Genomic DNA, 57671 nt, shown 5'->3' with positions numbered 1-57671 from the left:
TGAGCAGCTCCTGCTTGCTGAAGGGCTTGGTTATGTAGCCGGCGGCCTTCATGACCGAGAGGCCGATCATCTTGTCGATGTTCTGCGTGCGGGCGGTGATGAAGGCGACCGGCGTGTCCTGCGCCTCGGGGTCGTTCTTTATGCGCCGCAGGACCTCCCACCCGTCTATCTTGGGCATCATGATGTCCAGGAGGATGAGGTCCGGCTTCTCCCGGAAGGTCTTCTCCAGCGCCTCTTCCCCGGAGAAGGCGACGATGGTCTCGTACCCGGCGTTTTCCAGGAAGAGCTCGATGAGGTCCACCATCTCCCTGTCGTCGTCTACGATGAGGATCTTTTCCGCCACCTATCCCACCTCCCCCTCGCCCGCAGGCTTCCCCTTGGGGCCGAAGACCTCCATGAAAGCGTCTATCTCCTTCTTGCGCGGCAGGCCCGAGAGCACGCCTTCCCTGTCCTTGAAGGGGCTCTCTATGGATACCCCCTTCTCGGTGACGCGGAACTCGCGTATGGACTTGTCGTGCGAGCTGGCCCGCTGCTTGAGGACCAGGATGGCCCTGCTTATGGAGGAGTCGAGCTCCACGTAGCGCAGGACGATGACCGCGTCCACGAGGTAAGAGATCCCGTACTGCGCCGCGGCCATGTCGCCGGTTATCTCGGGGTCCTCCTGGGTGACCATGGCGGTGAGCCCGTGCCGCAGCAGGGCGTTGGTGAAGGTGAAGGCCACCTCGCGCAGCTTCACCGGGTCCCTGGCGATGCGTTCCAGGTGGGAGATGGAGTCCACCAGGATCCTCCTGGCCCCGAGCTCCTGCACCATGGTGTCGAGGAGCCCTCCGGGCGCCTGCGCCTGCTCGAAGAATATCTCGGGAGATGTGAAGAGTATGCGCAGCAGCCCCTTCCGCTCCAGCTCCTGCAGGTCGAAACCCAGGGAGAGGGCGTCACGCAGCAGCTTCTTCGGGAAGTGCTCGAAAGTGACGATGAGCCCCGGTTCGCCGTACTCCAGGGCCCCGCGCGCTATGAACTCCAGCCCCAGGCATGTCTTCCCCGTTCCGGGGGCTCCGAGGACGAGGGTCACGGAACCGCGGAACGGGCCGCCGTCCATCATCTCGTCCAGGCGCGGTATGCCCGTGGAGACCCTCTCTTTCAGTTCCACGCTACACATTTCTCCCCCTCCGTTTCCTAACTTATTATACACGCAAGACGCGAAAACCTGCCCGCGCACGGATTATGCGCGGAACCGGCGGGCGTGGCGCGGGCGTCGCGCCTCCGCTCCTCGCCTCCCCGGCCGTTGCGGACGCGGAGAGGTTCGCGGCGCTGAGTGCGGGTTCGAGAGAAGGGACGGGGGGCGGGTTCGGAAGGAGTTGCGAAGGACCGGTGGCGGAGAGAAAAAGCGCGGGCGGGCGGGAAGGAGAAGAGCGGTCGGGCGACAGGGGGAAGCGCGGGAAGGCCGGGGCCCCGCGTGAGGGTGGCGTGCTATACTAAAGACGTGATCGTGCTAAGCGGGGAGCTAGCGGTGCCCTGTACCCGCAATCCGCTACAGCGGGGCCGAATTCCCAACCGAGGCTCTCCGGTCTTGAGTACAGCGCACGGGCAAGTAGCGTTGAAGGTCGGGTCCTGCGCAACGGGAACTTGTGAACCCCGTCAGGTCCGGAAGGAAGCAGCGGTAAGCAAATCTTCCCGTGTGCCGCAGACAAACCTGTCCGGAGCCAACTACCCGCGTAGCGCTCGGGGTCGGGAGTCGAAGGCGGGTGCACGATCACATATATTTGGAGCCGGATCCTTCGGGGTTTGATCGAGGGCCGGCTTCCGGCGTGGTAAGGTTCGCGAAAGGGAACGGTGACGGACTTGGCTTACGTGTCGCTTTACCGAAGGTGGCGCCCCCAGACCTTCGAGGAGGTCGTGGGGCAGGATTACGTCACGAGGACGCTGGCCAACTCCCTGCGCAGCGGCAACTTCGCCCACGCCTATCTCTTCGCCGGCCCGCGCGGGACGGGGAAGACGAGCACGGCGCGCATACTGGCCAAGGCGCTCAACTGCGTGGAAGGGCCCACGCCGAGCCCGTGCAACCGCTGCGATTCCTGCCGCGCCATCACCGAGGGCAGCTCAGTGGACGTGGTGGAGATCGACGCCGCGTCGAACCGGGGCATCGACGACATCCGCGACCTCAGGGAGAGGGTGATCTTCACCCCCGCCTCGTCGCGCGTGAAGGTCTACATCCTCGACGAGGCCCACATGATCACCAGGGACGCCTTCAACGCCTTCCTGAAAACGCTGGAGGAACCGCCAGCTCACGTCGTTTTCGTCCTGGCCACCACCGAGCCTCACAAGGTACCCCAGACCATCCTGTCCCGTTGCCAGAGGTACGACTTCCGCAGCGTCCCCGTCTCTCTCATGTGCGAGTTCCTGCAGAAGGTGGCGGGGGAGGAGGGCTTCACGGCGACCGGCGAAGCCCTGCGCCTGGTGGCGCGCCGGGCGCGCGGGTCGGTGCGCGATGCCCTGGTCTTCCTGGAACAACTTGCCAGTTACGGCGACGGGGTGCTGGACGAGACGGCCGCCGCCGGTTTCCTGGGCCTGGTGGAAGAGGAGATGCTGGTAAGGCTGGGGGAGTGCCTGGCTTCCGGGCGCGTACGGGACATCATATCGGTGGTGGAGCAGGCCTACGAGGAGGGCAGGGACCTGGTGCATTTCGCAGGGCAGGTGCAGGAGCACTTCCGCCGCGTCTTCCTCCTGCAGCACGCGGAGCTCGCCGCCGCCGACCTGGAGGTGGACGAGGCGACGCTCGGGGAAATAAGGGAACAGGCGGCGATGATGAGCCCGGAGAGGGTCGTCTTCGTCATCTCGTCCCTGCAGCAGGTGCAGGAGGAGATGAAGCGTTCCTCGGCTCCCCGCCTGGTCCTCGAGAGCTCCCTCGTGGCCATGGCGCGCGAGGAGCTCGCGACCTCCCCGGAAGCGCTGGCGTCCAGGCTGGAGAGGCTCGAGGGCAGGTTGGAGAGAGCCTTGCGCCGCGGGGGCGAGGCGGTCGCGGCTGCCGGCAGGGGCCTGCAGGCCGGGAAGACGGGACAGGACGCGAGGAAGGCGGGGGTCGGAGGAGAGGCGCGCGAGGAGGGGCGCGAGGAGGCGCGCGAGGAGGCGCGCGAGGAGAGGTTGAAGCCGGAACACCCGCCCGCCGCGCGGGAGCAGGGCGCTGGGGAGGAGGCGCGCGAGGAGGGGCCGGGGACGCGTCCGGCTGCCGCGGGCGCCGATATAGCGACGGTACGCAGGGCCTGGCCGCACATAAAGGAAAGGGTGAAGGAGAGGAGGGTGATCACCCATGCCCTGCTGCTGGAGGGGAAGCCCGTGGAGGTGGGCGAGGGCGTCCTGGTGATCGCCCTCCCGCCTGACAGGTCCTTCCACCGCGATGAGCTCGAGAAGGAGGGCAACAGGAAGGTACTGGAAGCGGCGCTGGAGGAAGTGCTGGGAGTGCGCCTGGGCGTGAGCGTGCGCCTGGAGGAGGGTGGGGGCACGGTCGTCGCGGGTGAGCGCCGGGAGGAGGCGCACGCGCGGGGAGCGGGCGAGGGAGCCTCCGGGAGAAGGAAGGAAGCGCCGCGTAAGATGCCCGGGGAAAGGGAGGAGAAGGCGGAAGAAGGGGCGACGGAGTACGGCATCGCGGAAGAGGCGCCGGCGTCGCAGGGGGCGGCCGCGGCGCAGGAAGGAGAAGGCGCGGAGACCGGTGGCGTGAAGGCCGCTGCGGGTAAGGCCGCTGCGGGAAGGACCGAGGGAGACGACATGGGGGGTATTGGGGCGGGCGTGCCGGAAGCAGGGGAGGCCGCCCCGGGAAAAAAGGAAGCGGAGCGCAGGGACGGGAAGGCCGCGGAAGCCCACGAGGCGGGTAAGGTGAAGCTGGTGAAGGACGTCTTCGGCGCGGAGATGGTGGAGGAGATCAAGCTCTCCGATTGAGGGCGGGGTGCCGTTGCCCCTCCCGGCGCCGGACGTGCCGCACGGGTGCCGAGAGATGGAGGTCGTCGCATGAACGGTAACCTTCAGAAGATGATGAAGCAGGCCCAGAAGCTGCAGCGCCAGATGCTGGAGGCCCAGGAGGCCCTGGCCGAGGAACGCCTGGAGGCCACCTCGGGCGGGGGCATGGTGAAGGTGGTGGCGGACGGACAGCAGAACGTGCTGGAGATCAGGATAGACCCCCAGGTGGTCGACCCGGAGGACGTGGAGATGCTTGAGGACCTGGTGCTGGCGGCGGTGAGCGAGGCGCTGCGCAAGTCGCGCGAGCTGGCGGAGGAGCGCCTGGGGGCGTTTACCAAGGGCATGAAGATACCCGGACTGATGTAGGAGCGGCCAGTGCTGTACACACCTCCCATCGCCCGCCTGGTGGAAGAACTTTCCAGGCTCCCCGGGATAGGACAGAAGACGGCGCAGAGGCTGGCCTTCCATCTCCTGAAGGTGCCGCGGGAGGACGCGAGGGCCCTGGCGGAAGCCATCCTGGAGGCGCGCGAGAAGGTCACCTTCTGCCGCCGGTGCTTCAATTTCGCCCAGGGCGAGTTGTGCGAGTTCTGCGCGGACGCGCGCAGGGACGCCGCCCTGGTGTGCGTGGTCGAGCGTCCCCAGGATATCGTGGCCGTGGAACGTACGGGGGAATTCCGAGGCCTCTACCATGTCCTGGGAGGGGCCATATCCCCCATCGACGGCATAGGGCCGGACGACCTGCGCGTCAGGGAGCTCCTGGAGAGGGTGAGGCGGGACGGCGTCCGCGAGGTCATCATCGCCACCAACCCCAGGGTGGAGGGAGAGGCGACGGCCATGTACCTCGCCGATCTTCTCAAACCCCTTGGCGTCAGGGCCACGCGCATCGCCAGCGGGCTGCCGGTGGGCGGGGACCTGGAATACGCGGACGAGGTCACCCTGGGGAGGGCGTTGAAGGGCAGGCTGGAGTTGTGAGCGTTCCCTCGCGGTGCGCCCCGCCTCTCCTTGACACCGTGGTAGGCCGAGCGTAAAAGAAGGATGTGGCGCGGGAGAGCGCGGGACGCGCCTGGAAACGGCAGCGGAAGGAAGGCGTGTGAAGGGTGGAAAGCGCGCGGATAATCGTGCAGAAATACGGCGGGACCTCGGTCGCCGACACGGAGAAGATAAAGAACGTGGCGCGCCGCGTCTCCGAGAACAGGAAACGGGGCGACCACGTGGTGGTGGTCATCTCCGCCCTGGGCGACACCACGGACCGCCTCATAAAGCTGGCGCACAGCATCAGCGAGAACCCGCGCGAGCGGGAGATGGACATGCTCCTCGCCACCGGCGAGCAGGTATCCGTGGCGCTGCTCTCCATGGCCATGCACGAGCTGGGCTACGAGGCCATATCCTTTACCGGCGCCCAGGTGGGCATAGTGACCGACAGCACCCACACCAGGGCGAAGATCCTGGACGTCAAAGTGGGGCGCATACTCGAGGAGCTGGAGAAGGGGAGCGTGGTGATCGTGGCCGGCTTCCAGGGGGTTTCCCTGGACGACCAGATAACCACCCTGGGGAGGGGAGGCTCGGACACCACGGCGGTGGCGCTGGCCGCCGCGTTGAAGGCCGACGTCTGCGAGATATACACGGACGTGGAGGGCGTCTACACGGCGGATCCGAGGCTGGTGCCGGAGGCGCGCAAGCTGTCCAGGGTGACCTACGAGGAGATGCTGGAGATGGCGGCCACCGGCGCCAGGGTTCTGCAGCTGCGGAGCGTGGAGTTCGCGCGTAATTACGGGGTGGTGATGCACGTGAGGTCCAGTTTTTCCGAGGAAGAGGGAACGTGGATTTCGGGGGAAGAGGATCGCATGGAGAAGGCCATCATCAGCGGCGTGACGCACGACGTCGACGAGGCGAAGGTCACCGTCTTCGACGTCCCGGACCGGCCGGGCGTCGCGGCCGCCCTTTTCCAGGCGCTGGCGGCGGAGAACATCAACGTGGACATGATCATCCAGAACGTGAGCGAGGACCAGAGGACCGCCATCTCCTTCACGGTGAGCAAGGAGGACCTCAGGAAGGCGGAGGAGATAACCCGCGAGGTGGCGGAGAGGCTGGAGGCCGGGGGGGTGAGCGTGGACGAGTCCATCGCCAAGGTCAGCCTGGTGGGAGCGGGGATGCGCACCCACCCGGGAGTGGCCGCGGACATGTTCAGCGCCCTCGCGGAAAGCGGCATCAACATAGAGATGATCAGCACCTCGACCATCAAGATAAGCTGCGTGATAAGGGCCGAGGACGTTAAGAAGGCGGTGCGCGCCATACACAAGAAGTTCGGGCTGGAGCGCGGCGTGGTGATGAGGGCTTAAAGGGCAGGGAAGGCTTATGAAGGCGAGGAGAAGGGCATGAGCCGGGAATATCGCGTGGCGGTTGTGGGCGCCACCGGCATGGTGGGCATGAGCATGCGGGAGATCCTGGAGGAAAGGGATTTCCCCGTGAGCGACCTGCGCCTGTTGGCCTCCGAGAGGTCGCGGGGCAGGAGGCTGCCCTTCCGCGGGGAGGAAGTGGAGGTGCGGGTGCTCGACGAGAATTCCTTCCGCGGCGTGGACCTGGCCCTCTTCTCGGCGGGCGCGGACATCGCCCTCCGCTTCGCGCCGCTGGCGGCGGAGGCGGGCGCGCTGGTGGTGGACAACAGCAGCGCCTTCCGCATGGATGAGGACGTGCCCCTGGTGGTACCCGAGGTGAACCCGGACGACGCCTTCCGTCACCGCGGCATCATCGCCAACCCCAACTGCTCGACCATCCAGATGGTGCTGGTGCTCAAGCCCCTGCACGACCGCTCGCCACTGCGGCGGGTGATCGCCTCCACCTACCAGTCCGTTTCCGGCACGGGCAAGGATGCCGTGGAGGAGCTGCGGGATCAGACCGCCGAGGTCCTGCGGGAGAGGGAGGCGGTGCCGCGGGTGTACCCGCACCCCATCGCCTTCAACTGCATACCGCACATAGACGCGTTCTTTCCCGGGGGCCACACCAAGGAGGAATTGAAGATGGTGAACGAGACCAGGAAGATAATGGGGATCCCCGATCTGCCGGTCTGCGCCACCGCCGTGCGCGTGCCCGTGTTCATCGGCCATTCCGAGTCGATAAACGCGGAGTTCGCGGAGGCCATAGACCCCGCAGAGGCCAGGCGCATACTCTCCGACGCGCCGGGCGTCGAGGTGGTGGATGACCCGGAGAACGCCCTTTATCCCCTGGCCCTGGAGGCCGCTGGGAAAGACGCCTGCTACGTGGGGCGTATCCGCGAGGACACCTCCTGCCCGCGTGCGCTGAACATGTGGGTGGTGTGCGACAACATACGCAAGGGGGCCGCCCTCAACGCCGTGCAGATCGCCGAACTCGTCCTGGAGAATTGAATGACGGAAAGGGACGAAGGGGTCGGCGGCGCGAGCGGCGCAGGCGGGGCAGGTATGCCGGGTTGCTTCTTCCACCCGGACCGCGAGGCGGCGGCCTTCTGCATCTACTGCGGGAGGGCCATCTGCGGGGCGTGCGAGCGGGGCGAGGGCCTCGTTCACAGGTGCCCTTACTGCCACCTGAGGCAGACGGCCCCGCCGCCCGTCCACCCGGGAACGGCGCCTTACGCACACCCGGGAATTCACCCGGGAACGGCGCCTCACCCTTACCCCGTGTACCAACCACCCCACTCGGGCCCCTACCCTTCTTCCCGGCCCTCGTACGCGCCGCCCCACCCGCCGCAAGCGGTTTATCCCCCTCCGCCCTATCCTCCGCCCCACCCGCCTTCATACCCGCCGCCCTATCCGGGCACGGGGCCATACCCCTACCCGGCGTACCCCGCGGCCTACCCGGCTCCGAGGCCCTCGCTGCAGCCGCCCGAGCCGGCCGACGAGAGGGAGAAGAGGTGGTGGAGGGCGGACTGGAGTCTCGCCGAGGTTGCCGTCGCCCTGGTGGCCATCTTCGGCCTTTACAACGTGCTCAGCGTGATCCTCCTCATCACCACGGAGAACCCGCTTTTCTACAGCTACATTTCCTACGCGCTCTTCTTCTGTCCTCTGATAGCGTTGAGCTGCTGGTACATCCCGCGGCGCCACGGCCGCGGCAGGGATGAGATGGGGTTGCGTTTGGGCAGGCCGGCGAGGACGGCGCTCTACGGCGTGGCGGGTAGCGCCACCGCCATGACCTTCAGCTACGGGGCGTATTTCGCCATATACCTCATCTTCTACCTGATAGCGGGAAGGGGGCCGGTGGCGGAACAGACGGAACGGCTGCAGGAGATGGGAGGGGCCCAGGTGGCACTGGTGATCGCCGTGGTGGTGCTCCTGGCCCCCGTTTTCGAGGAGATCCTCTTCCGGGGGCTTTTCTACCCCGCGCTGCGCAGGCGCATAGGGCCGCGGCTGGCGATCTTCCTCAACGGCCTCATCTTCGGGGCGCTCCATTTCCAGCCCCTTTTCATGCTCTCCCTGGTGCTGGTGGGCATAGTGCTGGCCTACCTCTACGAGAAGTCGGACTCCCTGCTTGCGCCCATGGCCGCCCATTCCCTCTACAACCTCTCCGTGATCCTCATCTCCCTCCTCGCCGGGTGGTGAGTTCCCCTGTACCCGCCCGTATACAGGTAAGGGCGCGACGTTGCCGATATATTCTCTGGCGTCGGGCCGGCCACCGGGGACGGTAGTACGGACGAGATACGTATGCGGGCCGGGATGAGCCGGGAGGCGGGCCGATAGGAGCCGGGATGCGAACCGGAAGGGGCCGCGGAGGGGCGGAAGGGACCGGGTCCCCCGCTCAGGGCCGAGAGAAGGGGAGGAGCCGTTGCAGGGCGGAGGACGGGGGGAGACGCCGAGCGGTCAGGGCGGGCCGGTGGCGGCCAAGGTGGTCGCCTCCTGCGCCTTTCATCCCGGCGTGAGGGCCGTTACCCGCTGCAGCAGGTGCGGCTCCCTCATCTGCTCGGGATGCCAGCGGGAGGCGGGCGGCAGGCGCTTCTGCGAGACGTGCTTCCGCGGCATGCTGGAAAGAAGGGGCGAGGCGGCCTTGCGGGGCGCCGCTTACGGCAGGCATGCGGCCGCGCCCCGCCAGCTCGTGACGCCGTGGCGGCTCTGGCCCGGGCTCGCCTTCCTCCCCGTCCCCTTCGCGCTGAGCGGCCTCATGACCTACATGATGAGGCAGGGCGGGGAGGTGTCGGTGGGCCTGGCGCAGCTCTTCATCTCCCTCCTCCTTTACTCCACCACCCTGGGGTTCGCCTACATGGTCGTCTCCCGCCATGGTGACTTCTGGCAGGAAATGGGCGTGCACGCGGGTAACCTGCCGGCGAGCCTGGGGCTCGGCGTAATCTGCGGCTCCCTGGCCTTCTGGATCGGCGCCGCGTGCGCCTTCCTGTCCAACGGCCTCTTCAACCGCCTGGGATGGTTGGAGGAATGGCTTAAGGGGTTCTTCGACGTGAACGCGAGAGGGCTGACGGGCGGCGACCTTATCCTGGCCGGCGTCATCATCGTCGTCGCCGCGCCGCTGTGCGAGGAGCTTTTCTTCCGCGGTTACCTCTACCCGGCGATGCGCGATCGCCTGGGGGTGTGGGCGGCGGTCTTCCTCAACGGGTTCATATTCTCGGCGGTCCATTTCAGCCTTTACGGGCTCCTGGGAAGGACCCTGTCGGGGGCGCTCTTCTGCCTCCTCTACGAGTACACCGACAACCTCTGGTCTTCGGTGACCGCGCACGCGCTGAACAACTTCGTGGCTTTCTTCCTGCCCCTTGCCGTCATGTGGAGCTCGTGACGCCGTGGACGACGGGCCGGAAACCCGCATGAACACTGGCCTGAACGCCGATGTACGTGGGCGCGCGGCGCCGTTAACAAATCACCGCGAAGGGATTATGATGAGGAAAGAAGAACCTTAGATAGAAAAGCGGTATAGCGACGGCACGGGAAAGGTACGCCCCGGAAGGTCTACACCGTTATGGATTGTCCCTCTTGCGGAAGCGAGAACAAGCCCGACGCGGCTTTCTGCATGGCATGCGGGTCCCCGCTGCCGGAGGCCCCCTTCGCCCAGGTGGAGCGAGGGAGGCCGCAGGGAGAGGGGACCGGCGTGAAGCGGGCGGGAGCCGCGCAGCCGCGGCCGCATGCGTCCGTGGAGCCGGCGCCCCCGACCCCGGCCGCGACGTCCGGCGCTCCCGAAATGACGGCACCCGCGCCGTCGGGACAGCCCCTTCCGCCCGAGGCTTCCCCGCCTCCGCAGCCCGCCCCGCCGCCGCGGGCTTCCCGGGAGGAGGGGGCGGGGACCGCCGTCGGCGCCGTACCGCCCGCGGAGGGGAGCGGGAGCGCGGGCGAGGCCCCGGGGGAGGAGGGGCGGGTCGTGTCGCCCGGGGGGTTTGTTTTCGGCGGATACGCCCCAACGCCGGCCGGGGTCCCGCCGGGCGCCGCCGAAGCGCGAGGAGTGCCCCCCTCCGGAACGGCAACGCCCGGTATCGGCGGGACGGCTCCCGCACCCGGCACTCTGCCGCCGCCCCCGTCCCAAACGCCAGAGCATGCTCCCGCATCTTTCGAGGGCCCAACCGTGGCCGTCCCCGTTTCCGGGACGGGAGGGATCGAGGCAGAAGAGGCGCCGGTCGCGCCACCCGCGCCCCCTTCCGGCGGGGAAGGCGGGCGGGCGGCCCCGGTGGAAGCCGTGCCCCGGACACCCGTTGGCGGAGGAGAACCCGTCCCTGGCGCAGGGAAGGGAGTGGTGGGAGGAGGGAGCGCCGGCACCGGTATCTACCTTCCTCCGGAGGTGGACCACGCCGCTTACCCGGCAGAGCCGCCGCCGGAGCCGGAAGCCGTGGATGCCGCAGCCGCGGAAGCGGACAGGACGCAGGCCATGCAGTCCGTGGAAAGGTCCGAGGTGCGTCGTGCGAGCAGGGTGATATGCCCCGAGTGCTACGCCCCGAATCCCGAGCTGAACAGCTTCTGCCAGGAGTGCGGCAGCCCGCTCCCGCAGGCGTCGCTGCGCCAGCCCGCCTCGGCGAGGGCCCGCGCCTCCCAGGCGGCGCAGCAGAGGACCATGGCCATGCCGGCGCAGGCGGAAGCCGCTCCGCCCGGGGTCGCAACGACCGGGGTCCCGGCACCGGGGACCGCCGCGGCCGGCGTGGAAGCCTATCCTTATGCACCGGCGGCGCGGGCCGGGAAGGCGCGGGGAGAGAGGAGCTTCGGGGCGGCGGACGCGCTGGCGTTGCTGGCCGCGGCGGCACTGGCCGCCTGCCTCGTCCTGCCGCTGTTTCTGGAAGGTTTTTCCTATAAGAGGGGTTTGGACATCGGCATGTTCTCCCACCAGGGTTCCTACCTCCGGGGGAGGCTGGACCTCCTGGGAGGGCCGGGCCTGCTCCCCTACGGGGGGACGGAGTTCCTCACCGTGGGCCTGGTGGTCGCCCTCGCCCTGGCGCTTACCCTGCTCTTCCTGGCCCTGCGCATGGGAAGGGGGCCCATGTTCATGCTGGCGGGCTGCCTGCTCCTGCTCCCCCTCGCTTACGTGGTATTCCAGGCGATCCTCCCGCTGAGGCAGATGGGGGTGGAGATAGAGCCCGCGGCAGGGCTGGGAAGGGTTTTCTTCGGGAGCGGGGAGACCCCCGGGCTGGGTCCGCCAGTGTGGATGATGGCGGCCGCGGCGCTGTTGCTGGTCCTGGCCGGCTTCCTTGCCCCTCCACGGGGATGGGGAAGGCTCTTCACTTTCATCGTCTTCCTGGGGCTCGCGCTGGGGGCGGCCTTCTTCTGCGCCGCCTGCTACAACTGGAACATCTTCATCTCGGAGGCCGCCATGGGAGGCCGCCCAGCGGGTGCCGCTGCCCGTGTCATCTCCCTCGTTTATACTTGCACCTGAGGCGGCGGGCGCCGCGCTCCCCGTGAGGCCCCGCCCTTGTCGTCGCTCGAGAAAAGACGGGAACGCATGAGGAGGAATGTCGAACGAGGGGCGGTATGAGCGCGCGGCGGCATGCCGGGCCGCCGCCACTTCGCGGCGCCCGTGTCGGTCGGTGCCGCCCCGGGAGCCGCCCCGAGGAGGACTGCCGAGGGATTGCGCGGAAGAGGGTGGGATGCGCATGAAGAGGATCCGGATATGGTCGGCCGTGTTTCTCCTGCTGCTCATAAGCGGATGTTTCGGCGGGCTCCCGGAAGGGGTGAAAGTCGCCGAGGTCGGCAGGGGCGACGTGAGCAAGGTGGTCACGGCGGTGGGCACGGTGGAGGCGGCGAGTCCCGTTGACGTCGTCTTTCCCGTGGACGCCGTCATCGCCGAGCTGCGCGTGAAGGAGGGCGATTACGTTTGCGCGGGGGACGTCCTCGCCTCGCTGGACAGGGAAGGTCTCGCGGAGCTGGCTGCCAAGGCCAAGGCCATGTACTATATGGGCGCCGGCGCCTGGGACGTAACGCAGAGCCAGTTCGCGGGCATGCAGGCCGTTTACCAGGGGGTGGAATACGCCTCCCGGGCCTACCTCGAGATGCGCGAACAGGTGGACATGGCGGTGCTCAACCTGTATGACCTGGCGCCCGTCCTCGTGCCCTTTCTCCCCCCGGAGCAGCAGGAGTTCATCAAGTCGCTGCTCGCGGAGCAGAGACAGGATTACCTGCGGGCCATGGCCGCCCGCCCCGCCCCGCCCGCCGTCTCCTACCCGGGATATCCCTCAACCGCGCAGGCGGCGAAAGAGGCGGTGATGGAGGCGACCGGCTACCAGTACAGGCGGGCCGAGGAGGCGCTGAAGAATCCCTACATCACCGCTCCCGTGTCCGGATACGTGCTCTTCATGCCCCCCTCGGGCGCCCTTTCCGCCGACCTCTCCGGCATGCTGGGCGGACTCACGTCCCTGGTCTCCAGCATGGGGGCACTGGGAGGGATGTTGGGCGGGGACATGGGCGCCCTGCTGGGAGGCACCACGGGAGGCGGGGAGCTCAAGGCGGGCAGCAGGATCGCCGCCGGCCGGCCTGTTTTCCAGATACTGGATCTCCAGGACATGCAGGTGAGGGCGCAGGTGGAGGAAGCGGACATACCGCGCGTCCAGGCGGGCCAGGAGGTGGAGGTCTATCTCGACGCCTACCCCGACGCCGTGTTCACGGGCAGGGTGGTGCAGGTGGGCATCAAGGCCGAGCAGGGCTCGGCGGGCACCACCGTCTTCCCGGTGGTCGTCCAGCTCGACCGCGCCGAGGTGCCCCTGCGGGTCGGTTACAACGCCACCGTGGATATCAAGGTGCTCAGCAGGGAAAGGATCATCTCGCTCCCCGTCACCGCCGTCCTCCAGGAGGACGGCGCGAGCTATGTCTACGTGGTGGAAGAGGGCAGGGCGCGGAGGCGCGAGGTGAAAACGGGGGAGAAGAGCGAGGAGTGGGTGGAGGTGGTATCCGGTCTCGTGGAGGGCGAGCGGGTGGTGATAGAGGGGGTGGGCAAGGTAAAGGAAGGACAGAAGCTGGAGTAGCCCGCGTCACGGGTCCGGAACGGCCCCGGGAAGGCCCCGCGGCGGCACCGGGGCACCCCTGCGTCATGGTAAAGACCCGCAACGAAGGTGTTTCATGCATGGGTTTTGAGGAAGTCCTGCGGGAGATAAGCGAGGGATTCGGTGAAGCGCGCCGCACGACCCACCTCGAGGTCATCCCCGCCCGGGACGCACAGATGGTGGACCTGCCCCCGCACCTGCATCCGGAACTGGCGGAGACCCTTCGGGGCATGGGCATCCGCGGGCTCTACCGCCACCAGGCGCGCGCCCTGCGCCTGGTGGAGGAGGGGCGGCACGTGATCATCGCCACCGGCACCGCCAGCGGAAAGAGCCTCTGCTATCACTTACCGGTCTACGGGGAATTACTGGAAAATCCTTCCTCGAGGGCCCTGTACGTCTTTCCCACCAAGGCGCTGGCGCAGGACCAGTTGCGCAGCCTCAAGGAACTGCACGGAGGAGGAGTGGTCTCGGCCACCTACGACGGGGATACCCCCTCCGAGCTGCGGGGCTGGATACGCCGCGAGGCGCAGGTGGTGCTCACCAACCCGGACATGCTCCATTACGGCATCCTTCCCAACCACCGCCTCTGGGGAGGGTTCTTCCGCTGCCTGCGATTCGTGGTGCTGGACGAGGCGCACGTGGCGCGCGGCGTGTTCGGTTCCCACGTGGCCCTGGTGATGCGCAGGCTGCGGCGCGTGGCGGCACACTACGGGGCCCGGCCCACCTTCATCTTCGCCAGCGCCACCATCGCCAACCCCGCGGAGCACGCCACGCGGCTCGCGGGGGTGGAGGTGGAAGCGGTGGAGGACGATTCCTCGCCACGGGGCAGGAAGGTCTTCGCCCTCTGGAATCCCCCCGACATCCTGAGCAGGGAGGGTGGGGAGATACACCGCTCCTCCAACCTGGAAACGGCCGAGCTCATGGCCCGCCTCCTGCGCCTGGGCGTGCGCACCATCGCCTTCTGCCGTTCCCGCAAGGCGGCGGAGCTGGTCTACGGGTACGTGCAGCGGCTGCTGGGCGCGGACGAGCGGGAACTGGCGGAGAAGGTGGCATCCTATCGCGGGGGTTACCTGCCACGGCAGCGGAGGGAGATAGAGAGGAGGCTATTCTCGGGGGAGCTCCTGGCGGTCTCCACCACCAACGCGCTGGAGCTGGGCGTGGACATCGGCGAGCTGGAGGCCTGCATCATGAACGGGTACCCGGGGACCATCGCCAGCACCTGGCAGCAGGCTGGAAGGGCGGGACGCCGCCAGGGGGAGTCGCTGGCGGTGCTGGTCGCCGCGGACGACCCCCTCGACCAGTACCTGGTGCGCCATCCGGATTTCCTCTTCGGGAGTCCCTGCGAGGAGGCGGTGGTCGACCTGGAGAACCCGCGCATTCTGGAGGCGCACCTGGCGTGCGCGGCCTACGAGCTCCCGTTGCGCGAGGAAGACGAGGAGTACTTCGGCCCCGGCATGCGGGACGCGGTGGAGTCCCTCGCCGCGGGAGAGAGGTTGCGGCGCAAGGCGCGGTCATGGTTTTACGCGGGGGGCGCCTCGCCGGCGCAGGACATCAACCTGCGTTCCGCCTCCGGGTCGCTCATCAGCATCGTGGAGAGGGACACGGGGAGCCTGGTGGGCACGGTGGAGGAAGCCTCCTGCTTCTTCCACGTGCATCCCGGCGCGGTCTACCTCCACCAGGGGGATTCCTACCTGGTGGAGGAGCTGGACCTGGAGCGCATGGTGGCACTGGTGGTGAACGCGGACCTGGATTTTTATACCAATCCCATGGACAACACCGACGTGATGGTGCTCGCGGAAGAGAGAAGGAGCATCGCCTCGCAGCGCTCGTGCGGGCTGCACTACGGCGAGGTGGAGGTCTCGACCAAGGTCTACGCCTACCAGAAACGCCGCCTTCTCACCCACGAGATCCTGGAGACCCTGGGGCTCGACCTCCCCACCCAGACGCTGCTCACCCGCGCCCTGTGGTACACCATACCGGCGGAGCGCCTCGCTCACCTGGACCTTGACGAGTACGCTCTCGCCGGGGGGCTGCACGCGCTGGAGCACGCCGCCATAGCCATGCTCCCCCTCTTCGCCATGTGCGACCGCTGGGACATCGGGGGCATGTCAACCGCCCTGCACGGGGACACGGGTCGTGCCACCGTCTTCATCTACGACGCCTACCCCGGGGGCGTGGGCATCGCGGCGCGGGGTTTCGACCTGGTGGCGTCGCACCTGAAGGCGACGCGGGAGATGGTGGAGGGTTGTCCCTGCCGGGAAGGCTGCCCCTCGTGCATCCAGTCTCCCAAGTGCGGGAGCGGTAACGAGCCCCTGGACAAGCGGGCGGCGCTTTTGATCCTGCGCCTGCTCGAGGAGGACCTGGCGCCGCCTCCCGGCGGGCGGCAGGGCACATCCTGAACGCGGCGACGGCGGGTCCGCCTCCGCGTCCCCCTCCGGGTCCAGGCCCTCCGTGCAGGTGCGCATACCCGGCGCCGCACCCGCCGCACCCTATCGCGCAGGGCGGGCCGTGACCCGCGCCCGCCGCGCCGCTTGTCCTTATGGTAATATATACCAATTACGCCGTAAGCTATATGTTAAATATTGTAAATCAGGTCGACATGTTCACGGGGCCCTCCCGCACCTCCCGGCGCCCTTGCATAGCAAGCTAATATGCGATAACCATGCGCATTTGCGCGCTTTTGCCGTGCCAAAAATACCCCTCGATTTTTCTAATCATGTGACCCCTGGTTGCCGATAATGAATAACGGAGAGGGAGACCGCGGCGATGGTCAACCTTCCAAAAGAGGTGGATAGCGAGTGTTTTGACCACGACTCTCCCTCTCCCTTTGTTTTGCGCGAAAACGGGAGAAAGGACCGCGTTCTTGCCCCACTCCCGGCTCACGTTCGGGAAAAGATGTCGTTCCAGGAGGCCCGGACGGCGGCGAGGACGGGAGTGTCGATGCGCGGGGGCACCTTCGCGAGGTAGAGGCGTGCGGCCTCCCTGAACTCGGGCCGTAACCCCCGCAGGTAGGCGACGACGTTCTCGGGCGTGAGCTCCCGCCGCGCCTTCTTCTCGAAGTCGGGCTTGAGGTCGTTCCATATGATGACCTCGATAGCGTCGCCCGCGCGTCCCTTCTCCTCCGCCCAGCGCCGCAGGGTCTCCAGGTGTTCGTCCACCGTGCGGCACCAGTATTCGCCGCTGCACAGGTCGAGGAAGCCCACGTTCTCCGGCTTGCACTCCGCGGCCTGCGCGAGGAACCACACCGCCTCGCCCACGCTGTCCGTCCCCATGTAGGCCCAGTACACCTGCTGGGGCACGGCTCCCCTGCAGAGGGAGAGGGCGGGAAACCTGCGGGGGGTGAGGCGGCAGAGTTCCACGGGAAGGCGCGGGCCGTCCTCGCGCCACCCGCCCTCCCCCAGCGGCAGCTTCCCGGGTTCCTCCACCAGCGGATCCCAGCCCAGCACGACGATGCGCGGCAAGTCTCCCACCTCCCGTCGGAGAGCCTCGCTTTCAGGCGCCCTCTCCGGCCTCGTTTTTCGGGATTATCATTCGGCAGGTAGACGGTCACGCTGAAGACCCGCGGCGGCACGCGCCGCGGCTCCCGGCACGGGCTCCTTGCCCGGGCGCCGGGATTCCCCGCCGCGGCGCCCAGCCCTTCCGGGCGCCCCGGCGGGACGTTTGGCCCATTGTGGTCCGGCGGCGGCGGCCGCCATTCTTTCGTCCGCATCCCGTGGTGCGCGGTGCGCGCGACCTTACCGGCCTCTCGTGCCGGTACCACGGGAGCGTTTTCACGTGGAGCGCCTTCTGGTAGATTTGAGAACATGAGATTCACGTGGGAATTCGGCCGCGGCACGCAGGACTTCGAGGTCCCCGACCACCTCTACCTGGGCACGGTTGAAGGCGATGCGGTGGAGCCCATGCCGGACCTCGGGGAGGCGCTGCGGGAAGCCCTCGCGCGCCCCGTCGCTTCCCCTCCCCTGGAGGAACTGGTGCGGGAAGGGGACCGGGTGGCCGTCGCCTGCCCCGACTTCCACCGCCTGTGGGTGCGCTCCCGCGTCTGGCTGCCCCTTCTCGTGTCCCACCTCAACCGCTGCGGCGTGCGCGACCGCGACATAACGGTCATCATCGCCAACGGTACGCATGCCCCTCCCACCTATCGCGAGACGAGGATGATACTGGGGGAGGACTTCCCCCGCGACGTGCGCGTGGTGAGCCACGACGCGCGCGACGAGGCGTCCCTCCGTTACCTGGGAAAGACTTCCAGGGGCACCCCCGTGTGGGTCAACCGCCACGCCCTCGAGGCGGACCACGTCATCCTCACCGGCGCCGTCGTCCCCCACGCCTTCGCCGGCTACGGGGGCGGGCGCAAGGCGGTGCTTCCCGGCATGGCGGGCATGAAGACCATACTGGCCAACCACCGCCGCGCTCTCAGCGATACTCCCGGGGGCGGCATCCACCCGGAGGCGCGCCCGGGGGTGCTCGCCGGGAACCCCGTGCACGAGGACATGCTGGAGGCGGCGCGCATGCTCGGCCCCCGCTTCATCGTCAACCTCGTCCTGAGCGAGGAGGGCGATTTCCTGGGCGTCTTCGCCGGCGACCTGGAGGAAGCCCACGCGGAGGGATGCGACTTCGTCTCGCGGGCCTTCCGGGTGGAGATCCCCGCCAGGGCGGATATAGTGCTCGCGTCCCGCGGCGGCTACCCCATGGACCTCACCTTCTACCAGGCCTTCCAGTCCAACGCCAATGCCCGCGCCGCGCTGCGCGACGACGGCGAGGGGATCATCATCATGGTGGGTGAATGTTCGCAGGGGCTCGGCCCCTACGAGTTCCGCCGCTGGTTCGACATGGGCGGCGTCGAGGAGATGGAAAAGGAGCTGCGCCGGGCCTTCACCGTCGCCGGCTTCGTGGTCTTCCGGGCCGCGCTCCTCGCGCGCCAGGCGAAGAAGGTGATGCTGGTCTCGGGACTGGACCCCGGGGTGGTCAGGCGCATAGGCATCGTCCCGCACCGCAGCATACAGGAGGCATTGCGGGAGGCCATGGACGCCCTGCCGGGAGGGAGGGTCCTGCTCATGCCCCACGCCTCCCAGACCATACCATCGCCCGCCTGCTGAAAGGGAGTGGGCGCCGCCGCGGATCAGCGTTCCGGGCCCATCACCGCGGCGACCGCCTCCTCGGCACTCGCGGCGCGGATTATCTTCTCGTCGGGAACCCCCTGGCGGGATATCTCCCAGCTGGATATGGCCACCACCTTCTTGCCCATCTTCAGGGCCATGGCTATCTCGGAGAGCGTCCCGTATTCCCCGCCCACCGCGATCACCGCGTCCGCGCTGCGCACGATGATGGCGTTGCGCGCCTGACCCATATCGGTGGCGATGGGGTGGTCGACGTAGGGGTTGGCGTCTCCCCGGAAGGGGCCGGGGAGGATGCCGATGGTGGTGCCCCCCGCCTCCCTGGCTCCCTTGCAGGCGGCCTCCATGACCCCGCCCAGGCCGCCGCATATGATGACGGCGCCGCGCCTGGCCACCAGGTTGCCCACCTCGTAGGCAATCCTTTCCTCCTCCTCGCTGCAGAACTGGCCTCCGATGATGCCTACGTACACGCCTCGCTACCTCCTATGTACCGCTACATTCACCGCTGTACGTCCGCCCTTGCCCCGGGGGCACCTCTCTCCTCCGCGCGGGATCCCCCCGGCCCCTTTTCACGCCTGTCCGCGCGGGATCCCCCCGGCCCCTTTTCACGCCTCACTCTCCGGGCCGCCCTCCTCGCGCACGACAAGGTAACGCGCCGCCTCCTCCGCCGCGGCGTAGACCTCCTTTAATGGGACGCCGTGCTTCACCGCGGCCTGCCGGCAATCCTCGTATTCTGGGGCGATGTTGACCGCCTTCCCCTCCCGGTAGGCCAGCTTCACCCGCACCCGCCCGAAGGCCGTGTCCACCTCGATGATCTCGCGGTCCAGGTACTCCTTGTCCACCTCCTCCACGCGTATCCCCAGGGTCTTTGTCTCCGCGAAGAGGACCTCCTTGATCTGCTCCTCGAGGGAGGGGGGCACCAGCATGCACAGGGTCACCGCGGGCCGCGACTTCTTCATCTGGATGGGATAGAGCCAGACGTCCTCGGCGCCGGCCTCGAAGAGCCTCTCCATGACATAGGGATAGAGCTCCGGGTTCATGTCGTCTATGTTGGTAGAAAATACCAGGCGGCGCTCGCGGCTGCGTCCCCGCGCCGGCGCCTCCCTCTCGCCCAGCATGCCCCGCAGGACGTTGGGTATCTCCAGGTCCCGGTCGCCCGCGCCGTAGCCCACGGCCTGCACGCGCATGAAGGGGAGCAGGCAGAAGTCGGAGGCGAGCGCCGCTACGATGGCCGCGCCCGTGGGGGTCACGATCTCGGTGGGTATGCCGCTGGAGTACACGGGCACGTCCCTGAGTATCTCGGTGACCGCGGGCGCCGGGACGGGGTAGACGCCGTGGCTGGTCTTGATCATGCCCGTGCCCATGGGGAGGGGGGAACAGAGAAGCTCCTCCACCCCGAGGTATTCCAGTCCCCGCACCGTGCCCACCACGTCCACCAGCGTATCGGCGCTGCCCAGCTCGTGGAAGTGGACGTGTTCTATGTTGCGGGAGTGTATGCGGCTCTCCGCTTCCGCCAGGAGCGCGAAGACGCGCTGGCTCTTCTCCTTGACGTCGCGCGAGAGCTCCCCCTTCGCTATGAGGCCCTTGATGTGGGCGTAGGTCCTGACCACGCCGCGCTCCGGCGCGCGCACGTGCACCTTGGCGGCCCCGATGCCCTTGCGTTCCGTCCTTGCGGCGCTTATCTCCACCTCGACGAGCCCCAGGGCCGCCGCCGTCTCGCGGAAGAGCTCGACGGGGACGCCGAGGTCCACCAGGACCCCCAGCATCATGTCCCCGCTGATGCCGGCGAAGGCGTCTAGGTAGAGAGTCTTCATCCGTCCACCTTTCCGCGGACGTCACGCACGGAACCGTCCCCGCGCGTGCCCGCCGCCGGAAACACCATCACCTGCGGCCCCATCGCGCGCCGGCCCGCTCCCGGCGGGCTCTTCTCCCGGCCGCGGCGGGAGCCCTTCCCGCGCCTGGCGCCCTCCGCGGGCCGCAGGCGGGGACGGTTTCCCGCACGAGTCGTCCCCTTGCCACCCGCCCGTTTCATTGCCGGTACATCCCTTTCCGGCCCCGGCCACGGGAAGGGGATACGCCGCGTCCTCTCCCGCGCGAGGTCAACCCTGAAACAGCGTGAGCACACGACCGCCATTGCGCTTCCCGTCCATGCTGCCGCGGCGGTAGCCCTCGAGGTCGAGTTCGACGCGCCGGAAGCCCAGCTCCCTGAACTTCTTCACCAGGCGCTCTCTCCTTTCCTTCCCATCGAGAAGCCGCATCTCCTCCCGCCCGGCCTCGATGCGCGCCTGGCCCGGCCCGTCTACCCGCACCCGCAGCTCGCGCAGCCCCAGGCCCTCCAGCCACTCCTCCGCAGCGTCCACCCTGCGCAGGAGCTCGGGTGAGAGCTCCGTGTCATGGGGGAAGCGCGTTGCCAGGCAGGGGCGCGAGGGCGCGTCCCGGTTCGGAAGGCCGTACCATGCGGCCAGGGCGCGTATCTCGGCCTTGCCCAACCCCGCGGCTTTCAGGGGACTGGCGACGCCTTCCTCCTCCAGTGCCCTCTCCCCGGGACGGTGGGAAGAGGAGTCGTCGGCGTGTGACCCATCGAGAACGGCCGCGAAGCCCCCGTCGGCCGCCAGCGTCTTCAAGCGCCCCAGAAGATGCTTCTTGCAGAGGTAGCAGCGCTCGCGGGGGTTCGAGGCGAAGCCCGGCACGGAGAGCACGTCCTCCTCCAGCACCGTGCACGGAAAGCCCAGGGCCGCGGCTATATCCACCGCCCTGCGCAGCTCGCGCGGGGGAAGGAGGGGGGAGGAGACGATGACCGCCCGCATGCGCCCTGCGAGCTCGCGGTGGGCGAGGAAGGCGAGCAGGGTGGAATCCACCCCTCCCGAGTAGGAGACAAGCGCGGAAGGGAATGACGCAAGCGTTCCCCGCAGCTCCCGCAGCTTCCTTTCCGTTCGCGCATCCATGTCAACACCACGCTTTTTTTCGAGTATAGCACGCGTCGGGCGCGCATCCGGCGACCGCCGGCGCGCGCGCGAAAAGCCGGCGCGCGCGCGAAAGGAGCGCTCCGGATGGGGTACGCCCTTTTCGGCGGCGGCGGCACCCGGGGCGTGCATGGGGAACCGCCTTCGGGAACGCGCGGGTTCGCTGCCGTATCCCGTTAACGGGGTCCGCGCGAGAGGGACCCGGGCACGGGATCGGGTTCCGGAACGCACGCACGCGGTGCAAGTCGCGGGCACCGCGCGTGAACGCTTTCCGCGTTCATATGGTATCCTTTTGGGGAAAGGAGGACGGGTCATTGGACACTTTGCGCGACAACGCCGGGGTCTTGATCGCCCTGCTCTTCCTGGGCGAACTGGCGCTCTTTGCCGCCATCTTCGTCCTTTTCCGCCAGTTGAGCCTGCTGCGCCGCAACATCACCATCCTGAAGAGGGGGGCGGAAGGATCGAGCCTGGTGGAGAAGGTCGCCTCGCAGGCCCTGCAGATAGAGGACATCTACCACAGGCTTGACGAGCAGGCGGCCCAGAAGGAATACCTCACGGAGGTGCTGGCGGGAGCCCTGCAGAGGGTAGCGGTGGTGCGCTTCGACGCCTTCGAGGACATGGGGGGCAAGCTCAGCTATTCCGCGGCCATGCTGGACGAGAACGGCGACGGCGTCATCTTCACCTCCATCTACGGGCGCAACGAGAACCGCACCTACGCCAAGGCCGTCCTGGGTGGAAGATCCTCCCACGTGCTGTCCAGGGAGGAAGCGGAGGCCCTGAAGCGGGCCCTGAGCGCCAAGCCCCCGCTCATCAGGGCGAGAAAAGCCCGCGAGCAGAGGCTCTTCGACCTCCAGACGGTGGAGGAGGCGGGCGGGGAATCCCGCAGGGAGGATGATGGGTCTTGGGTGATGTGACCCCTCGCGCGGTTTGCCGCAACGTGGCTTACCTCGGCCCCCCGGGGACCTTCACCGAGGAAGCCCTGCTCGCATGGGACGGCCTGGAATACGAGGCGGCCCTGCCCTTCCCTACCGTGGAGGAGACCATCCTCGCCGTGGAGGACAACCTGGCCGACAGGGCGGTGGTCCCCATAGAGAACTCCCTGGAGGGCTCGGTGAACGCCACTCTCGACTGCCTGGCCTTCGAGGCGGAGGACGTCCTCATCCAGGGCGAGAAGGTCTGCCAGGTGAGGCATTTCCTCCTGGCGCGCCCGGGGGTGCGCCTGCAGGACGTGAGCGGGGTGGTTTCCCATCCCCAGGCGGCGGCGCAGTGCCGGCGCCACCTCATGGAGCTGCTTCCCGGCGTGGGTCTGAGCGCCGCCAACAGCACCTCGGAGGCGGCGCGCCGCGTGGCGGAGTCCGTGGAGCCGCTGGCGGCGCTGGGAAGCGCGCTGGCGGCGGAGCTCTACGGCCTGGAGGTCCTCCACGAGGGCATGGAGGACCACCCCGAGAACCGGACCCGCTTCGTGCTCCTGGGGAGGGAGAAGGTGCCCAGGAGCGGGCACGACAAGACCTCGCTGGTCTGTTTCATCCACCAGGACCGGCCCGGCATGCTCCTCCAGATACTGCAGGAGTTCGCCTACCGCTATATAAACCTCACGAAAATAGAGTCGCGGCCGACCAAGAAGACGCTGGGCGAATACTGCTTCTTCATCGACTGCGAGGGGCACGAGGAGGACGAGGTGGTGGCAAGCGCCCTGAAGTGCCTGGACTGCAAGCTGCCGCGGGTGAAGATCCTGGGTTCATACCCCATGTATTCCGCGGAGGACGAGGGGAACGGGGACCCGTAGCAAGGACGGGCGAAAGCCGTCCCGCCCCGGGATACGGGGATGGAGGGAAGGCGCCACCTGCCTCGCAGTCTCGCATCCGGAGTCGACCGCGGGCTCGCGCCGGGACGGCATGGATACCGGTTTCCTTTGAAGGCGTGCGGCGCGGCGGGGCGGGAGGGGGCAGGGATGCGGGTGAAGAAAAGATCCGTGGCCGGGTGGATCCGTGGCCGGGTGCCTGCCCGCAGGCGAGGGCGTTGCGAGGCGGGATATCCCGGATGATGCGGCAGGCGCGGTGTACGCGGCGACATGATGCGGGGCGGCACACCGCGGGATGACCTGGAGCGTGGAGTACGGGAATGCTCGATCTCAAGTTCGTGCGGGAGAACGTTGACCTGGTGAGGAAGGCGGTCGCCGACCGGGGGCTGGAGCTTCCCCTGGACGAGCTCCTGGAGCTGGACGGCCGCCGCCGCCGGCTGCTCGCGGACCTGGAGGAGAAGCGCGCCCGCCACAAGAAGGGCAACAAGGAGATCGGCGAGCGCGTGCGCAGGGGCGAGGACCCTTCCGCCCTGCGTGACGAGATGGGGCGCCTGAGCGACGAGATAAAGGCCATGGAGGCGGAGGCGGACGCCCTCGATGGGGCCATGCGCGAGATACTGGTCCGCGTCCCCAATCTCCCCCACGAGTCGGTCCCGGTGGGGCCGGACGAGACCTGCAACGAGGAGGTGCGGCGCTGGGGGGACCCTCCGCGCTTCGATTTTCCTCCCCTCCCCCACTGGGAGCTGGGTGAGCAGCTGGGCATCCTGGATTTCCAGCGCGGGGTGAAGATCGCCGAGTCGCGCTTCACCCTGCTGCGCGGCAGGGGGGCGCTCCTGGAGCGGGCGCTCATCAACTTCATGCTCGACCTGCACACGCGCGAGCACGGCTACACCGAGGTCTTCCCGCCCATCCTGGTCAACGAGGCCAGCATGTTCGCCACCGGGCAGCTCCCCAAGCTGGAGGCGGAGATGTACCGCTGCCGCGACGACGTCCTGTACCTCATCCCCACCGCGGAGGTGCCGGTCACCAACATCCACCGCGACGAGGTGCTGCGCGAGGAGGACCTGCCGCTCTATTACTGCGCCTACACCCCGTGCTTCCGCCGCGAGGCGGGGTCCTACGGGAAGGACATCCGGGGCCTCATACGCCAGCACCAGTTCAACAAGGTGGAACTGGTGAAATTCGCGCACCCCGAGACGTCCTTCGATGAGCTGGAAAAACTTACCAACAACGCCGAGGAGGTGCTGCGGCGCCTGGGCCTTCCCTACCGGGTGGTGGTCCTCTCCACGGGAGACCTGTCCTTCGCCGCCTCCAAGTGCTACGACCTGGAGGTGTGGCTGCCTTCCTACGGCGAGTACAAGGAGATTTCCTCCTGCTCCAACTTCACCGACTTCCAGGCCCGCCGCGCCGGCATCCGCTTCCGCCCCGCCGGCGGCGGCAAGGCGCGCTTCGTGCATACCCTGAACGGGTCGGGGGTGGCCATAGGGCGCACGGTGGCTGCCATCCTGGAGAACTACCAGCGGGAAGACGGCAGCGTGGCGGTGCCCGAGGCCCTGCGTCCCTACATGCACGGCCTGGAGGCCATCGAGCCGGAGATCATCGGGTCCTGATAACCTCCGCCTGCGCGGCCTCCCCTTTCGTTGACGAAAGGGCGGAAGCGAAGGGCTTCCGTGCCTTCCGGCGCTGTCAGGGCCGTCATCTCCCAAGCAAGTCGGCTACGTTTTTATCCCGCCGAGCCGGATGCGTTCTTGTGCCGTCGACCTCGTCGAGCCCCGGCAGTTGCGACGCCTGCGGGACCTCCCTGGAGCGCTGCCCCGTGGACGCGGTGGTGGAGGGCGGGGAGTGCGTGGAGATCGACCCCATGCGGTGCATAGGGTGCGGGGTCTGCCTCTCGACCTGCCCGCGGGAGGCCATGTCGCTGGTCGAGAGGGAGGACGCGGGGGCCCCGCCCCTTGATTACCATGAGGCTCTGGAGTGCATCTCCCGGGAGAGGGGCCTGTCCTGGCGGTGATGGGCGCCTTCAGCGGGTCCGCTACCGGCGCAGGTCCCGGTGGGGACCTTGACAGCCGTTCGGGGGAGATGCCAAGAGTAATATCAGGGGCAATGATATCAGGGGCAATGATCGGGGGGACGAAAATCGGGCGGCCGCGCCCGAACGGCAGGTGAGAAGAGCGTGCAGAGGGACGACATCCTGAGGCTCATGCGCCGCATAGTCCGCGATTTCGCCCCTCTCCTCCCCGGCATCCGCCTGGAGGTGGTCTCACCGGAGGGGTTCCGGGCCCGCCTGCGCGGCAGGCCCCTGCTGGCGGACGAGGCCTCGCTGCGCAAGGCCCTGCAGGAAGGCGAGGGCCGCGGCTCCGGCCGGGCATCATCCGTGAGGCGCGGGGAGCAGGCGGAACCCGGTGAACCGGGGGAGACCGGCGAACCAGTGGAAGCTCCGGTTCCCGGCGAGCCGGGGGAGTCCGTGGAGGCGCCGGTTCCCCTGCTGCATACCCTTCCCTCCACCCGCACCATCATCGTGGAGATGGAAGGACTGTACGAGAAGGTCAGCCGGGAGGACAGGCGACTGCACCGTCCCCTGGTGGAGGGGATGATCCTGCGCGAGGTCATCTACCTGGCTACCAGCCGCCAGCCCTTCCCCGACCCCCGCGCCCGGGCGGAGGCCATCCTGCGCCGCCACTGGCCCTTCCAGTTCGCCGCCCTGCGCAGCGTGGGCCTCACCATGACCGGCTTCGGCCGCCCCGCTTCCGGGCCCGAGCTGGCGAAGGGCAACTGAGCCCGCGCGAGTCCCGCCCTCCCGTTGCCGGATGCGCGTCGCGGCAAATAAAATGGGCCTTGGAGGGGTGGCAGAGCGGACGATTGCGATGGTCTTGAAAACCATTGGCCGGCAACGGCTCGCGGGTTCGAATCCCGCCCCCTCCGCCACATAATGTGCGCCTTGAACTGGGTTTTACGTTAAACCCAACCCTTCCGAAAAAACGCCGGCTCTGCCGGTTTCTCTTCCGTGCCAGTTTTATGCCCTTTATGGAAATTGGCCGGGCTCGAAAACATGATGGATACCCTATGTTTTCCTGGGAAGAAAAAGCAAACCAGGAAAGCACTTGCATGAAAAGACTCGGTTAGAACGTCCACCGCTATCTGTCATAGTCAAATACAAGAGAAAGTTATTGAAGACCATCGAGGAACGTATTCAGCTGATATCGAAGAACTTATTTCCGTATGCTTTGCTTGCGATCAATCGATCATACCAAAATGGCGAAATGCTGCCTCTATGGCTGACCTCCTGTTCTCCGGGCAAGGCACCATCCGCGCTCCCTTTCGCCTGGGTGATTGACGAAGCGGCAAGCCGTTCAGCTCTTTGCAGTGCGCAATCCAGCACCCTTTGGGCTTCCAGCCGTAGTTTTCCTTCACCCAGGCTTCGATTTCCGCATAAGTAGCCATTCCTAACCTCCCGGTCGTTGTGTGCTTCCTCAAATACTTTCCCTGTTGCTTTATCGCTTAAACAAGTCTTCTTCCGACCCTTCAATAGCGTCAAGAAATTTGCTCCAGAGACCTAACCTTCCTCAAGTACTCGGAGCAGGTGCGTCCCTATATCTACACCACCAACCAGCTGGAGAGGGCGGGTAAAAAAGGTGAAGAGGCGAACCAAGACCATCGAGGCTTCTCCTCGGAGGAGAGCCTCGTATCCGTGCTCTATCTCATACTCAAATTTGAGAACGAAAAGCTGCAACAGAGACGGTTCCGGGGTTTCAACAATTTGGTGTCGTCAGAGGAAGGCTAGAGCAATGGACACAAATTCCTTGACGCTATCCGATAGTAGGGAAAGCGAGAATCCCATTTGTTAATATGACATTCTTGAAGGAATTACTCCCCTAACCCCCCCTCGCGGCTTAGGCGTATCTCCATTTCTGCGTGGGATAAGATGAAGATGGGCATGGAAGATCGTTTGCCCTGCTGCAATGCCGCAGTTTGTGCCGATATTGAAGCCCATAATCGATGGATCATCCGTCATGGCCTTGTTGCGCAGATAGACAATCAGGCGATCCGAATCAGATTTTTCGCGCGCATTCATTGAAAAGTAATCCGGTATATGACGATAGGGGATAATGAGCATGTGCCCAGCAGTGACCGGGTGCTTATCTCTGATTGCATACACGTTCCCATATTCTTCAAATATTTCACGTGGTGAGCAAAACGGGCATCCAGGTTCTGGGTTAGAATCGCATGACTTTCTGAAATCCGTGCGGTCTTTGTTGCTCTTTGCCCTGTTGCATTTCGAGCAGAGGACCTGCAAGTTGGCGAGCTCATTTTTCCCACCTCTTGAACGCGGAATGATGTGGTCTATTTCAAGCGGCGCCTCATTCTTGGTAGCGCCACATAAAGCGCATCTTCCGCCCGATGCTTTAAGGGCTTGATAGCGCAGGCTGTCTGGAATTGGCTCCGTTTCGCCTAGGCGATAATCCCAGAGGGACAGGCCCTTTTTCCCTAAAAACTCCTGCATTTTTTGTTCACATATCATCTTTACGGTTAATCTCTGCTGGAAATTTAAGCGCTCCGTATTCAAAGTTACGAGTTCGCCGTCTTGTACTATTACTTTGTGGTTTTTCAGAACCTTTAGGGGCATCTGTTTTATGCGTTTTTCATAGAATATAATCTGGCTCTCATCTTGAGCCAGAAAGGCTTGGGCCAGTTGTCGGATTGTCGCTGCACCCCCGGAATCAATCAAACTCTTTATCAAAAGAGGCTGGTAAATGTGGCTCATTCTCATGCGGTTCTCCAGAAAGTCGATCAGCTCATCGTATGTCATTTTTATCTCCTTGCTCGGGATCTATTCGCCTTATTGATCAATACGCTTAACGCCTCTATCTGATGATTGACAATGTTTGTACTGCCCATGATTTCTCAAAATAGCTGCCTTCATTAACTTTAATCTCGTCCTTGTGTGAGAATGCCACTATGTGCTTATCACACGGCTCTTATGCAGCTTTAACCCTTATTATTAATCACATGTGCCAGCTAGTTTCGGCTTAACCCTTATAAATATTATATATAAAGTAGCAACCTCCTGTATTATCCGGGTTAACAGGTGGGTCATGTCAAAGATTCTGCTGAAATTTGCTTGAGGTGACTTCCCCTCCAGTTCTCGTTCATATAGTCAGTGAACCCGTAGAAGATGCGGTTGGCCGAGTCGGCGTTGGGGAATAGCCCCATGGGGCTAGTCCCTTCTCCTCGCCTCCCGGATGGCCTTTTCTAGGATGTTGGTGGTCCGTATCTTCCTCCGCATCTCCTCGGGGAAATCATAGAAGTGCAGGAAGCTGTAGAGTCCTTTCTCCAGGCAGCGCACTGCCCGTTCCTCCTCCTTGATCCACTTCTTTCTCCGGGCATTGAAGCGCCTTAAGGCTTCCTTTTTATTGGGGGCTCCGAAAATCGGTCTGGCCTCTTCCTCGTCGGCGGGCCGCCCCACTTAAGCACCCTGGTCATCGTTCTGGGGTGCACTCCCAGCTTGTGCGCGAGGTACTTCTTGTAGGCATCTCCCTCATGTTGTGCTTTGATTTCCATATAGTCATCCTTGCTGATCATCGGTACCTCCCTGGTAGTGATTGGACACCCCTTGCCGGGTTGTAGCCGATGACAATCGGGGAGACTCTCTCTTCCCAAGGTGACTTTTAATTTCGCTGATCTCTGTACTTTTATCACCGATGCTGAAAGTTCTACCCCGCCATACTGCCGGGCATGAGGAGGGCTTCCGTAGATCTGGGCAACCTCGTCCTTTCCGTGTTCTCCTGCGGTGTGAACACAAGGAATATCTACACCACCAACTAGCTGGAGAAAGCGGGCAAAAAGGTGAAGAGGCGAACCAAGACCATCGAGGCTTCTCCTCGGAGGAGAGCCTTCTTTCCGTTCTCCATCTTATCCTCAAGAACAAGAACGAAAGACTTCAGTAGAGGAGGCTCCGGGGTTTTGCAAAATTGAGGTTGGAGGAGGAAGGCTAGGTGGCGGACACGAATTTCTTGACGCTATCCATAAATCCGAATCCTACATCTTGCGCCACGTCTTCTGTTCCTTTCTGCCCCTCCTCCTCATGCACGAGCTCAAGACAAGGACCGAGGGCGCGTTCGAGTGGTAAGAGATGAAGCGGTATCTCGAGGCCCTCTACAAGGTGGAGGTGGAGCAGGATGGGAAGACCTGTATCCTGAGAAGCCCATTGCAAGGTTGTGCCGGCCAGGCATTCAAGGCCTGCAGGGTGGCGATGCCGCCGGCGGCAAGAGAGCCGATCCAAATGCCACGGCCCTTTTCCGAGGGTGAAAAATGCCCTCCTGCCCGGGAGTTTAGAAAAGTAACTGTTCAGGATGAGTTAAGATTCCAAAAAGCCCTCACCGTTATCACATTAACTAACTAAGCGCCGCTACTGATCTTGCGCGCAGTTTAAAATTACTATAGCTACTTTAATGCTTTCTGAAATCCCTGCCTAACTCTCTTCTGATATTTACGTTGGAATTCTTTAAGCAATTCACGATTGTGTTCTTTGCTCTTGAAGAAGTTGTTTGCGCTTAGATTAGGATCTTTACTAGCTAGCTGAATCCACCTGTTCCATACCGCATTGAACATATCTTCAATCGTTTTTACTAAGGGATTTTTTGGATCCCAATCAAGTCTGCTAGGTTTGTTTAGAACCGCATCATACCATTTATGAATATTCTGGTCATTTTCCACACATGCCCAGAGTAGCATTAGACAAGAAAGCATTGCATGGCTGCGCTCTCTGCTCACTGTTCTGCTGCCCTTAATAGGATTCTTTAGCGTTGTCTGTAGCAATTCGTAAATCCGATATTGGAAATATATCTCTTCAAAGGGAGCACCAAACAACTCATTATAGCGTTCATCTCTAAATAGATCTTCGATGGTCTTCTTTGACGCCTCCACCCCTCCCTCTTTATCCAGGCAACACACGCGTATTTGAGCAAGACGCTTGATCGTTAGGTTCTTATAGCCTCGGCCGCGCATTGGTTGCTTTATTAAAGCCCATTCTCCCCTTTTCCTCTCATAGTGAACTTTTTTATCGAGGAAATAGCGTGCAAGTTTAATTTGGAATCGATCATTCGCTCTTAAATCATATAAGTACATGCGGTTTTGTTGGTTTGTGCGGCATATAATATCGTTTACGAAATTATCAGCGAGTCCCACCTCTGGGGGAACTTCAATTATTCGGGTGAGCACAAATGCACTATCATTTCGCTTCGTTGAATTGCGTAGGGCTAATAATGTCTGTGCCCCGTTTATTATGAATGGGTTTTCTATTCTCATTTGTTTGCCGGTTGATACAGCCTTGGTACAAATCATTGTAATACCATTGTGGCTGTACCAGAAGTCCGCGGGGTTTTGTTCGTATGTATTTTTGATGCCCTCGCTAATCTGTTTTGCAGCTTTGTCCGGCAATTCTGTCCTGACATTTCTCGCTAGACAACGAAGACCCTGCTCATCTTCAATGTATGAAATGAAATCCACGACTCTGGCCTGTAAAACGTAGGATTTCAAGCCCTTTACTCGGTCATCTATGGTAATTGGATTCTCTTTGAATGTTAGCTTCATCGGTAGTGGCATGGGGGTTGCGTCAATTTCTGCCAGCTGAAAAAGCATTAGATTATCCACTCCATACTTGAAGTTGGTAGGATCTATGTCTCTAAGTCTCTTTTCCCCTGCAGGAGACCTACTATTTAATGTGGTGATTAACCAGATGACGGAATTGGGATCCTTACTCATATTCTTACGTATTTTTCTATAAGGAATATGAAGTGGTCTTGCGACGGTATCCAAGTAACTGTTAAACGCATGATCGCTAGTGAAATTTCTCCTTACTTCGTTGAGGCTTGTATACTTGCTTGGGCTCAGCGCGGGAGCTTTCTTACTCTTAAAGAATGCTTCTGTATATGCACCTTGAATCACATAGGTATAATCACCTTCGAAAACTACCGCGTCTATACCGCCGTCGTTTGAATGTACTCCCGTGATTATTTTTTTGTCCTTTGGAGCTGCATATGCGTTATCTACAAACCATGTTACAAAGGCAGATTCGATTCCTGAATATGAGTACTCCTTCATGGTTTCTTCTAGCCGTCTTCTAAAGTCAGCTTTTGGCGTCTCCATGATTACCCCCTTGACTCCTTAGGCCTATACTATCTTTCATTGCAATGACTGCATGTTATTCGGTATAGCCATATTATAGCTTAACTCGTCTTAGGAGTGGATGAGCCACTGAATCATACTAGTTAATAGCTTAACGGACATTAACTCTCTTTGATAAGCAAAGCGGTCACCCCGTCACTTTGGGTACAATTGACAGGATGCAAGAACCGTCAAACGTGCTGAAAGGAAACCGTGATGACTGCTAAAGAAAAGACAGCACAGGGGAAATTGTACAAGCTACAGCTGGCGGAAGAACTGGTGAGCGTGAGTAAGGCCTGCAAGATCATGGGATATTCCAGATCCCAGTTCTACAAGATCAAGAGAGCCTTCCAACCCGGGGGGTTAGAAGCGCTCCTGGACCGGCCTCCCATCCCCGCGTCCTTTCCCACAAGGTAGCGGAAGAAATCGAGGCCAAGGTCATAGACCTCACCATCGAGCATCCCTCCTGAGGACAGATGACGGTAAGGGACGAGATGATTATGCGGAGCGTGGTCCTGGAAGCCACAAAGGTGCGCGACATCTGGATGCGGCACGACTTGGGGACGAGGTACGAGAGGATGCTCAAGCTGGAGAAGAGATCTGCAGGCAAGGGTTTCAACTTGACCGAGGAGCAGATACGCCTGCTTGAGAAGCACAACCCGGAATTCGCCGAGTTTCACATAGTGATGCTGTATCCAGGCTATCTGCCCAGCAAGAACACCTTCTACGTGGGCATGCTCAAGAGCGTAGGCAGGCTGTCCGAAGTTCGACAGTTACTAGATGAGCGAATCCCGGAAAACGTATTTACAATGGGATTGTGGGATTTCAGCCAAAATGGGCGTGTAACTAGGCGGGCTGCTTCCTGGCTTTTTTCGGGATGATTTCGGTGATCAGGAGCGGCTCGGGGATATCCAGGGCAGAAAAGATGCGCCTCTGAGCGGGATGGTCTCTGCACTCTGCTTCAGGAGCCGTCCGGACCGGAGAAGGTCCCTAGGTGCATGCGGTCCAGCGCATTTCTTATATTCCTCCAGGTATCGCAGCACCTGTAGAAAAGGAAAAATCTCCGTTCAGGAGATTGAAACGATTTCAGTTCCTTCGCCAGAACCCGCATGGATACTGGGTAGAAAAATAAAAATCTCCGTTCAGGAGATTGGCTAAAACCAAGCCATGCCACTGAAACGGAATTGTCACCCCCCGTGCTACATTAAAACACTTGCCCGAGGGGCAGGAGCCTGCAAGAGGCATACACGCAAAGGATGTCGAGGGGGTGAGCGTCATGGTCGGCAAGGAATACGCGAGCAGGGACATCGACGCGCAGCTCCGCTACATGGAGGCCTTCTACAAGCTGCTGCGCATGAGGGAAAACGCCTGGAGGATGCGGGAAGGCATGGCCCCGGAGGAGGGTCCCCGCGGCGGAACGGGCCCCTCCGCGGCAAGCGCCGGGAGCCCCGCCCCGGGTGCCGGCGCGGAAATGCGCAGGCTGGAGCGCGCCGTGAGTTCCTTCGAGGCCAGGCTCAAGGAGAGCCCGCAACGCTACCCCCTGGAAGCCTTCTGCAGGGCCCACCGCCTGAACGCCCTGGAGCGCTTCATGGTCACGGCGGTGGCGAGCATCACCCTCTACGGGGAGGACCACGACGGTCTGGAGGCGGGGATGGAGGTGCGCAGGCTGGCCAGGCTCTACCACCACTCCCCGCGCAAGCGCCTGGAGGCGGAGTTCTACTTCACGCGCGACTGCAAGCTCCTGCAATCGCGCATCCTGCGCCTGTGCCCTCGCGAGCCGGGGACGCGCGGCGGGCCCTCGCCCGCGGGGCACCTGCTCGCCATCCGCGGCGGCGCCTACCGGGCCCTCATGGGCCGGGACCGGCCGGGACCCGATCGCGCCCGCCGGGAGGGGCTTCCCGGCCCGGAGGGGCGTGACGACGGGGAGGGGCTGGGAGAGCTCCTGGAGCCCCGCGTGGGGCTGGAGAGGGTGGTCCTGCCCCCCGAGACCCTGGAGGAGATACGCTCGGCCCTGGTCCTGGAACGGAACCGGGAGGTCCTCTTCGGCTCCTGGGGGCTGGGGGAGCAGGCGCCCAGGGGCAGGGGGGTCTCCATGCTCTTCTTCGGCCCGCCCGGCACCGGGAAGACCATGGCCGCGGAGGCGGTGGCGCGCGAGCTCGGGAGGAAGCTGCTCTGGGTCTCCGGCTCCGACCTGGTGAGCAAGTGGCACGGCGAGGAGGAGCGCCGCACCGCCGCCGTCTTCAGGCGGGCGCGCGCCGAGGAGGCCGTGCTCCTCTTCGACGAGGCCGACTCCTTCTTCTACGCCCGCCACGGCGTCTCCCATTCCACCGACGTCGCCGACAACCGCGCGGTGAACGTCATCCTGGGATGCCTGGAGGACCACGCCCTGCCGGTGGTCCTCACCACCAACCGGGCGGACGCCCTGGACCCCGCCCTGGAGCGCCGGCTGACCCTGAAGGTCGCCTTCGGCGTGCCGGGGCCGGAGGAGAGGGAGCGCATCTGGCGCCTGCACCTGCCGTCCGGCCTTCCCCTGGCCGAGGACGTGGACGTGGCCCGGCTGGCGAGGGTCTACGAGCTCGCCGGCGGGAACATCAGGAACGCCGTGGTGACGGCCGCGAGGCGGGCCATCGCCCGGGCGGGGGACGCGGCCTCGGCGGTGGTCGCCATGCGGGACCTGGAGCGGGCCTGCCGGGACGAGTGCGAGGGCGGCGCGTTCTCCGCGGGCGGGAGGAGAAAGGTGGGCTTCCTGGCATGACCCAAACAGTTGGCGCCACCGCATCCGGCAATTAGCGCGCAGTGCATCTTTGCTCTAGCCTGATGCTAGAATAGTGGTATCTGGAGGTGCAGATGGCAGATCCTGGTGGCACTTCAGGCTTAAAGCTCCTCATTCGAGCTGGCCCGGATATAGTCGGAGATGTGGAGAGTATCGGTAATACTTGACTGCTGAATAACGGGACTTTCAGGGGAAGGAGAGAGAAACATGGCTGACAGGCTGGCAAATATAGAACTGATACTGTCGCAGTGCTATGAAGGGGCGGATATCATAGAATCAACTGATTCATTTACCCCGGAGCTTCTTGGACTGGGCGAGAGACTGACGCTTAAAAGCGGCGAACTTCTGGATATAGCATCAGAGGAAGCAGAACACCTGGAACGGGAACTCATAGAAAAGGGCACTAAGTCGGTATATCTTCCGCGGCTCAGGGATTATATCGTGGACCTTAAATCCGCGGCGAGATGCCTGGCCACCCATTTGAAGGTATTAAAAGATCTTTATGAGTGGATAGGGGATGAAGAGAGGCATGATTCCATAGACGAGGGCCTGGCCGTGTTCGCCAAGGCATCTGAGACAATGAGCGAGATTGAGCCCCCAACATCTATGGAAAAGCTATGCCAAATTCACGAGCTCGCCTTGAAGAATTTTAATGAATATGTAGCTATCTATACCAAGTTAAAGCGAGCAAAGGATGAAGGGGATGTCGAGGGGTTGAGGGAAGTAGAATCAGACTTCTATAGGCTAGAGGCGGAGCAACATCTCGAATCGATAGAGATGTTCAGTTTGAAGGATGAACTCGAGAAGGCTCAAGAGATGCTAGGGGATTTGAAGCAGGAGATCGGCGGGCTATAAGAGTAGTGATTATGTGATGAGAGGATAGAGAAAGAGACATTGCAGCAGGGCGAGAGGGATAGCGTCAAGAGATTTGGTCCAGAGACCCAGCCTTCCTCAAGTACCCGGAGCAGGTGCGTCCCCATATCTAAGCCGACAACCAGCTGGAGAGGGCGGGCAAAGAGGTAAAGAGGCGGACCGAGACCACCGAGGCTTCTCCTCGGAGGAGAGCCCCCTTTCCGTTCTCCATCTTATCCAAAAGATGGCTTGTTGAGGTTTTGTCGGGTTGAGGCGCCTGCTTTTTCTGGACGGCAACCTCCCCCGAGATTAAAGGCGCCCAAGTCCCCCCGCCTCCGGCAAGGGGACACAAGCCCTTCTCCCCCCGAGGTCAAAGGCGTTCATTCGCGATTCCGACTTATACTATGCGGATGACGTCCTTGCTTACGCGGAAAGGGGGTCTGGAAGTGAAGCGAGTAATGGTGCTCACGTTGTTCGCATTCCTGCTGGTATCGCTTCTGGCAACCTCTGCCGGATGCGGCGGCTCGAATGGCGACAGCGGCAAGAAGGACGGGGCGGTGGTGAACGGCCAGCCTGACGGAAGCGGAAAAGGAGGGGGCGAGGAGGGGTACTCCGTCGTCGGCACCTACCAGTCGGCTGAAGGCAAATACGTCACCCTGAAAGAAGACGGGACCTTCAAGACCGACGCATGGGCCTCGCAGGAGGGCAACTACGTGTATGCCGAGCACGAGGGGGGCAAGTGGGTCAGCCTCTTCTTCAGCGACGGTTCCACGCTGAGGATGAGCGTGATGATCGCCGAAGACGAGGTCGCGGCGATCGTCGACGACAAGACCATGACCCAGTACACCAAGGAGTGAACGGGTGGGGCCGCGTCTTCGATCCGCGCTTTCGCATACGCTGCGAGGAAAATCGCGCCGCGCGATCGGAAGACCGAGGACGCGGCCCCCGCATCCCTCGCGATGATTCCGGGTGCTCGCGCAGCCTGACGGAGCGGGCGGGGTGGCGCGGCTTGGCCGGGGCCCGGGATTCGATCCGCCGTATGCGCTCGCGTGGGGATGGGGGCAGCGGCAGGCGGTCCGCCTCGAGGCGAGCGGTGGGCGCCTTCGCCTTCTCGGTGATGCGGGAGCGGCGTTCCCCGGCCCAAGGCTACGTGGGGGAGCAGCCGAGGGGGAAGGAGCGCCGCGGCGGGATGGGGAGAGCCCCTGCGGGATGAGGGCCTTTTCGGGCAAGGGGAAGTGGCGCGAACGATTGCGGGAGCCCTCTCGCCCCTCGGGAGGGAGGCAGGCTTGAACGTCGCCTCCGCGCTTTTCCGGCCCCCATGGTCGGGCAGGCGGCGCGGGAAAAAGAAGGTGGGTGGAAGCGCCGTGCGTGGCGGAGGGAAAGGGGTAAAGGGCGGATTCGGCGCTGTGCCGGCGGTGACATGGCTTCTGCTCTCCGCCCTCCTGTGCGCCTGGATCGGAGGGTTCCCCGCATGCGGGGGGGCGGAAGGCCGCCTCGCGTCCGCCGCCCCTGTTCCCTGGGGGGAAGCGTGGGTGACCGACGGGGTCGTCGAAGCCGTCCTTCCCGGCGGGGACGTCACCTACATCGCGGGCGATTTCTCCTACGTGGGTCCCAATAACGGACACGGGGCTCCCATCGACATCGCCTCTTCAACCCCGCTCAGCCCCTTCCCCGAGGTCAACGGGGCCGTTTATGCCGCCGTGTCGGACGGCTCCGGGGGCTGGTATATCGGGGGGAACTTCACCCGGGTGGGCGGCAGCGCGCGCAACTGCCTGGCCCACATCGCGGCCGGCGGCGGCGTCTCTTCCTTTGATCCCAGCCCTAACGGATGGGTATCGTCCCTCGCCCTCTCCGGCGACGGCTCCACCCTTTACGCGGGAGGCGACTTCACCCGCATCGGGGGGGAGGACCGCGAGCGCATCGCCACTCTCGACACATCCACCGGCCATGCCACCCCCTTCGATCCCGGCGCCGACGACTGGGTCTGGGCCCTCGCCCTCTCCGGGGACGGCGCCGTGCTCTACGCGGGAGGATACTTCAACTCCATCGGAGGGCAGTCCTGCAAACACCTCGCCGCTCTCGACACATCCACCGGCCGGGCCGTTACGTTCGTTTCGGGAACGGACGACAGGGTCCGGAGCCTCTCGCTCTCGGGCTCCACCCTCTATCTAGGAGGGGAATTCACCACGGTAGCGGGGGAGGCGCACAGGAAGTTCGCTGTCTTCCGGGGGTTATACGACGTTAAAGCCGTGGTCGCCTCCGGACAGGGCGCGCTGGAACCCGCCGTCCAGGTGTTACAGGCGGGAGGCGACGCCGCCCTTACCGCCGCTCCCGCCGCGGGCTGGCGCCTCGCCTCCCTCGTCGACAACGGGCAGGCCAAGCAGGTGAAGCCGGGAGGCATGACCTACACCATCCGGGACGTCAACGAGGACCACCTGGTGGAGGCGACCTTCGAGCCCGACACCGCGCCCGTTTCCAGGACCTGGTACCTCGCCGAGGGGTGCACGCAGGGCGACTTCGAGACCTGGGTGCTGGTGCTGAACCCCAACCCCGAGGAGGTCAGGGTGGACTTCGACTTCATGACCTCGCAGGGAGAGCGGGCCGGGCCGCACGGCTTCCCCCTCCCCGGCCTCTCGCGCTGCTCGCTGCGCCTCAACGACTTCGTCACCGACTGGCACGTCTCCACCCGGGTCAGCGCCACGGGGGAGGTGGTGTGCGAGCGCGCCATGTACGGGGCCGCGAGGGACTGGGCCCACTCCTCCGTCGGCGTCACCTCCCCCGCCGCCACCTGGTACCTCGCCGAGGGGTGCACGCAGGGCGACTTCGAGACCTGGGTGCTGGTGCTGAACCCCAACCCCGAGGAGGTCAGGGTGGACTTCGACTTCATGACCTCGCAGGGAGAGCGGGCCGGGCCGCACGGCTTCCCCCTCCCCGGCCTCTCGCGCTGCTCGCTGCGCCTCAACGACTTCGTCACCGACTGGCACGTCTCCACCCGGGTCAGCGCCACGGGGGAGGTGGTGTGCGAGCGCGCCATGTACGGGGCCGCGAGGGACTGGGCCCACTCCTCCGTCGGTTTTGCGCCTTGATGAGGACGAGCGGTGGAGGGTTGCGCGGGCGCGCCATGGAGGTTTGATCCAAAACGTTCGTGTCCTGCGGTTTAAAGATCGTAGACGGCAAAGCAGAAAATATCACTGCTTGCCCTGGGTCCCGGCAGCATTGCACGATCCCGGGTGCTCGCCGTTCCCGTCGTAGAGGGTGACCTCAACCACCGTATTGGCGGCGTTCGGCGCCGTCCGCAGACGGCGCCCCGTCCCTCATGATGTCGCGCGGGCCGCGCCGCTGCCGGTCGTCGGGGCGTTGCCGCCGGCGAGGTCCCGACCGCGGGAAAGTCGGGCCAAGGCGTTACCGGGATCCCCGGCGCCTGGCGCGGAACGCGCTCTTTCTCAGGTTCCCATGGGCGTCGAAGCTTGCGCCCAAGGCCACGAGCAGCGTGAGGGCCGCGGTAAGCGAGACACAAACGAAGACGGCGATGACGATGGCGATCTGGTAACGCACCGCGAGGAGTGGAGGTTCCCCGCTCAAGATCTGGCCTGTCATCATCCCCGGCAGGAACACCAGTCCCATGGTGGCCATATCGGCCGGCGCGGGTTTGAGGGCCATGGTCATCCCCCTGCGGAGGTAGTCCGAGAGGGCTTCGAATCGCGTGGCTCCCGGGGCCAGGCGGTACCGGCACCTTTTCCCGTCACGGGCAAGGCAAGGGCCAGCCTCTGCCTCTCGCCCCCGGAGAGGTCGGACATCTCCCTGCCGAGGAGATGCCGGCCCAGCTCCAGCCAGTCCATGGCGTCGTACATCCTTGCCCGGCTCTCCCGCGTGTCTGGTTCGCCCTGATGGAAAAGGCCCACTCGAGGAAATCGCGCTTTGCCTTCGGAGATGTCCAGGTCCTGGCCGACGCATGACGGAGGGCTTGGCGGGATCATTCCGCGCCGCCCCGGGGAGGAAAGCGGGATCAAGGGGCGGCAGGATGGACAGGCAGGGGAAGCGGTGAGGCGGGTGCCTGAGTATATAAACAGGTATCGCGGGATGTGAGGCCGGCTGGAGCATGAAGAGAGCGAGGGAACCGGGGTATATTATGGACGTGCACGCTCCCGGTTGCGCTGGCCATGCCCTTGGGGGCCGCTTGTTTGGCGGTGCCCGTGAGGTCATGCAAAACCCCTGCAGGCTGTTCTTTGACAAAGCGGGCCGCCGCTCACCAAGATAATGGGAACAAGCGATCCCGGATCGAGATGTGTCCGAGAGGAGGGATCAAATGAAGGATATCATCAGGAAGGCCATGCTGCCGCGGTTCGCGTGGGCGGCGGCGATATTGCCGGCCTTGCTGATCGCCGCGCTGTCTTGGGGATGTGGGGGGACGCGGGGCGCGGATTCCGGCGGCCGCGTGAAGGTGGCCGCCTCCATAGCCCCACTGGCCGATTTCGTTGCGCGGGTGGGAGGCGAGCGGGTCGAGGTCGAGCTGATGGTGCCCGCGGGCGCAAGCCCCCATACCTACGAACCCACCTCCAGGCAGATGAGGTTCCTCTCCGAGGCAAGGCTGCTGGTCTTGAACGGGCTGGAGCTGGAGACCTGGGCTACGGACATACTGGGCAAGGTGGGCAACAGCGGGCTGGTGAGGGTGGAGACGGCCGGCGCCATTCCCACCGGCGAGCTGATAGCGGCGGGCGAGGAGGAACACGGGCCCGAGGGCGAGGGAGGCGGGCACGAGGGCGAAGGTCGCGAAGGGGAGGAGCATCGCCACGGCGTATACGATCCCCATGTCTGGCTTGACCCCGCACTGGCCGTCTACCAGGTGCAGGCCATCCGCGACGCCCTGGTGGAGGCCGACCCGGAACACGCGCAGGATTACAGGGACAACGCGTCTGCCTTCATCGAGGAATTGGGCGAGCTCGATGCCTGGATAAAGGAAAGGGTCGCCTCCTTTACCCGTAAGAGATTCGTGGCTTTCCACCCGGCCTGGGCCTATTTCGCCGCCCGCTACGGCCTCGAGATGGTGGGAGTGTTGGAAGAGCTGCCCGGAAAGGAGCCCAGCGCCGCCGATATCGCGGAGCTGGTCGAGAAGATCCGGGCGGCAGGGGTGACGGTGATATTCGCGGAGCCCCAGTTCAACCCGCGGGTGGCCGAGGCGGTGGCTAACGCATCGGGAGGAGGGGTAAGGGTGGCCATACTGGACCCCCTGGGAAACCCGGATGATCCCGCGAAGAACACCTACGAAAAGCTCATGAGGCATAACGTGGTTGAGATGGGCAGGGCGCTTGAATGAGGGGCCGCGTTGCCCGCAAGGAGCGGGGTCGGCCGTTCCTGTCCGGGGGATGCGGGCGCGCGTCCGGCGGGCCCGCGTCCCGCCCCCTCCGCCAAAAACACATATATTTGCGATTTGGGTTCACATCTTCGTTCTTCCGCACTAATGGTTTACACCTCCGTTCACACACGCATGGAATGGTCAAACAGCGAAGCCGAAAACAAAGACCCCATCCTACCTTGCTTTCCTTCTATCGTATTCCCATATCGCAAGATCAACCTCCCGAACAGGCCGGTTCAGCCCCTTGGAGATCTGCCCGGCCTTTTCCGGTATTCTTTATGATCTGATATCGAAAGGATTCTTTTCTCCCCTCCGAAAATCTGCCTCCAACCGCGGAGATCTATGACGCAGTATTTGTCCGGGAAGACAAGGACAAGAAAGGCGGAGGCCACCGGGACACCTACTCCGCTCAAAGAGCAGAGGACTCGCAGCCTAAGTTCAAGCTCGTATTCCTTGTCATTGCGGGAAACGGAAAACGCCAGACCCGTAACGGCGCGGATTATTTCATCGCTATTTGCAGAATGCCGCTCTTTTCACAATGGTCGCACTTTGCCTTTATCCCATTGGCTTGGACTGCTATATACATTTTATTCCGCCGCGGCATGCACATTCTTGCACCGACACCGACGAGTTAGAGCACGAACTCCCGGATGGCCCGCGTCACTTCCTCGGGCTTTTCCAGGGGGGAGAGGTGGCCGGCGTCCTCGATGTTGACCAGGCGGGAGTTCCCGATGCGCTCGGACAGGAAAGCGCCGTATTTCGCCGGGGTGAGCTTGTCGTCGGAGGCGGTCAGGACCAGGACGGGGGCCTTTATCTCCTCCAACCGCTCCATGACGTCGAAGGCGTCGCAGGCCCGGAAATCGCCCAGGGTGACCGCGGGAGGGCACGCGGCCATGGCGTCCGCGAGGGGTTGGATCCTCGAGGGGTCGGTCTTCTCGGAGATGCTGAAGGCGGGCGCCGCGTCCAGGTAGGCCTGGTAGTCCTTCTCGATGGCCTCGAAGATCATGGGCATGACCCTGAGCCTGGCCCCGGAGTTCACCACGATGCCCGCCCCGTACTTTCCAGGATAATCCAGGAGAAGCTGCAGCACGACGGCGCCCCCCAGGCTGAGGCCGCAGGGGACGGGCCGCGGAGCCCGCAGGTTGGATATGAACTCGCCCACGGCCGCAGCGTAGTCCGCGACGCTCTCCATGCCGGGGCCGTCGCTGCCGCCGTGACCGGGAAGGTCCAGGGCGACGGTGTTCATCTCCGCCGCGAGCGCTTCCGTCTGGGCATGCCACAGCACGCGCGACCCGCCGGACCCGTGTATGAAGACCACGGTGGGAAGGTCCGCTTCCAGGGGCCAGCGTCCCGCGGCGAAGGCGATACCCCCCACTTTCGATTCGTACATGACAAGCAACAGCTTAACACATCCGGGAAGCACGGTCAGGGCTCGCGTCGTGCCTGAGGAACCCGGGAGGCACATGGTCAGGGCTCGCGTTGTGCACGACCGGGGCACGGGGCACGGGGGCAAAGGAGAAAGAGGGCCAGGGCATGGAGGGCACAGGGCGCGGGGCCTGGATCATGCCTATGGCCTACCGGACCTTCCGCTTCAGGCGACCCCGATCCCCATCTCCTTCAGGGTCTCCTCGATCATGCGCAGATCCTTCCTGCCCTCCGACCTGAGGACCGCCTTGTAGAGCGGCTCGCAGGCGCCCTTGAGTACCATGGCGACGCGGAGCCGCGGGGTGTCGAATATGTAGAACCTCTTCTTCTTGATGCCCCTGATGTACTTTTCCGCCACCTTTGCGACGGGAGGTGCCCCGCGCGTGTACTTCTCCCAGAAGATGGCCTTGAACTCCTCCATCCTCGCCGCGACGTCCTCGCCGCCCGCCTCCTCGAGCAGCCGGCGGGGCACGGCGATGGGGGTCCTCTTTATGATGTTGGTCTTGAGAAAGGTGGGGCATATGACCGAGACGTCGATGCCCCCGCACGCGTGCTTCAACTCGCTGTAAAGCGCCTCGCTGATCCCAACCACGGCGAACTTCGAGGCTATGTAGGGCGCGTGGTAGGGGATGCCGACGATGCCCGCCCCGGATGCCACGTTGACGATATGCCCCGTGCCCCTCTCGATCATGCGGGGGAGGAAGGCCCGGATGGAGTGGATGATGCTCCACGTGTTCACCTTCAGCGCGTACTCCCATTCATCCCGGCCCAGCTCGTCGATGAGGCCAGCGGAGGCGACGCCCGCGTTGTTGATGAGCAGGTCGACATCCCCCAGGCGGGAGCGCGACTCTTCCGCCAGCTTCAAGAAATCCTCGTACCTGGAGACGTCGCAGCGCGCGGTGTGGACGGTGGCCCCGCCCCTCTCCAGCTCCTCCTTGACCTCGGACAGCCCGTCCGTGTCGATATCGGCAAGGAAGAGGTTCATCCCCTCGCGGGCCAGGCCCTGCGCCAGGGCGCGGCCGATGCCGCTGGCGGCGCCGGTGATCAGGCAGTTCTTTCCATGCAGGCTTTCCATGGCTCCCCCCTTACGTCTCGGTGTCCCCGCTTACTCCGGTTTTCCCCTTAAGCCCCTCAGGAAAAGGTATCGGCGGCACGCGGATCAGCCGCATATCTCCTCCAGCCACGCCAGGATATCCGGGACCACCACGTCCACGTGATCGAAGAGTATGTAATGGTGAAACCCCTCGTAGACCTGGAGGCGTTTCCTGCAGGTCAGGCGCGCGTAGATGTACTCGATGTATTCCCTCGGGAAGATGACGTCCTTCTCTCCGTGCACGATCATGACCGGCGTGGAGATCTCCTCCACCGGGCAGGGGAGCGGCTCGCTTCCCAGCGAGGCCATACCCTTGAGGCGGATGAAGGGAACGAGGAGTGCCCCCTCGTAGAGCAGGTCCCGCGAGTTGCCCAGGTCCCTTACGGGCTCGGCTTTGAGGTCTATGTAGGAAGTCATGGGGACCTTCCATTCGGGGAAAAGGCGCGCCAGGAAGGAAACCGCCGGTTTCATCGCCCGGCTGAGCAGGGGGTTGCGGGTGAGCTTGAAGCTCGCCGGGTCACCCAGGTCGGCGACGTTGTGGCAGACGACGCCCGCCAGGGGATACCCCTCGGCGGCCAGGCAAAAAGCGATGATGCCGCCCTGGCTGGAGCCCGCCGCCACGACGGGTTCCCCAAAGCGCGCCCTGGCGTATCTAATGGCCGCGCGCATGTCGGACATCAACTCGGGCACGGTGTAACTTCCCCTGGCGCCCTCGCTCCTGCCGTGTCCGCGCGGGTCGAATCCCACGATGTTGTATCCGTGGTCGGCCAGGGCGGTGAGGAATTCCCCGTAGAGCACGGCGTAGGCGTTGGTGCCGGGCATGAAGACGAGGGTCGGCCGCCGGCGGTCGACCTCGATCACGTCGAGGTGGAGCTTCACCTTGCCCGAAGCAACCCGATCCTGCTCGAAGCGGTCGAAGAAGGAGGGCATCCCCCGCTTCCTTCCAACCTCTTCCAGGAATGCCCTTACCTGCGCATCGGCCCCGGTCATGGACTTCTCCCTTCCCAAGTTTGCGAAGTTCGGCTTCCAGGCAGGCTGCGGGCCCGGGACTCCGGCGGCATCGGCCCGCCCTTTTCGCGCGGAGCAAGCATGCGCATCCGGACGCGGCCCCGAACCGGGCGCAACCCACATAAAACCGCGCTTTATCCCCATATTTTATCCCCATATTAGTTTAAACTGAAAGTGCATGTGCCGGTACCGTCGGCGGTTTTCCGGCTCGCGGGGCGAGGGGATCGTCGGGTAAAGCAAGCATGACCGCTGTCCCCGGCCCCTCTGCCCGGCACGTGAGCCGTACGAGGGGGCGTTACGGGAGGCGTCCTTCGTGGGAAAATAGTATAGGCGAGATCAAGGCGGGAAGAGCCTTGGGCAACATGGCTCGGATATGGCAACGATTGGCAGTCATCGCAAAGGGACCACAAAAGTGCGGGTTTGACGGCGGAGAGGGCCGGGAGCCCGGCCCATGCGTCTTGCCCCGAAAGTCTCCCAGGGTAGCGAGATGGAAGCCGCCCTCTATACCGTCGCCGGGTTCCTTCTGGGAGCGGTGCCGTTTTCGCTTCTGGTCGGCAAGTGGCTGCTGCGCGTGGACGTGCGGGATTACGGCGACGGCAACCCCGGCGCGATAAACGCGGGCAAGGCGGGCGGCTGGCCCGTAGGGCTGTTGGCGGGGGTCCTGGACTACCTGAAGGGTGCGCTGCCGGTCGCGCTGGCGCATCATCTTTCCGGTGTCGATGGATGGGGCATCGTTCCCGTGGCCGTTGCGCCCATCGCCGGGCACGCGTTCTCCCCTTTCCTGCGCTTCAGGGGCGGCAAGGCGATCGCCGCCACCTTCGGCGTTTGGACCGGGCTCACGCTCTACCGCGGCCCGGTCGTGCTGGGTTTGTCGCTCGCCCTTTTTGTCCTCCTGCTCGACGAAGACGCCTGGAGCGCCGTTCTTGGGATGATGGGACTTTTGGCCTATCTACTGGTAGCGGGCCACGACGGGCGGTTCCTGGCGGTGTGGTGCGGAAACATGCTCATCGTGCTGTACAGGCACCACGCCGAACTCGTGAGGGGTGTCCGCCTGAAACCGTGGGTTCTCAAGGCGCTCAGGAGGTCTGCTTGAGCAACCAGCTGATGCAGCAGCAGATAGGCGTGGCCTGCTTCTTGGTGGTCATCTCGGCCTTTGCCGCGAGCAACCTCTTCATGTTCAGGCGGCTCGACCGTTGCCGGGAAGCGGCGCGGAAGCCGTTCGTGTCCGTGCTGTTGCCCATGAGGAACGAGGTATCGAACGCGGAGGCTTGCATCCGTTCCCTGCTCGCCCAGGAATACCCGGCTTTCGAGCTCCTGGTCCTGGATGACGAATCGACCGACGGCACGTGGGATGTCGTGAGTCGCCTGGCGGCGGAGGACCCCCGCGGTGGCCATCGGGCAGTACATGCTTTTCCGCAGGGAAGCCTATTTCGCGGTGGGCGGCCACGAGGCGGTCAAGGACGAGGTGCTCGACGATTTCGAGCTGGCGAAAAACATCAAGGCGGCGGGGTTGCGCTGGCTTTTCCTCGACGGGCAGCGTCATGTGCGCTGCAGGATGTACCCCGGGTGGCGCGAGATCTACCGGGGGCTGGGAAAGAACCTGTTCGCCGTTTTCGGATACCATGCGGCCGCCTTCCTTTTCATTTGGCTGTGGATGCTCATGGCCTTCGTCGTGCCTCCCGTGCTCCTTGCTCTCGGCTTGAGCGGCGTGTTGTCCCCGTCCCTGGCGTGGCTCGCGGCGGCCAATACCGCGCTCGCCCTCTTCCTCTGGCACCTCACCGTGCTCCGCTTCCGTTACCCCCTTTACCTCGCGCCGCTTTACCCGTTCGTGGTCGGCAACGCCGTCGCGATGTCCTTTTATTCCATGTGGATCACGGTTTCCGGAAGATGGTCATGGAAGGGCAGGAGGCTGGTCAGGAAGAGATTCCACTGGCTGTAGGCCGTGCGCCCCGGGCGGCCCCGTGCCGCACGACGGGCCGGGGGGTTTACAATGGTGTTCGCAATGGCGTGAGTGCGACGTTTCGGGAGACTAGCCGGAACGGGCGGGCAGTAGAGGCAGGCGTGCGGAGGCGAAGGAGGGCGCGATGAGCGGGATCTCGCTGGATCTTTCAGGCAGGACGGCGGCGGTGAGCGGAGCCGGAAGGGGGATCGGCAAGGCCATCGCCCTGGCCATGGCCCAGGCCGGCGCGAACGTGACCGTTTTCTCGCGGACGGAGGAGGAGTTTCGCGCCACGGCGGCGGAGATCGAGGCCGCGGGGGGAAAGGCCCTCCCGCTGCGCGTGGACATGTCCAGGCCGGAGGACATCGACGCCATGCTGGAGGCTACCCTGGAGCGCTTCGGCCGCCTGGACGTCATGGTCAACAACGCGGGGACCAGCCCCAGTTACGAGTACATGGAAGATGTCTCGGAGGAGGACTACGCGGCCATCATGGACACGAACGTGAGGGGGATATACCGCTGCTGCCAGAGGGTCATCCCGCTCATGAAGGAACAGGGGAGCGGCTGCATCATCAACGTGGCTTCCATCGCGGGCTTGAAGGCGCTCTTCAAGTGCAGCGCCTATTCCGCCAGCAAGGGTGCCATCATCGCCCTTACCCGCACCATGGCCGTGGAGCTGGCCAGGTTCAACGTGCGGGTGAACGCGCTCTGCCCGGGTTACGTGCGCACGGAGATGATGGCGGGGTTGCTCGCGCATCCCAAGAGCAGGGACAGGATAACCGTCTCCATCCCCATGCGCCGCGTGGGGGAGCCGGAGGAGATAGCCCCCATGGCGGTGTTCCTGGCCTCGGACGCCGCGAGCTACATCACGGGCGCGGCCATATGCGTGGACGGCGGCATCTCCGCCGTCTAGCGGGCGGCCCCGTTGCCGGATATATCCATATAGGAAGTGGCATCGGTTCATCGCTGGGGTCCGCGCCGGGAGTCCGCCCGGCCGAACGGGGAATCCGCTCCAACGCACCCGCGAGGCGCGCGCCCTCCTGCTCTCCGCGCATAACCGCCCGACGCCTCGCTAGTCCCCTTCGCCTGTCCCTCCCAAAGCGAACGGATGCTGGGAGCTCTCCGGGGCTGGCCGGCAAGACATCGCAGGGCGGTGGGGGCGCTTTTCCTCCTGGCCTTCGGGATCTATCTACTGGCCCGGGGAATCTCGAACGTCCTCGCGCACTAGGATCTCCAGCGCCCTCGCCGCCACCCGTACCACGTTGCCCTCCGCCTTCTTCAGCGCCTGCGGGGTGATGCGGCCTCCCGCCGCGTGGCGGACCGCCACCCCGGTCACGCAGCCGCCCCGCAGGCCCAGGGCGCCGCACATGACGAGAAGGGTCGCCGCCTCCATCTCGTAGTTGAGCACGTGCAGGCGGCGCCATTCCTCGGTGATCCCCTGGAAGCGGCGGGGTATGTAGCCGGAGAAGGAGTTCGTGCGCTCCTGCCCGGGGTAGAAGGTGTCCGACGAGCAGGTTATGCCCACGTGGTGGGGGACGCCCAGGTCCGCCGCCGCCCGCACCAGGGCGTTCGCCACCTTATGGTGGGCGACGGCCGGATACTCGACGGGGGCGTAGTGGCTGGAAGCACCTTCCAGGCGCACCGCGCCCGTGGTGATGACAACATCGCCTACCTTCACGTGCGGCTGGATGGCGCCGCATGTGCCCACGCGCAGGAAGGTCCTCACGCCCAGCTGCGCCAGCTCCTCGACGGCGATGGAGGTGGAAGGTCCGCCGATGCCGGTGGAGGTGACCAGGACGGGCACGCCGCCGACGTACCCGAGCCAGGTGCGGAATTCGCGCTTGCAGGCCAGCTCGCGGGCGTCTTCGAACGGCGGGGTGGCGGCGATGGCCTCGACGCGGGCGGGATCCCCCGGGAGGAGGGCATACTCCGCCCCGGCTGTCGCTTCCCGGTACAAGGCGAGGTGGTAAACGGACCCCCGCCCCCTTTTACGTCCAGCATCCGCTGCTCCCCTTCCACCCTTTCGTTCCATGAACACCATCCTTTCCGCTTCCACTTCCGCCCCTATTAATTATCCCCATTGAAAGGAGAAAAGCCACATCGTGCGCCCCCGATAAGGAAAAGTCTTCCATGACGGGGGGGATGACGGTAATGGACGGGAACAAAGGGGAAGCGACGGCCCGTTACGCGGCAGTACGCGCGCCGCGTTCATCCTGGGCAGGGAGCGGGTTTGAGCCTGGAAGGGGGCGGATATCCTTCAGTGAACGGAGCGGGTTTGAGCGTGAACGGGAGCGGGTATCCACTGGCGCCGAAGGAGGGTTTAAAAGTCAACGAGGGCGGTTAAATACATGATTAGGGGAGCGGAACGCGGGGGCCGGACGGCTGCGGCGACACGGGACGCGGGCTCCCATCCCATGCGGGGATTCGACGGGAAGATCCGGCCTGGATAATCATGGAATATTATGGGATAATCCCTCGAACCGCCTCGAGACGGGCAACCCGGTATCACGAGCCCGGATCACGAGCCCGGATCACGAACCCGTAATCACGAGCCCGGAATCGCGAACCCGGTTCACCCGTTGCCGGAAACCCATGGCGCACGCCGCGGCCCGTAAGGCGTTTGCGGATCCCGGCGTTAAACCGAGGCGCTGCGCCGTGGGGCGGCAGCGGCGACGGCCACGGGAGGGAGGTTTCCGCCGTCGGCGAGAGAGCGCATGGACTGAGTCGCTGGAGGTGATGGGTACAGGCGAAGAATGCACGAAAGGGTGTACGCGCGGCTGATGCACCGTCGCTTGAAGAGCGTGACGAGAAGGAACGGTTCGGAAAGGAGGGGAGACCGTGAAAGCGAGATCAAGAGCCATGGCTTTCCTGGCCTGCGCTATCATCCTGAGCCTGGTCGCCGCCATGCCGGCGGGCTGTGGTTGCGGCAAGTCGCAACCGGCGGAAAAGGCTGAGGAGGAGGTGGCGGAGGAGGTCACCGGGGCCGAGGCCGGAGAGGCGGCCGGGGAGACAGCCGGGGAGACGGCCGGCGGGAAGGCCGGGGAGGCCGGGGAGGCCGGGGAGACCGAGACTACCGGCGAGAAAGCGCCTTCGGGGACGGAGGAGTTGCCCTTCAGCTTCGATGTCCAGAGCATGGGGGGCGAGTCTTACCAGAGCCTGGTCATCTCCGGGATCAGCTGGTCTGACCGGGGCAGCTATTACCGTTTCGTTTTCGAGATACGCAGGACGGACGGGACGAACGCGGATCGCCTGCCCTTTTCCCAGAGCTACTATTCTTCGGACCGGAAGCGCCTCTTCGTCTTCGTCACCGGCGTTGGCGTGACCGACAGCCGTTTCCGGAACGAGGGAGACGATGTCTTCCTCGGGCACCTTCCGGTTTCCCGCATCACGCACACGACAGGCCCCAGCAGCCTTGAGACCACCTTCGTCCTGGACCTCGTCAGGCCGCTCAGGCATTACCTGCATTACGAAACGAATCCGTTGCGGGTGATCCTGGACGTGGAAACGGTTTGAGCCGGCCCGGCCAGAGCCCGCTACGGGACGTCATCGGCCTGCGCGGTCGATGGCGACGTGAAGGGCAGGAAAAGGGCGAGGCGCGTGCATGCCTGCCCTCCCGCACGATCCGCCTTGCTGGAAGGCAGGGCCGCGTCCTCCAAGGGGGATCATCCGCAGAGGCGCAGGGCGGCTTCCTCTATGCCGCGGACGCCCGGTAGGGTTTCGTCCTCCCGGCGGCGGTCGTAGGGGACAACCTCCCGCGTGCAGAGGCGGGCGAAGTCGGCCTTCACCCCCGCCTCGGCCAGCAGCGCCGCCACCTCCCCGGAAAGGCCATAGGCGAAGTAATCCTCGTCCACCACCAGCACCCGTCCCGTTCTGCGGGCGGTGGCGGCTAGGGCCTCCACGTCCAGGGGACAGGCGCTCCTCAGGTCGATGATCTCGGCGCTGATACCCCGCTCCGCCAGCGAGCGAGCCGCCTCTACGCAGCGGTGCAGGCTCACGCCCAGGCTGACCAGGGAGAGGTCCCGCCCCTCCCTGACCAGGCGCGCCCTGCCGATGGGTACCGCCTCCGGCGGAGACGCCACCTCGCCCTCGGCCCCTTCCCGGGGCACGTCGAAATCCACCGTTTTCCGCCCGCCGCGCCCCAGGTAGTCGAGCCAGTAGTCGGAGAGCAGCTTGTGCTCCAGGAAGACCACGGGGTCCTCGTGCTCGATGGCGGAGAGCATGAGGCCGGCGGCGTCCGCCGGGTTGGATGGGACCACCACCGCGATGCCCGGCATGCCGGAGAGCAGCCCCCACAGGCACTGCTCGTGCTGGCCGCCGTCGCCGTATCCCCCGCCGCAGGCCGCGCGCACCACCAGGGGGACGCTCCATTTCCCCCCCGAGAAGGCCCTCACCTTGGTGGCCTCGTTGAGCAGGGCGTCGAAGGCCACGGCGATGAAGTCCACCATCATGATCTCCACCACCGGGCGCAGCCCCGCCATGGCGGCGCCCACGCCGGCGGCCAGGAAGGCGGCCTCGCTAATGGGGGCCTGGCGCACCCGCCGCGGCCCGAAGCGCACGTGTAGGTCGCGCCGCAGCATGGTCACGTCCTCCCCGAAGGTGACCACCCGCTCGTCCCGCGCCATGGCCTCCCCCAGCGCGTAGTCGATGGCCTGGGCGAAAGTCATCCTAGGCATGGCGCTCCCTCCTTTCCATCGCTTCCGCCACCGCCCGCGCCACCTCTTCCCGCGCTTCCTCCTCTATCCTGCGGCGTGTATCCTCCGGGACGAGCCGCGCGGCACGGCACAGGGGATCCCGGCACAGGAGGTATTTCTCCGTCCCCAGCACGGCCAGCGTCTTGCCAATAATTCCCAAATAGAGAGGGCGCAGGGCGAAGGCCTGCAGGGGTTTGGAGAAGAGAGAGCGCAAGAGCGGCGGGCCGATCTCCAGCGTCTGCTTGAGCGGTTCCCGGTAGACCCTGAGGAGGGGATCGCCCAGGAAATGGCCCTCCGGGCGGGGACAGGTGGCCAGGAGAAAGCTCGGCCCCCTGCCCGCACGCGCCCTCCTCACGGCCCTGCCCGCCGCCTCCCACACCGCCTCCACGCACGTCCCGTCAACGCGGCAGGCCGGCATGCCGAAGGAGCGCGCCCTGCGCACCAGGTCTCCACCCGTCACCGCGCGCGAGCGGGTGGTGATGGCCCAGCGGTTGTCCTTGCACACGAAGACCTGGGGCAGCTTCCAGGCCGCGGCCAGGTTGAGGCTTTCCAGAAGCATGCCCTGGTTGGCGGCCCCCTCCCCGAAGAAGGAGACCGCCACCTTCCCCCGGCCGAGGTGCTGGGCGGCTAGGGCGAAGCCCGCTCCCAGGGGGGCGGAGGAGCCCACGATGCCCGAAGAGCAGGCCAGGTGCTCCCGCGAGAAGAGGTGCATGTGGCCTCCCCACCCCCCGCAGAGACCCTGCGCGTCTCCCAGCATCTCCAGGAAAAGGGAAACCAGGTCCACGCCCCTGGCCACCAGGGGTGGGGTGGAACGGTGGTCCAGGGCCATGGCATCGCCCTCTTCCAGGTGCGCCGTCACCCCTGCCACCACCGCCTCCTCTCCCACGCCCAGGTGCATCTCGCCCGAGATGAGGCCCCGCTCCCAGAGGTCCGCCAGGGCCTCCTCGAAGAAGCGCATGCGCGCCATCTGCCTGTATAACGGCTCGCCGTTCACTTTCATCTCGTCCCCTCCCTTCCCGCGTTCCGCGGGACGCCGCGCGCCTCGTCCCCTCGGGGCACAGGTTCATGCAGACTAGTCGGTGCGCCGCTCATGCCTTCCCCCGCAAGGCCCCTTTTATGCGGTTTCCTTCCCAAAGGGAACCTCTAATACCGGCCACGCGGTGTTCCCCGATGCCGCCCCTCTATCTTTTAAAGCCCTTTATACCGGCCCCGTGGCGTTGCCGCGTTATTTGACCACGCTGGAGGCCATGAGGCGGTCCGCAGCCGCGAAGAACCTCAACCAGAGCGATCGCAGCCGGTCGCTGGCAGCCGTGGCGTTGGGCCTGCGGAAGACGTCGATGCGGCGCGTGCGCGTGCGCGGCCGCCAGTCGGGCCGGTAGTCGATCTCCTCCCGGGCGCGGTCCGCCCATTCCATGCGCAGGGCGTCTCCCACCCATACCGGCACGTACTGCTTCCGGCAGGGGTTGCCGGGTGTGATGTAGACGGTGCAGCGGGCGGGGTCCATGAGTATGGAGTTGAGGGTGCGCGCGATGTTCATCTCCACCAGCGCCTCCAGCAGTTCCATCCTGCGCAGGTGGCGGAAGAAGTTCCAGGGATGGCAGCAGATGGTGGCGTCGTCAACGCGCTCCCCGTACGGGTCGGGCTCGATGCCGAACTCGGCCAGGGTGGAGTAGTTGAGGCCGTGGTCGGTGGTGATCATCCTGATGGTGCGCCGGTCGATGTTCCCCTTGAAGAATTCCAGGAGTTCCCACATGCGCGCCAGGCGGGCGAAGGACCCGGCTATAAGGGGCTCGACGGAGGGATCGGCGCCGCCGGAAAGGCTCCGGTCCAGGAACTGGTGGTGGTTGGCCGAGGCCAGCACCCCGCCGTGGTCGGCGGCCTTCTCCACCGCCATGTGGTTATGGGAGTGCTCTATCACCGCCGCGTCGCCCTTCATGTCCGCGAAGATGTTGTTGGAGTTCATGATGATGGCCATGGCCAGGCCGGGCACCACCTCGCGCGGGTTGTCCCTCCAGACGCCCACCGCCCCGTCCACCGTGGACTGCGTCTCCATGGCCAGGTTGTTGAGCTCGAAGAAGGTGAGGCCCTCGCCGGCGTCCATGGCCCCCACGGAGTTGACGCAGGAGCACAGCCCGTCCCCGTTCATCACCCCGATGCCGAAGAGGACCGGCATGCCCAGGCAGAGGTAGGGCTTGCTGCCCGCGATGTCGCGCACGTAGAGGGGCATGCGACCGATGAGCAGGCGGATGAAGGGGGAGAGGTCGAAGTTCCAGGAGACGTAGACCTTCCCGTCGGAGGTGGCGGGAGGGACGGCGGCGAAGTTGGTGCACCCCGTCCCCGGCAGGGAGGCCAGGGCCAGCGCGGCCGCCGTCACCTCGCGCTCGTCCTTGCCCAGGGCGCGTGCGAGGCCCTGCACACGGTCCCGCTGGGCAGGATATCGCTCGGCGAGCAGGGCGAGGTGGCGTTCGGCCCTGCGCGCGGTCACGGCAGGATCGGCGCCGCGGCTGTTGAGGAAAGCCCCGGCCCGCGCGAGCGCCGCGCGGAAAAGTACCTCGCGGGCCCTCCCCGCCCGGTAACCGAAAGAGAAATCATCCTTGGCCTCGATGACCCAGAGCATGGCTACCTCCCTCCTCATCAAGAACGTGCATGCTAAAACCGTTCCCTGTCCTGCCGGCTGGTGGCTGGAGTTGGAAACGAAGCAGCTCCTGCCATCATATATAAGGTCGGGGTTGACGCCCACGCGTGAAGCGATCTTGTTGGGTGAGGCCCCTCTCCAAGCCTTGCTCGATGAGGGTGGTGTAGGAGCCCACGTGATTGATTTGCAGCTTGCATCCCCCCCGCGCCAGCTTACGTGCCTCCATGCGCACCACCACCATCGACGTTGAGATCACCGATCATTTATTCAATTAGATAACCCGGTTGTCTCCACACGTCAAGGAAGTTCGCGCCGTTCCGCTGCGGCAACGGGACGCGTTCTTCGCGCAAGCCGGATCGCCTGCGGGGTTTCTGGATGCCGTTATTAACCTGCTCTTCTTGACCTGATTCCCTGCCTCCCATGTAAAATATACCGGCGCGTATTAAAGGAGGACACTGCAAGGAGCCTTATTTTCCGGCTTACTTAGGTGGCCGATCAAGGTGCAAGTGATGGTAAGAAGGATATATCGCAACCACGCGGAAACGGGTGAAGTGACCTTCTCGGTGATAATCCCCTGCTACAATTACGGGAAGTACCTGGGGGAATGCGTATCTTCCCTTCACGCACAGACCATGCGGGATTTCGAGGTCATCATCGTGAACGACGGGAGCACCGACGATTCCCTGCAAGCCGCCATGGGCATCCTCGAGGACTTCCAGGGCCTCCTGAGAATAACCCTGGTGGACCAGGAGAACGGCGGGCTCTCGCGCGCCCGCAACAGCGGAATGGGATTAGCCCGGGGGGAATTGCTCTGCTGCCTTGATGCCGACGACCTCTTCCCGGAAAATTACCTCGAGGCCCTGCTGAGATTCTTCCGAAACGACGGTGCAGCGGATATCGTCTACCCGAGCATCAGGTTCTTCGGCCAGGTCGAGAGGCTGCACGAGGCCCCTGATTTCGATCGCCGCAATCTCCTCTATTGGAATTATTTGCCATATTCCTCCGCCTACAGGAGGTGCGTCTTCGAAGCCCTCGGCGGATACGACCCGGAATACCGCCTGTACGAAGACTGGGACTTCTGGTTGCGCGCGTGCGCGGAAGGATTTTCCTTCAGGCCTTGCCGTGACACCTTCCTCCTGTACAGGAGGCACGGCGAAAGCATGCTGGACCTTGCGTACGACAGGAAAAAGAAGAGGCTGGAGCGCGAGACGCATGCCCATCTGGCCCTGAAGAACGCCGGCCTCTTCGGCGAACGGGACCTGGACTGGGCGGAGAAGGTCCTGGGCGGGAAAAGCGGGCAGGCGGGAAGGAATGACGGCGCCCTCTTCATCGTGGATTATTTTTCGCCCTCCATCGGTGGGATGGAGACCTTCGCCGCGGAGCTGGGCACCTATTTCGTCAGGAAAGGCCTGCGGTTCGACGTGGCCACGCGCATGCTCGCGGGGCGCTCCTTCCGGTATTACCGCGGCATCAACATCTACGAGTTCGATTACGACGTGTGCTCGTATTGCGATGGAAAGGCCAAGGATTATTCCGAGCTGGAGAGACTCGCCGGGAGCGGGGACTACGGGATGATCGTCATGGCCGGTGACCCGAGGATATGGGTTACCTGGTGCGTGAACGATTTCTCGCTCCCCGTCGCCATGATGCCCATAATCAACAAGGAGAATTACGAATTCCTGCGCCGGAAGGAAAACGCCCTGCTTTTCAGGGAGTTCGCGAAACGGCTGCGCAGGGCGAAGAAGGTGGTCTGCCTTTCCGGGCACGGTTACGATCATCGCCTCGCCGAGGAACTGGGGCTGCGGCCGGAAGTCATCCCCAACGCGGTCGGCTTCGTGCCGCCGGACGGTTGCTTCAGGGAGAGGTTTTCCATCCCCGAGGACAAGGTCCTCCTGCTCCACGTCGCCACCTATTACCACATCAAGAACCAGCTGTGGCTGATCAAGCACATCTCGCGGATGCCCGGCAACTGGGTGCTGGCCATGATAGGAAGGGTGGACGACGAGGCGTATTACAGGGAGATGGTGAAGGCCGTAAAGGGTGACGAGAGGTTCATGATCCTGGGACCCCTTCCCCGCGAGACGGTGGCGGCGGCGATGGAGGAAGCGGACCTGCTCCTCCTGCCTTCCGTGGCCGAATCGTTCCCCCTGGTGGTCCTCGAAGCCATGAGCCACCGCTTGCCCTGGGTGGCCTCGGACAACTGCAGTGGGCTCCAGGATGTTCCGGGAGGGAGGATACGGCCGCTTGCGGGTTTGCGGCGTGTCTCCCGCATCCTCGCACGGAAAGAAGAGGAAAAAGAGGGCGGCTACCTGGAAGAGCACGTCGAGGAGGAATTCGGGGAAGAGGAAACCCGCTCCCGGGCGAGCGGAGACCCGGTGCGCGCGGAAAAGGAGGAAGGCGCCGCGGGGGCCGGGGGAATCGCCGCGTGGGAGGGTATACCCGAGGAACGGGAAAGCGGAAGCGAAGGGGTAGATGTGTCCGGTGCGGAAAAAGGGAAAGCCGGCTTCATGGGGAAGGCCGCGAAGCCGTATCACCTGGCCAAGTCGTACGCGACGAAGGGAATCCTGCACGCGGTACACTTCAAGAACGTCCTGCGCCCTTTCCTGGTCGATGCCTTCCGCAGGATCGACGAGGGGATCGCCGGGGGCAGGCTTTCCGGGCGCATCAAGGCCGCGAGGGACCTGCTCTACAGGCGCGTCCTGACCCTTTCTCCCTTCATGCGGGAGGCCTTCCTGCTCGCGGGGGATCGCGACCTGCGGGAAAGGCTCGGCGAGGAGGGCTACGCGGCCTGGTTGCGCGATTATAACTGGGAAAAGGTGGGGGAAAGGTACGTAAGGCTCTTTGACCTCAAGCCCGGGGATGACGCGGGGCACGTGTTCATGTCGGCGAACCCCGTCAAGGATGCCCCAGAATTCATAAAGTACTTCCCCTTCGCCGTGAAGCAGGCCCCCCTGGTCAGCGTGATAGTGGTTTTCCGCCAGGATACGGAGAGGCTCGCCGGGACGCTGGAAAGCGTCCTGGCGCAGACCTACGGGAATCTGGAGGTGATCGTGGTCAACGGTTCGGGGGAAAGCATCTCGGACTTCCTGGCCGCTTACCCCGACCCGCGCGTGACGTGCGTGGACGAGGGCCCGCTCTCCGGCGACGCCGCATGCCTGAACCGGGGGATAGCGTCTTCCCGCGGGGCGTACCTGGCTTACCTTTTCGAGGGACAGAGGCTCTTTCCCACGCACTGCGAGATCCTCCTCGAGAGGGCTCTCAGCTCTTCGTCGCAGGCGGTCTTCTCCAGGGCGTACCGCGTGGACGGGTCGACACGCGGGGTGTCGCCTGTGAGAGGGGCGAAAAGACTCGAATACCCGCCGCGCTTCGATGCCACCCTGGCGTTTTCCGATCGCATGGCCCCCCTGCAGGCGCTGCTGCACGAGAGGGGCCTCGTGGACGAACACGGCCTTTTCGATGAAAGCCTGCCCGCCCTCTACGACTGGGAATGGGTGCTGCGCTGGGTGGATACGGCGGTCCTCTCATGGACGGAGGTCGTGACGGGGGAATACGGGCAGGCGCCTGATGGAAGAGATTTCCTGCGGGAACGAGGGGACTTCCGCGGTTGTTACGCGGCCGTTGACGCGAAGCACGGGGGGCGCGTAGCGGAAGCCCGGAAAAGGCTCAAGGACGAGCTCCTCGAAGCGGGCTTTTCCGGGCTTGAGGGCGAGAACGCGCGGGAGCTCCTGGCGCGGTTCCCGGATCTCGCCGGGATACGCGGAGAAATAGGCGACGCCGCCGGAAGCGGACAGATCCTTGCTTCCCTGGAAAAGCTGGACGCGTTGCTGGAGGATTGCGGCACGTCCGCCGAGCGGTGCCGCCTCCTCTCCATGGCCTACGCGGAGGCGGGGGAAATACTGACCTGCAAATCGCTTCTTGAAAGGTGCCTCGAGCTGGGCGGGGCCGAAGCGGGTACCCTGATCGACCTGGCCGTTGTCGTGCGCCGCCTGTCCGGAGACGACGAGATGGCGGCCGCCTACGTCGAGAAGGCGCTGGCCTTGTCGCCCGGCCACGGGAGGGCGTTGGAACTCCGGGAGATCCTTCTTGAGAAAGCGCATCGTTTGGGGCGTGAACGAGCCGGTATGCCATGACTGCAAGTACGTCCGACGCTTTATTTCCCCGTTTGTATACCGTATGATTTCCCCGAGAGGCGCCCTGCATTTCGGAAAGTCGGCCATGGAGCTCACGAGGAACTTCGAGGAAGATAAGAGGCCGCGCGTGTCGGTCACCATATTGCTGTACACCGGCTACGGCAAATATCTCCACGAAAGCCTGGGATCCCTGGCGAGGCAGACCTACCGGGACTTCGAGGTCATACTGGTGAACGACGGCAGCGAGGACGATACCCCCCAGGTAGCGAGGGAGATGATGGAACGGTACCGGGGCGAGATGCGCATCTCCCTTCTGGACCTGCCGCACCAGGGTATACCCGCCTCGCGCAACGCCGGGTTCA

The 57671-nt window shown here is 64.5% G+C and carries 49 protein-coding genes, 1 tRNA gene, 1 other RNA gene and 1 pseudogene (2 of these 52 only partly in view); 33 read left to right on the top strand and 19 right to left on the bottom strand.

The features are described from left to right. Both H5T73_03395 and H5T73_03390 read right to left on the bottom strand, forming a co-directional pair. Window positions 1–343, bottom strand: partial view of a response regulator gene (locus tag H5T73_03395; GenBank protein ID MBC7246809.1) — the 5' portion only. Its footprint begins 53 nt before the window's first position; only the first 343 of its 396 coding nucleotides appear in the window; its start codon is at window positions 341–343; the stop codon falls past the left edge of the window. Next, window positions 344–1156 carry an ATPase gene (locus H5T73_03390; protein ID MBC7246808.1) on the bottom strand — a complete coding sequence of 271 codons (813 nt, stop codon included), beginning with the start codon at window positions 1154–1156 and terminating at the stop codon, window positions 344–346. It lies immediately after the preceding gene. 328 nt (window positions 1157–1484) lie between these two features. Between H5T73_03390 and ffs the strand changes: the two genes are divergently transcribed. The 11 genes from ffs to H5T73_03335 all read left to right on the top strand — a co-directional run bounded on the left by ffs (window position 1485) and on the right by H5T73_03335 (window position 15771). Then, window positions 1485–1750, top strand: an RNA gene (gene ffs / locus H5T73_03385) — signal recognition particle sRNA large type. An 80-nt stretch (window positions 1751–1830) separates the two neighbouring features. Next, window positions 1831–3930, top strand: coding sequence for a DNA polymerase III subunit gamma/tau (dnaX, locus tag H5T73_03380; protein MBC7246807.1), 2100 nt, complete (start codon window positions 1831–1833; stop codon window positions 3928–3930). A 69-nt stretch (window positions 3931–3999) separates the two neighbouring features. Beyond that, on the top strand, window positions 4000–4314 hold the full coding sequence (locus H5T73_03375; GenBank protein ID MBC7246806.1) for a YbaB/EbfC family nucleoid-associated protein: 315 nt from the start codon (window positions 4000–4002) through the stop codon (window positions 4312–4314). Between the two features lie 9 nt (window positions 4315–4323). Continuing rightward, entirely contained in the window at window positions 4324–4920 is a 597-nt protein-coding gene (recR, locus tag H5T73_03370; GenBank protein MBC7246805.1) for a recombination protein RecR, read from the top strand. Window positions 4921–5045: 125 nt separating this feature from the next. Next, complete coding sequence (locus H5T73_03365; protein ID MBC7246804.1) at window positions 5046–6287, top strand: aspartate kinase; 1242 nt, start codon at window positions 5046–5048, stop codon at window positions 6285–6287. 36 nt (window positions 6288–6323) lie between these two features. Continuing rightward, a complete protein-coding gene (locus H5T73_03360) occupies window positions 6324–7331 on the top strand; it encodes an aspartate-semialdehyde dehydrogenase (GenBank protein MBC7246803.1) in 1008 nt (335 codons plus the stop codon). Then, window positions 7332–8519, top strand: a complete 1188-nt coding sequence (locus H5T73_03355; GenBank protein MBC7246802.1) for a CPBP family intramembrane metalloprotease — start codon at window positions 7332–7334, stop codon at window positions 8517–8519. It abuts the gene before it with no gap. 223 nt (window positions 8520–8742) lie between these two features. Further along, window positions 8743–9699 carry a CPBP family intramembrane metalloprotease gene (locus tag H5T73_03350; GenBank protein MBC7246801.1) on the top strand — a complete coding sequence of 319 codons (957 nt, stop codon included), beginning with the start codon at window positions 8743–8745 and terminating at the stop codon, window positions 9697–9699. 180 nt (window positions 9700–9879) lie between these two features. Further along, a complete protein-coding gene (locus H5T73_03345; protein MBC7246800.1) occupies window positions 9880–11772 on the top strand; it encodes a zinc-ribbon domain-containing protein in 1893 nt (630 codons plus the stop codon). Window positions 11773–11989: 217 nt separating this feature from the next. After that, complete coding sequence (locus H5T73_03340; protein MBC7246799.1) at window positions 11990–13354, top strand: efflux RND transporter periplasmic adaptor subunit; 1365 nt, start codon at window positions 11990–11992, stop codon at window positions 13352–13354. A gap of 98 nt (window positions 13355–13452) precedes the next feature. Further along, entirely contained in the window at window positions 13453–15771 is a 2319-nt protein-coding gene (locus H5T73_03335) for a DEAD/DEAH box helicase (GenBank protein MBC7246798.1), read from the top strand. A 480-nt stretch (window positions 15772–16251) separates the two neighbouring features. Here H5T73_03335 and H5T73_03330 read toward each other — a convergent pair whose 3' ends face one another. Continuing rightward, window positions 16252–16842, bottom strand: coding sequence for a hypothetical protein (locus H5T73_03330; protein MBC7246797.1), 591 nt, complete (start codon window positions 16840–16842; stop codon window positions 16252–16254). Between the two features lie 333 nt (window positions 16843–17175). On the opposite strand from H5T73_03330, the gene larA reads away from it, so the two are divergent. Next, window positions 17176–18465, top strand: a complete 1290-nt coding sequence (gene larA / locus H5T73_03325; GenBank protein MBC7246796.1) for a nickel-dependent lactate racemase — start codon at window positions 17176–17178, stop codon at window positions 18463–18465. 23 nt (window positions 18466–18488) lie between these two features. On the opposite strand, the gene H5T73_03320 is transcribed toward larA, so the two are convergent. The 3 genes from H5T73_03320 to larE all read right to left on the bottom strand — a co-directional run bounded on the left by H5T73_03320 (window position 18489) and on the right by larE (window position 21428). Beyond that, window positions 18489–18953 carry a TIGR00725 family protein gene (locus tag H5T73_03320; protein ID MBC7246795.1) on the bottom strand — a complete coding sequence of 155 codons (465 nt, stop codon included), beginning with the start codon at window positions 18951–18953 and terminating at the stop codon, window positions 18489–18491. 135 nt (window positions 18954–19088) lie between these two features. Then, window positions 19089–20297 (bottom strand): nickel pincer cofactor biosynthesis protein LarC, encoded by a 1209-nt coding sequence (larC, locus tag H5T73_03315; GenBank protein MBC7246794.1) that lies wholly within the window; start codon window positions 20295–20297, stop codon window positions 19089–19091. A 285-nt stretch (window positions 20298–20582) separates the two neighbouring features. Continuing rightward, window positions 20583–21428, bottom strand: coding sequence for an ATP-dependent sacrificial sulfur transferase LarE (larE, locus tag H5T73_03310; GenBank protein ID MBC7246793.1), 846 nt, complete (start codon window positions 21426–21428; stop codon window positions 20583–20585). 299 nt (window positions 21429–21727) lie between these two features. On the opposite strand from larE, the gene H5T73_03305 reads away from it, so the two are divergent. From H5T73_03305 to H5T73_03280, 6 genes are all read left to right on the top strand, one after another. After that, entirely contained in the window at window positions 21728–22360 is a 633-nt protein-coding gene (locus H5T73_03305; protein ID MBC7246792.1) for a DUF4446 family protein, read from the top strand. 23 nt (window positions 22361–22383) lie between these two features. Then, window positions 22384–23232 (top strand): prephenate dehydratase, encoded by an 849-nt coding sequence (pheA, locus tag H5T73_03300; GenBank protein ID MBC7246791.1) that lies wholly within the window; start codon window positions 22384–22386, stop codon window positions 23230–23232. A gap of 335 nt (window positions 23233–23567) precedes the next feature. Beyond that, window positions 23568–24857: a serine--tRNA ligase gene (gene serS / locus H5T73_03295; GenBank protein MBC7246790.1), complete on the top strand. Its 1290-nt coding sequence runs from the start codon at window positions 23568–23570 to the stop codon at window positions 24855–24857. Window positions 24858–24997: 140 nt separating this feature from the next. Then, window positions 24998–25258, top strand: a complete 261-nt coding sequence (locus tag H5T73_03290) for a 4Fe-4S binding protein (GenBank protein MBC7246789.1) — start codon at window positions 24998–25000, stop codon at window positions 25256–25258. 162 nt (window positions 25259–25420) lie between these two features. After that, the gene (locus H5T73_03285) at window positions 25421–26023 is read left to right on the top strand and encodes a hypothetical protein (protein MBC7246788.1); all 603 of its coding nucleotides are present in this window, start codon (window positions 25421–25423) and stop codon (window positions 26021–26023) included. Between the two features lie 61 nt (window positions 26024–26084). Continuing rightward, window positions 26085–26172 (top strand) — tRNA-Ser (locus H5T73_03280). Window positions 26173–26437: 265 nt separating this feature from the next. On the opposite strand, the gene H5T73_03275 is transcribed toward H5T73_03280, so the two are convergent. The 4 genes from H5T73_03275 to H5T73_03260 form a co-directional block, all read right to left on the bottom strand. Continuing rightward, complete coding sequence (locus H5T73_03275; GenBank protein MBC7246787.1) at window positions 26438–26782, bottom strand: hypothetical protein; 345 nt, start codon at window positions 26780–26782, stop codon at window positions 26438–26440. 306 nt (window positions 26783–27088) lie between these two features. Continuing rightward, on the bottom strand, window positions 27089–28009 hold the full coding sequence (locus H5T73_03270) for an HIT domain-containing protein (GenBank protein MBC7246786.1): 921 nt from the start codon (window positions 28007–28009) through the stop codon (window positions 27089–27091). A 453-nt stretch (window positions 28010–28462) separates the two neighbouring features. Continuing rightward, window positions 28463–28711, bottom strand: coding sequence for a transposase (locus tag H5T73_03265; GenBank protein MBC7246785.1), 249 nt, complete (start codon window positions 28709–28711; stop codon window positions 28463–28465). After that, a complete protein-coding gene (locus H5T73_03260) occupies window positions 28642–28827 on the bottom strand; it encodes a hypothetical protein (protein MBC7246784.1) in 186 nt (61 codons plus the stop codon). The genes H5T73_03265 and H5T73_03260 overlap by 70 nt, the downstream gene beginning before the upstream one ends. A gap of 550 nt (window positions 28828–29377) precedes the next feature. On the opposite strand from H5T73_03260, the gene H5T73_03255 reads away from it, so the two are divergent. Further along, window positions 29378–29647 (top strand): hypothetical protein, encoded by a 270-nt coding sequence (locus tag H5T73_03255; GenBank protein MBC7246783.1) that lies wholly within the window; start codon window positions 29378–29380, stop codon window positions 29645–29647. 41 nt (window positions 29648–29688) lie between these two features. On the opposite strand, the gene H5T73_03250 is transcribed toward H5T73_03255, so the two are convergent. Beyond that, entirely contained in the window at window positions 29689–31392 is a 1704-nt protein-coding gene (locus H5T73_03250) for an AIPR family protein (protein ID MBC7246782.1), read from the bottom strand. Window positions 31393–31626: 234 nt separating this feature from the next. Here H5T73_03250 and H5T73_03245 point away from each other — a divergent pair, with 234 nt between their 5' ends. The 6 genes from H5T73_03245 (at window position 31627) to H5T73_03220 (ending at window position 38121) form a co-directional block, all read left to right on the top strand. After that, a complete protein-coding gene (locus H5T73_03245) occupies window positions 31627–31827 on the top strand; it encodes a helix-turn-helix domain-containing protein (GenBank protein ID MBC7246781.1) in 201 nt (66 codons plus the stop codon). 59 nt (window positions 31828–31886) lie between these two features. Then, on the top strand, window positions 31887–32291 hold the full coding sequence (locus tag H5T73_03240; protein MBC7246780.1) for a hypothetical protein: 405 nt from the start codon (window positions 31887–31889) through the stop codon (window positions 32289–32291). Window positions 32292–32677: 386 nt separating this feature from the next. Continuing rightward, window positions 32678–34165 carry an ATP-binding protein gene (locus tag H5T73_03235; protein ID MBC7246779.1) on the top strand — a complete coding sequence of 496 codons (1488 nt, stop codon included), beginning with the start codon at window positions 32678–32680 and terminating at the stop codon, window positions 34163–34165. 225 nt (window positions 34166–34390) lie between these two features. Next, window positions 34391–35038, top strand: a complete 648-nt coding sequence (locus H5T73_03230; GenBank protein MBC7246778.1) for a hypothetical protein — start codon at window positions 34391–34393, stop codon at window positions 35036–35038. Window positions 35039–35481: 443 nt separating this feature from the next. Next, the gene (locus H5T73_03225) at window positions 35482–35892 is read left to right on the top strand and encodes a hypothetical protein (protein ID MBC7246777.1); all 411 of its coding nucleotides are present in this window, start codon (window positions 35482–35484) and stop codon (window positions 35890–35892) included. 675 nt (window positions 35893–36567) lie between these two features. Continuing rightward, a complete protein-coding gene (locus H5T73_03220) occupies window positions 36568–38121 on the top strand; it encodes a hypothetical protein (protein MBC7246776.1) in 1554 nt (517 codons plus the stop codon). Window positions 38122–38437: 316 nt separating this feature from the next. Here H5T73_03220 and H5T73_03215 read toward each other — a convergent pair whose 3' ends face one another. After that, on the bottom strand, window positions 38438–39238 hold the full coding sequence (locus tag H5T73_03215) for an ABC transporter permease (protein MBC7246775.1): 801 nt from the start codon (window positions 39236–39238) through the stop codon (window positions 38438–38440). A 103-nt stretch (window positions 39239–39341) separates the two neighbouring features. Here H5T73_03215 and H5T73_03210 point away from each other — a divergent pair, with 103 nt between their 5' ends. Then, complete coding sequence (locus H5T73_03210; GenBank protein MBC7246774.1) at window positions 39342–40349, top strand: zinc ABC transporter substrate-binding protein; 1008 nt, start codon at window positions 39342–39344, stop codon at window positions 40347–40349. A gap of 670 nt (window positions 40350–41019) precedes the next feature. On the opposite strand, the gene H5T73_03205 is transcribed toward H5T73_03210, so the two are convergent. From H5T73_03205 to H5T73_03195, 3 genes are all read right to left on the bottom strand, one after another. Then, window positions 41020–41778 (bottom strand): alpha/beta fold hydrolase, encoded by a 759-nt coding sequence (locus H5T73_03205; GenBank protein MBC7246773.1) that lies wholly within the window; start codon window positions 41776–41778, stop codon window positions 41020–41022. 201 nt (window positions 41779–41979) lie between these two features. After that, entirely contained in the window at window positions 41980–42888 is a 909-nt protein-coding gene (locus H5T73_03200; protein ID MBC7246772.1) for an SDR family NAD(P)-dependent oxidoreductase, read from the bottom strand. An 84-nt stretch (window positions 42889–42972) separates the two neighbouring features. Beyond that, window positions 42973–43914, bottom strand: coding sequence for an alpha/beta fold hydrolase (locus H5T73_03195; GenBank protein MBC7246771.1), 942 nt, complete (start codon window positions 43912–43914; stop codon window positions 42973–42975). 487 nt (window positions 43915–44401) lie between these two features. Here H5T73_03195 and H5T73_03190 point away from each other — a divergent pair, with 487 nt between their 5' ends. The 4 genes and pseudogenes from H5T73_03190 (at window position 44402) to H5T73_03175 (ending at window position 46766) form a co-directional block, all read left to right on the top strand. Then, window positions 44402–45007: a glycerol-3-phosphate acyltransferase gene (locus H5T73_03190; GenBank protein ID MBC7246770.1), complete on the top strand. Its 606-nt coding sequence runs from the start codon at window positions 44402–44404 to the stop codon at window positions 45005–45007. An 11-nt stretch (window positions 45008–45018) separates the two neighbouring features. Further along, window positions 45019–45300 (top strand): annotated as a pseudogene (locus H5T73_03185) (glycosyltransferase). Between the two features lies 1 nt (window position 45301). Then, window positions 45302–45853: a hypothetical protein gene (locus H5T73_03180; protein MBC7246769.1), complete on the top strand. Its 552-nt coding sequence runs from the start codon at window positions 45302–45304 to the stop codon at window positions 45851–45853. 145 nt (window positions 45854–45998) lie between these two features. Beyond that, complete coding sequence (locus H5T73_03175; protein ID MBC7246768.1) at window positions 45999–46766, top strand: SDR family oxidoreductase; 768 nt, start codon at window positions 45999–46001, stop codon at window positions 46764–46766. Between the two features lie 276 nt (window positions 46767–47042). Here H5T73_03175 and udp read toward each other — a convergent pair whose 3' ends face one another. Continuing rightward, window positions 47043–47885, bottom strand: coding sequence for a uridine phosphorylase (udp, locus tag H5T73_03170; protein ID MBC7246767.1), 843 nt, complete (start codon window positions 47883–47885; stop codon window positions 47043–47045). A gap of 806 nt (window positions 47886–48691) precedes the next feature. Here udp and H5T73_03165 point away from each other — a divergent pair. After that, window positions 48692–49366 (top strand): hypothetical protein, encoded by a 675-nt coding sequence (locus tag H5T73_03165; protein ID MBC7246766.1) that lies wholly within the window; start codon window positions 48692–48694, stop codon window positions 49364–49366. 149 nt (window positions 49367–49515) lie between these two features. Here the strand turns inward: H5T73_03165 and H5T73_03160 are convergent, their stop codons facing one another. The 3 genes from H5T73_03160 to H5T73_03150 all read right to left on the bottom strand — a co-directional run bounded on the left by H5T73_03160 (window position 49516) and on the right by H5T73_03150 (window position 53179). Next, the gene (locus tag H5T73_03160; protein MBC7246765.1) at window positions 49516–50526 is read right to left on the bottom strand and encodes a pyruvate dehydrogenase; all 1011 of its coding nucleotides are present in this window, start codon (window positions 50524–50526) and stop codon (window positions 49516–49518) included. Next, window positions 50519–51544: a thiamine pyrophosphate-dependent dehydrogenase E1 component subunit alpha gene (locus H5T73_03155; GenBank protein ID MBC7246764.1), complete on the bottom strand. Its 1026-nt coding sequence runs from the start codon at window positions 51542–51544 to the stop codon at window positions 50519–50521. Before H5T73_03155 ends, H5T73_03160 begins: the two co-directional genes overlap by 8 nt. Window positions 51545–51769: 225 nt before the next feature. Further along, window positions 51770–53179, bottom strand: coding sequence for a hypothetical protein (locus H5T73_03150; GenBank protein MBC7246763.1), 1410 nt, complete (start codon window positions 53177–53179; stop codon window positions 51770–51772). Window positions 53180–53688: 509 nt separating this feature from the next. Here H5T73_03150 and H5T73_03145 point away from each other — a divergent pair. Beyond that, window positions 53689–57309 (top strand): glycosyltransferase, encoded by a 3621-nt coding sequence (locus H5T73_03145; protein MBC7246762.1) that lies wholly within the window; start codon window positions 53689–53691, stop codon window positions 57307–57309. Between the two features lie 85 nt (window positions 57310–57394). Beyond that, window positions 57395–57671: the 5' end (the start) of a glycosyltransferase gene (locus H5T73_03140; GenBank protein MBC7246761.1), read on the top strand. The gene runs 2963 nt beyond the window's last position; the window shows 277 of its 3240 coding nt (coding positions 1–277); the start codon lies at window positions 57395–57397; its stop codon lies off the right edge, out of view.

The sequence above is a fragment of the Actinomycetota bacterium genome (assembly GCA_014360655.1).
In the GTDB taxonomy this organism is placed as follows: domain Bacteria; phylum Actinomycetota; class Geothermincolia; order Geothermincolales; family RBG-13-55-18; genus JACIXC01.
This window is presented reverse-complemented; position numbering and strand designations above follow the sequence as displayed.

What these genes read in the sequence shown, in the direction of transcription:
- H5T73_03390 (MBC7246808.1), bottom strand. Translation starts at nt 1,156, where the DNA reads ATGTGTAGCGTGGAACTGAAAGAGAGGGTCTCCACGGGCATACCGCGC.
- H5T73_03375 (MBC7246806.1), top strand. Translation starts at nt 4,000, where the DNA reads ATGAACGGTAACCTTCAGAAGATGATGAAGCAGGCCCAGAAGCTGCAG.
- H5T73_03360 (MBC7246803.1), top strand. Translation starts at nt 6,324, where the DNA reads ATGAGCCGGGAATATCGCGTGGCGGTTGTGGGCGCCACCGGCATGGTG.
- H5T73_03355 (MBC7246802.1), top strand. Translation starts at nt 7,332, where the DNA reads ATGACGGAAAGGGACGAAGGGGTCGGCGGCGCGAGCGGCGCAGGCGGG.
- H5T73_03345 (MBC7246800.1), top strand. Translation starts at nt 9,880, where the DNA reads ATGGATTGTCCCTCTTGCGGAAGCGAGAACAAGCCCGACGCGGCTTTC.
- H5T73_03340 (MBC7246799.1), top strand. Translation starts at nt 11,990, where the DNA reads ATGAAGAGGATCCGGATATGGTCGGCCGTGTTTCTCCTGCTGCTCATA.
- H5T73_03335 (MBC7246798.1), top strand. Translation starts at nt 13,453, where the DNA reads ATGGGTTTTGAGGAAGTCCTGCGGGAGATAAGCGAGGGATTCGGTGAA.
- larA (MBC7246796.1), top strand. Translation starts at nt 17,176, where the DNA reads ATGAGATTCACGTGGGAATTCGGCCGCGGCACGCAGGACTTCGAGGTC.
- larC (MBC7246794.1), bottom strand. Translation starts at nt 20,297, where the DNA reads ATGAAGACTCTCTACCTAGACGCCTTCGCCGGCATCAGCGGGGACATG.
- larE (MBC7246793.1), bottom strand. Translation starts at nt 21,428, where the DNA reads ATGGATGCGCGAACGGAAAGGAAGCTGCGGGAGCTGCGGGGAACGCTT.
- H5T73_03305 (MBC7246792.1), top strand. Translation starts at nt 21,728, where the DNA reads ATGGTATCCTTTTGGGGAAAGGAGGACGGGTCATTGGACACTTTGCGC.
- serS (MBC7246790.1), top strand. Translation starts at nt 23,568, where the DNA reads ATGCTCGATCTCAAGTTCGTGCGGGAGAACGTTGACCTGGTGAGGAAG.
- H5T73_03270 (MBC7246786.1), bottom strand. Translation starts at nt 28,009, where the DNA reads ATGAGCCACATTTACCAGCCTCTTTTGATAAAGAGTTTGATTGATTCC.
- H5T73_03260 (MBC7246784.1), bottom strand. Translation starts at nt 28,827, where the DNA reads ATGATCAGCAAGGATGACTATATGGAAATCAAAGCACAACATGAGGGA.
- H5T73_03255 (MBC7246783.1), top strand. Translation starts at nt 29,378, where the DNA reads ATGAAGCGGTATCTCGAGGCCCTCTACAAGGTGGAGGTGGAGCAGGAT.
- H5T73_03250 (MBC7246782.1), bottom strand. Translation starts at nt 31,392, where the DNA reads ATGGAGACGCCAAAAGCTGACTTTAGAAGACGGCTAGAAGAAACCATG.
- H5T73_03245 (MBC7246781.1), top strand. Translation starts at nt 31,627, where the DNA reads ATGACTGCTAAAGAAAAGACAGCACAGGGGAAATTGTACAAGCTACAG.
- H5T73_03240 (MBC7246780.1), top strand. Translation starts at nt 31,887, where the DNA reads ATGACGGTAAGGGACGAGATGATTATGCGGAGCGTGGTCCTGGAAGCC.
- H5T73_03230 (MBC7246778.1), top strand. Translation starts at nt 34,391, where the DNA reads ATGGCTGACAGGCTGGCAAATATAGAACTGATACTGTCGCAGTGCTAT.
- H5T73_03215 (MBC7246775.1), bottom strand. Translation starts at nt 39,238, where the DNA reads ATGACCTCACGGGCACCGCCAAACAAGCGGCCCCCAAGGGCATGGCCA.
- H5T73_03210 (MBC7246774.1), top strand. Translation starts at nt 39,342, where the DNA reads ATGAAGGATATCATCAGGAAGGCCATGCTGCCGCGGTTCGCGTGGGCG.
- H5T73_03205 (MBC7246773.1), bottom strand. Translation starts at nt 41,778, where the DNA reads ATGTACGAATCGAAAGTGGGGGGTATCGCCTTCGCCGCGGGACGCTGG.
- H5T73_03200 (MBC7246772.1), bottom strand. Translation starts at nt 42,888, where the DNA reads ATGGAAAGCCTGCATGGAAAGAACTGCCTGATCACCGGCGCCGCCAGC.
- H5T73_03190 (MBC7246770.1), top strand. Translation starts at nt 44,402, where the DNA reads ATGGAAGCCGCCCTCTATACCGTCGCCGGGTTCCTTCTGGGAGCGGTG.
- H5T73_03175 (MBC7246768.1), top strand. Translation starts at nt 45,999, where the DNA reads ATGAGCGGGATCTCGCTGGATCTTTCAGGCAGGACGGCGGCGGTGAGC.
- udp (MBC7246767.1), bottom strand. Translation starts at nt 47,885, where the DNA reads ATGGAACGAAAGGGTGGAAGGGGAGCAGCGGATGCTGGACGTAAAAGG.
- H5T73_03160 (MBC7246765.1), bottom strand. Translation starts at nt 50,526, where the DNA reads ATGCCTAGGATGACTTTCGCCCAGGCCATCGACTACGCGCTGGGGGAG.
- H5T73_03155 (MBC7246764.1), bottom strand. Translation starts at nt 51,544, where the DNA reads ATGAAAGTGAACGGCGAGCCGTTATACAGGCAGATGGCGCGCATGCGC.
- H5T73_03150 (MBC7246763.1), bottom strand. Translation starts at nt 53,179, where the DNA reads ATGAGGAGGGAGGTAGCCATGCTCTGGGTCATCGAGGCCAAGGATGAT.
- H5T73_03145 (MBC7246762.1), top strand. Translation starts at nt 53,689, where the DNA reads ATGGTAAGAAGGATATATCGCAACCACGCGGAAACGGGTGAAGTGACC.